This is a genomic window from Amycolatopsis sp., from assembly GCF_035546795.1.
Taxonomy (GTDB): Bacteria; Actinomycetota; Actinomycetes; order Mycobacteriales; family Pseudonocardiaceae; genus Amycolatopsis_E.
This window is the reverse complement of the sequence record NZ_DASZWC010000022.1, coordinates 111,354-157,861: the sequence shown is the minus strand read 5'-3', so window position 1 is coordinate 157,861 and position 46,508 is coordinate 111,354. Positions and strand designations below refer to the sequence as shown.

The 46,508-nt window shown below is 70.5% G+C and carries 46 protein-coding genes and 1 pseudogene (1 of these 47 only partly in view); 14 read left to right on the top strand and 33 right to left on the bottom strand.

Features of this window, described 5'->3' with window-relative positions; genetic code table 11:
- From VHD82_RS15650 to dop, 6 genes and pseudogenes are all read right to left on the bottom strand, one after another.
- Positions 1–198: pseudogene (locus tag VHD82_RS15650) on the bottom strand (WYL domain-containing protein); the annotation flags it as partial.
- A gap of 94 nt (positions 199–292) precedes the next feature.
- Entirely contained in the window at positions 293–1,651 is a 1,359-nt protein-coding gene (gene pafA / locus VHD82_RS15645) for a Pup--protein ligase (RefSeq protein WP_325703321.1), read from the bottom strand.
- Between the two features lie 207 nt (positions 1,652–1,858).
- The gene (gene prcA, locus VHD82_RS15640; RefSeq protein ID WP_325703318.1) at positions 1,859–2,611 is read right to left on the bottom strand and encodes a proteasome subunit alpha; all 753 of its coding nucleotides are present in this window, start codon (positions 2,609–2,611) and stop codon (positions 1,859–1,861) included.
- A 37-nt stretch (positions 2,612–2,648) separates the two neighbouring features.
- Positions 2,649–3,500: a proteasome subunit beta gene (gene prcB / locus VHD82_RS15635; protein WP_325703315.1), complete on the bottom strand. Its 852-nt coding sequence runs from the start codon at positions 3,498–3,500 to the stop codon at positions 2,649–2,651.
- A 98-nt stretch (positions 3,501–3,598) separates the two neighbouring features.
- Positions 3,599–3,790 (bottom strand): ubiquitin-like protein Pup, encoded by a 192-nt coding sequence (locus VHD82_RS15630; RefSeq protein WP_325703312.1) that lies wholly within the window; start codon positions 3,788–3,790, stop codon positions 3,599–3,601.
- 73 nt (positions 3,791–3,863) lie between these two features.
- Positions 3,864–5,366, bottom strand: coding sequence for a depupylase/deamidase Dop (gene dop / locus VHD82_RS15625; protein ID WP_325703309.1), 1,503 nt, complete (start codon positions 5,364–5,366; stop codon positions 3,864–3,866).
- A 102-nt stretch (positions 5,367–5,468) separates the two neighbouring features.
- On the opposite strand from dop, the gene VHD82_RS15620 reads away from it, so the two are divergent.
- On the top strand, positions 5,469–5,975 hold the full coding sequence (locus tag VHD82_RS15620; protein WP_325703306.1) for an NUDIX hydrolase: 507 nt from the start codon (positions 5,469–5,471) through the stop codon (positions 5,973–5,975).
- Here the strand turns inward: VHD82_RS15620 and VHD82_RS15615 are convergent.
- From VHD82_RS15615 to arc, 4 genes are all read right to left on the bottom strand, one after another.
- The gene (locus VHD82_RS15615; RefSeq protein ID WP_325703303.1) at positions 5,966–6,583 is read right to left on the bottom strand and encodes a hypothetical protein; all 618 of its coding nucleotides are present in this window, start codon (positions 6,581–6,583) and stop codon (positions 5,966–5,968) included. The two genes, VHD82_RS15620 and VHD82_RS15615, sit on opposite strands and share 10 nt — an antisense overlap.
- Before the next feature lie 53 nt (positions 6,584–6,636).
- Positions 6,637–7,467, bottom strand: coding sequence for an aldo/keto reductase (locus VHD82_RS15610; protein WP_325703364.1), 831 nt, complete (start codon positions 7,465–7,467; stop codon positions 6,637–6,639).
- Positions 7,468–7,622: 155 nt separating this feature from the next.
- Positions 7,623–7,967, bottom strand: coding sequence for a hypothetical protein (locus VHD82_RS15605; protein ID WP_325703300.1), 345 nt, complete (start codon positions 7,965–7,967; stop codon positions 7,623–7,625).
- 92 nt (positions 7,968–8,059) lie between these two features.
- Complete coding sequence (gene arc, locus VHD82_RS15600; protein ID WP_325703297.1) at positions 8,060–9,868, bottom strand: proteasome ATPase; 1,809 nt, start codon at positions 9,866–9,868, stop codon at positions 8,060–8,062.
- Between the two features lie 531 nt (positions 9,869–10,399).
- Here arc and VHD82_RS15595 point away from each other — a divergent pair.
- Entirely contained in the window at positions 10,400–11,035 is a 636-nt protein-coding gene (locus VHD82_RS15595) for a hypothetical protein (protein ID WP_325703294.1), read from the top strand.
- Positions 11,036–11,074: 39 nt separating this feature from the next.
- Entirely contained in the window at positions 11,075–11,839 is a 765-nt protein-coding gene (locus VHD82_RS15590; protein ID WP_325703291.1) for a hypothetical protein, read from the top strand.
- Positions 11,840–11,903: 64 nt separating this feature from the next.
- Here the strand turns inward: VHD82_RS15590 and VHD82_RS15585 are convergent, their stop codons facing one another.
- Positions 11,904–12,728 carry a tRNA (adenine-N1)-methyltransferase gene (locus VHD82_RS15585; protein WP_325703288.1) on the bottom strand — a complete coding sequence of 275 codons (825 nt, stop codon included), beginning with the start codon at positions 12,726–12,728 and terminating at the stop codon, positions 11,904–11,906.
- Positions 12,729–12,789: 61 nt separating this feature from the next.
- Entirely contained in the window at positions 12,790–13,935 is a 1,146-nt protein-coding gene (locus VHD82_RS15580; protein ID WP_325703285.1) for a site-2 protease family protein, read from the bottom strand.
- Between the two features lie 196 nt (positions 13,936–14,131).
- Between VHD82_RS15580 and VHD82_RS15575 the strand changes: the two genes are divergently transcribed.
- From VHD82_RS15575 to VHD82_RS15565, 3 genes are all read left to right on the top strand, one after another.
- The gene (locus VHD82_RS15575; protein ID WP_325703282.1) at positions 14,132–15,037 is read left to right on the top strand and encodes a RecB family exonuclease; all 906 of its coding nucleotides are present in this window, start codon (positions 14,132–14,134) and stop codon (positions 15,035–15,037) included.
- A gap of 1 nt (position 15,038) precedes the next feature.
- Positions 15,039–15,821 carry a thioesterase family protein gene (locus VHD82_RS15570; RefSeq protein WP_325703280.1) on the top strand — a complete coding sequence of 261 codons (783 nt, stop codon included), beginning with the start codon at positions 15,039–15,041 and terminating at the stop codon, positions 15,819–15,821.
- Between the two features lie 76 nt (positions 15,822–15,897).
- On the top strand, positions 15,898–16,827 hold the full coding sequence (locus tag VHD82_RS15565; protein WP_325703278.1) for a ParA family protein: 930 nt from the start codon (positions 15,898–15,900) through the stop codon (positions 16,825–16,827).
- A 101-nt stretch (positions 16,828–16,928) separates the two neighbouring features.
- On the opposite strand, the gene hisG is transcribed toward VHD82_RS15565, so the two are convergent.
- Together hisG and VHD82_RS15555 are read right to left on the bottom strand one after the other, a co-directional pair.
- A complete protein-coding gene (hisG, locus tag VHD82_RS15560) occupies positions 16,929–17,771 on the bottom strand; it encodes an ATP phosphoribosyltransferase (protein ID WP_325703275.1) in 843 nt (280 codons plus the stop codon).
- 13 nt (positions 17,772–17,784) lie between these two features.
- Positions 17,785–18,048 (bottom strand): phosphoribosyl-ATP diphosphatase, encoded by a 264-nt coding sequence (locus VHD82_RS15555; RefSeq protein ID WP_325703272.1) that lies wholly within the window; start codon positions 18,046–18,048, stop codon positions 17,785–17,787.
- 91 nt (positions 18,049–18,139) lie between these two features.
- On the opposite strand from VHD82_RS15555, the gene VHD82_RS15550 reads away from it, so the two are divergent.
- Entirely contained in the window at positions 18,140–18,946 is an 807-nt protein-coding gene (locus VHD82_RS15550; protein WP_414637519.1) for a class I SAM-dependent DNA methyltransferase, read from the top strand.
- Positions 18,947–18,975: 29 nt separating this feature from the next.
- Here the strand turns inward: VHD82_RS15550 and VHD82_RS15545 are convergent, their stop codons facing one another.
- Positions 18,976–19,665, bottom strand: coding sequence for an HAD family phosphatase (locus VHD82_RS15545; protein WP_325703269.1), 690 nt, complete (start codon positions 19,663–19,665; stop codon positions 18,976–18,978).
- A 90-nt stretch (positions 19,666–19,755) separates the two neighbouring features.
- Complete coding sequence (metH, locus tag VHD82_RS15540; protein WP_325703265.1) at positions 19,756–23,283, bottom strand: methionine synthase; 3,528 nt, start codon at positions 23,281–23,283, stop codon at positions 19,756–19,758.
- A gap of 51 nt (positions 23,284–23,334) precedes the next feature.
- Between metH and VHD82_RS15535 the strand changes: the two genes are divergently transcribed.
- Entirely contained in the window at positions 23,335–24,249 is a 915-nt protein-coding gene (locus VHD82_RS15535) for a PAC2 family protein (RefSeq protein WP_414637518.1), read from the top strand.
- Entirely contained in the window at positions 24,246–25,346 is a 1,101-nt protein-coding gene (locus VHD82_RS15530) for an MFS transporter (RefSeq protein ID WP_325703262.1), read from the top strand. The genes VHD82_RS15535 and VHD82_RS15530 overlap by 4 nt, the downstream gene beginning before the upstream one ends.
- On the opposite strand, the gene VHD82_RS15525 is transcribed toward VHD82_RS15530, so the two are convergent.
- The 8 genes from VHD82_RS15525 to VHD82_RS15490 form a co-directional block, all read right to left on the bottom strand.
- Complete coding sequence (locus VHD82_RS15525) at positions 25,329–26,153, bottom strand: metallophosphoesterase (RefSeq protein WP_325703259.1); 825 nt, start codon at positions 26,151–26,153, stop codon at positions 25,329–25,331. The genes VHD82_RS15530 and VHD82_RS15525 overlap by 18 nt on opposite strands.
- On the bottom strand, positions 26,117–27,325 hold the full coding sequence (locus tag VHD82_RS15520) for an MFS transporter (protein ID WP_325703256.1): 1,209 nt from the start codon (positions 27,323–27,325) through the stop codon (positions 26,117–26,119). The genes VHD82_RS15525 and VHD82_RS15520 overlap by 37 nt, the downstream gene beginning before the upstream one ends.
- Positions 27,322–27,897 carry an ArsR/SmtB family transcription factor gene (locus tag VHD82_RS15515; protein WP_325703253.1) on the bottom strand — a complete coding sequence of 192 codons (576 nt, stop codon included), beginning with the start codon at positions 27,895–27,897 and terminating at the stop codon, positions 27,322–27,324. The genes VHD82_RS15520 and VHD82_RS15515 overlap by 4 nt, the downstream gene beginning before the upstream one ends.
- 267 nt (positions 27,898–28,164) lie before the next feature.
- On the bottom strand, positions 28,165–29,085 hold the full coding sequence (locus VHD82_RS15510) for an FUSC family protein (RefSeq protein ID WP_325703250.1): 921 nt from the start codon (positions 29,083–29,085) through the stop codon (positions 28,165–28,167).
- 75 nt (positions 29,086–29,160) lie between these two features.
- Positions 29,161–29,907, bottom strand: a complete 747-nt coding sequence (locus VHD82_RS15505; RefSeq protein WP_325703355.1) for a DUF899 family protein — start codon at positions 29,905–29,907, stop codon at positions 29,161–29,163.
- 77 nt (positions 29,908–29,984) lie between these two features.
- Positions 29,985–31,223, bottom strand: a complete 1,239-nt coding sequence (gene mshC, locus VHD82_RS15500; protein ID WP_325703247.1) for a cysteine--1-D-myo-inosityl 2-amino-2-deoxy-alpha-D-glucopyranoside ligase — start codon at positions 31,221–31,223, stop codon at positions 29,985–29,987.
- Between the two features lie 56 nt (positions 31,224–31,279).
- Positions 31,280–31,939: a GH25 family lysozyme gene (locus VHD82_RS15495; RefSeq protein WP_325703244.1), complete on the bottom strand. Its 660-nt coding sequence runs from the start codon at positions 31,937–31,939 to the stop codon at positions 31,280–31,282.
- 122 nt (positions 31,940–32,061) lie between these two features.
- Positions 32,062–32,646: a TetR/AcrR family transcriptional regulator gene (locus VHD82_RS15490; protein ID WP_325703241.1), complete on the bottom strand. Its 585-nt coding sequence runs from the start codon at positions 32,644–32,646 to the stop codon at positions 32,062–32,064.
- A 182-nt stretch (positions 32,647–32,828) separates the two neighbouring features.
- Between VHD82_RS15490 and VHD82_RS15485 the strand changes: the two genes are divergently transcribed.
- Positions 32,829–34,157, top strand: coding sequence for a cytochrome P450 (locus VHD82_RS15485; RefSeq protein ID WP_325703238.1), 1,329 nt, complete (start codon positions 32,829–32,831; stop codon positions 34,155–34,157).
- Between the two features lie 90 nt (positions 34,158–34,247).
- On the opposite strand, the gene VHD82_RS15480 is transcribed toward VHD82_RS15485, so the two are convergent.
- Together VHD82_RS15480 and VHD82_RS15475 are read right to left on the bottom strand one after the other, a co-directional pair.
- Complete coding sequence (locus VHD82_RS15480) at positions 34,248–36,206, bottom strand: VWA domain-containing protein (RefSeq protein WP_325703235.1); 1,959 nt, start codon at positions 36,204–36,206, stop codon at positions 34,248–34,250.
- Positions 36,203–37,600 carry a sigma 54-interacting transcriptional regulator gene (locus VHD82_RS15475; protein ID WP_325703232.1) on the bottom strand — a complete coding sequence of 466 codons (1,398 nt, stop codon included), beginning with the start codon at positions 37,598–37,600 and terminating at the stop codon, positions 36,203–36,205. Before VHD82_RS15475 ends, VHD82_RS15480 begins: the two co-directional genes overlap by 4 nt.
- Positions 37,601–37,704: 104 nt before the next feature.
- On the opposite strand from VHD82_RS15475, the gene VHD82_RS15470 reads away from it, so the two are divergent.
- Positions 37,705–38,502, top strand: coding sequence for a hypothetical protein (locus VHD82_RS15470; RefSeq protein WP_325703229.1), 798 nt, complete (start codon positions 37,705–37,707; stop codon positions 38,500–38,502).
- A gap of 18 nt (positions 38,503–38,520) precedes the next feature.
- Here the strand turns inward: VHD82_RS15470 and VHD82_RS15465 are convergent, their stop codons facing one another.
- The 3 genes from VHD82_RS15465 to fabG all read right to left on the bottom strand — a co-directional run bounded on the left by VHD82_RS15465 (position 38,521) and on the right by fabG (position 41,284).
- The gene (locus VHD82_RS15465) at positions 38,521–39,555 is read right to left on the bottom strand and encodes a ferrochelatase (protein ID WP_325703352.1); all 1,035 of its coding nucleotides are present in this window, start codon (positions 39,553–39,555) and stop codon (positions 38,521–38,523) included.
- 73 nt (positions 39,556–39,628) lie between these two features.
- A complete protein-coding gene (gene fabI, locus VHD82_RS15460; protein ID WP_325703226.1) occupies positions 39,629–40,396 on the bottom strand; it encodes an enoyl-ACP reductase FabI in 768 nt (255 codons plus the stop codon).
- A gap of 183 nt (positions 40,397–40,579) precedes the next feature.
- Entirely contained in the window at positions 40,580–41,284 is a 705-nt protein-coding gene (gene fabG / locus VHD82_RS15455; protein ID WP_325703223.1) for a 3-oxoacyl-ACP reductase FabG, read from the bottom strand.
- 112 nt (positions 41,285–41,396) lie between these two features.
- Here fabG and VHD82_RS15450 point away from each other — a divergent pair, with 112 nt between their 5' ends.
- The 3 genes from VHD82_RS15450 to VHD82_RS15440 all read left to right on the top strand — a co-directional run bounded on the left by VHD82_RS15450 (position 41,397) and on the right by VHD82_RS15440 (position 43,004).
- On the top strand, positions 41,397–41,987 hold the full coding sequence (locus tag VHD82_RS15450) for an isochorismatase family cysteine hydrolase (protein ID WP_325703220.1): 591 nt from the start codon (positions 41,397–41,399) through the stop codon (positions 41,985–41,987).
- Between the two features lie 22 nt (positions 41,988–42,009).
- Entirely contained in the window at positions 42,010–42,417 is a 408-nt protein-coding gene (locus VHD82_RS15445) for a thioesterase family protein (protein ID WP_325703217.1), read from the top strand.
- A 122-nt stretch (positions 42,418–42,539) separates the two neighbouring features.
- A complete protein-coding gene (locus tag VHD82_RS15440; protein WP_325703214.1) occupies positions 42,540–43,004 on the top strand; it encodes a tRNA (cytidine(34)-2'-O)-methyltransferase in 465 nt (154 codons plus the stop codon).
- Here VHD82_RS15440 and VHD82_RS15435 read toward each other — a convergent pair.
- The 4 genes in view from VHD82_RS15435 to VHD82_RS15420 are tightly spaced (at most 20 nt apart) and all read right to left on the bottom strand, a layout consistent with a single transcriptional unit that may run on beyond the window.
- The gene (locus tag VHD82_RS15435; protein WP_325703212.1) at positions 42,994–43,566 is read right to left on the bottom strand and encodes a DUF5655 domain-containing protein; all 573 of its coding nucleotides are present in this window, start codon (positions 43,564–43,566) and stop codon (positions 42,994–42,996) included. The two genes, VHD82_RS15440 and VHD82_RS15435, sit on opposite strands and share 11 nt — an antisense overlap.
- 20 nt (positions 43,567–43,586) lie before the next feature.
- The gene (locus tag VHD82_RS15430; RefSeq protein WP_325703209.1) at positions 43,587–44,567 is read right to left on the bottom strand and encodes a VWA domain-containing protein; all 981 of its coding nucleotides are present in this window, start codon (positions 44,565–44,567) and stop codon (positions 43,587–43,589) included.
- Positions 44,564–45,505: a DUF58 domain-containing protein gene (locus VHD82_RS15425; RefSeq protein ID WP_325703207.1), complete on the bottom strand. Its 942-nt coding sequence runs from the start codon at positions 45,503–45,505 to the stop codon at positions 44,564–44,566. The genes VHD82_RS15430 and VHD82_RS15425 overlap by 4 nt, the downstream gene beginning before the upstream one ends.
- Positions 45,506–46,508, bottom strand: the 3' portion of a protein-coding gene (locus VHD82_RS15420; protein WP_325703349.1) for a MoxR family ATPase. The gene runs 68 nt beyond the window's last position; the window shows 1,003 of its 1,071 coding nt (coding positions 69–1,071); its start codon lies beyond the right edge, outside the window — the gene reads right to left on this strand; it ends in the stop codon at positions 45,506–45,508.

Here is a 46,508-nt window from a genome sequence, read left to right as displayed (position 1 = left end):
CAGCGGGATGCCGAGGTCGCGCAGCTCGGCCTTGTCCCGCTCGAACATCCGCTTGAACGCCTCGTCGGTGGCCTTGGACCCGTCCGCCGACTCGTAGCCCGGGACGGCGCTGCGGATGCGCTCGGCGGTGAGGAACTGGCGGGTGGACAGCAGGCAGATCACGAGGTTGACGAGTCGTTCCGCACGCCTGGCCGCCATGTCCTCGAAACTAATCCCTGACCGGCGGCGGCGGGCAGTGGCGCGCGCAGGGCTCGGGCTCGGCATACCGACAATCGTCCCAGACGTGACGTAGTCACATAGACGCGATGAGCTTCTCGACGCGCTCGTCGACACTGCGGAACGGGTCCTTGCACAGCACGGTGCGCTGCGCCTGGTCGTTCAGCTTCAGGTGCACCCAGTCGACCGTGAAGTCGCGCCCCGCGGCCTGCGCCGCCGCGATGAAGTCACCGCGCAGCTTCGCCCTGGTGGTCTGTGGCGGGGTGTCCTTCGCCAGCTCGATCTCGCCGTCGTCGGTGATGCGGCGGACGAGGCCCTTGCGCTGCAGCAGGTCGAAGATGCCGCGACCCCGCCGGATGTCGTGATAGGCGAGGTCGAGCTGGGCCACCCGGGGGCTGGACAGATCCAGCCCGTGCTTGGCCCGGTACCGCTCCACCAGCCGGTGCTTGATCGCCCAGTCGATCTCGGTGTCGATCTTGCTGAAGTCCTGCTCCTCGACCGCGTCCAGCGCGCGGCCCCACAGTTCGATCACGCGCTGCGCGGTGGGGCCCGAGTCGTTCGCCTTCACGTGCTGCACGGCGCGGCCGTAGTACTCACGCTGGATGTCCAGCGCCGAGGCCTCACGCCCGCCGGCCAGCCGCACGGGACGGCGGCCGGAGAGGTCGTGGCTGATCTCCCGGATCGCGCGGATCGGGTTGTCCAGGGTGAAGTCCCGGAACTGCACCCCCTGCTCGATCATCTCCAGCACCAGGTTCGCGGTGCCGACCTTCAGCAGCGTCGTGGGCTCGGCCATGTTCGAGTCGCCGACGATGACGTGCAGGCGCCGGTAGCGCTCGGCGTCGGCGTGCGGCTCGTCGCGGGTGTTGATGATCGGCCGCGACCGGGTTGTGGCGCTCGACACACCTTCCCAGATGTGTTCCGCCCGCTGGGAAAGGCAGTAGACCGCACCCCGCGGCGTCTGCAGGACCTTGCCCGCGCCACAGATCAGCTGGCGGGTGACGAGGAACGGCAGCAGCACGTCCGCGATCCGGGAGAACTCCCCCGCACGGGTGACGAGATAGTTCTCGTGGCAGCCGTAGGAGTTACCCGCGGAGTCGGTGTTGTTCTTGAACAGGAAGATGTCCCCGCCGATGCCCTCGTCGGCGAGCCGCCGCTCGGCGTCCACCAGCAGGTCTTCGAGGATCCGCTCCCCCGCCTTGTCGTGCGTGACCAGCTGCACCAGGTCGTCGCACTCGGCCGTCGCGTACTCCGGGTGCGAGCCCACGTCGAGGTAGAGCCGGGAACCGTTGGACAGGAACACGTTCGACGAGCGTCCCCAGGACACGACCCGCCGGAACAGGTACCGGGCCACCTCGTCCGGCGAAAGCCGGCGCTGCCCGTGGAAGGTGCACGTGACCCCGAACTCGGTCTCGATGCCAAAAATCCGCCGCTGCATCTCTCAATGCTAGGCGCTTTCGGCCCGCCAGAGGTGGGCCGTTCGGGCGTCGACACGCCGCGAACTTGATCGCCGGGCGTTTCCGGGCCGGTTCACCTGCGCGTTCGGCCGCCGGCGGCGCCTGTCGCGGGCCGGGCGTTTCCGGTCACCACGAACGAAACCGCCGCCCACACGCGGTGGACGGCGGCCCCTGTGACGAGCTCCGGCTCAACTGCCGTCGGAGTCGCCCTCGCCCTCGGCGGGCTTCTCGTCTTCGGGTGCCGGTTCGGGCTCGGCGGGCAGCAAAGCCTCCAGCGCCGCGCCGTTGATACGGCGGAACGTGCGGCGCGGGCGCTCCCGGTCGAGCACCGCGACCTCGAGCTTCGCCGGCCCGCTGTCGCCATTGCCCGTCGTTGCCGGGCGCAGCGCCTCGACAGCCAGGCGCAACGCCTGCTCCAGGCCCGCGCCCTCTTCGTAACTCTCCTTGAGCTTGTTGACCACCGGCTCGGTCTGCCCGCCCATGACCACGAACTGCGGCTCGTCGAAGATCGAACCGTCGTAGGTGAGCCGGAACAGCTGGTCCTCGGCCGGGGTGGCGCCCACCTCGGCCACGCAGATCTCCACCTCGTACGGCTTGAGCTGCTCGGTGAAGATGCTGCCCAGGGTGGCCGCGTAGGCGTTGGCCAGCGCACGCGCGGCCACGTCGCGGCGGTCGTACTGGTAGCCCTTGAGGTCGGCGTGCCGGATCCCGGCCACCCGCAGGTTCTCGTACTCGCTGTACCGGCCGACACCGGCGAAGCCGATCCGGTCGTAGATCTCGGAGAACTTGCGCAGCGTGGTGGACGGGTTCTCGGCGACGAACAGGATGCCGTTCGCGTACTTCAGGCCGACCACGCTGCGCCCGCGCGCGATGCCCTTGCGAGCGAGCTCCGAACGCTCGCGCATCAACTGCTCGGGAGAGGCGTACAGCGGCATCGTCACGGCGTGTGCTCCAAAGTGCTCGGGGGACGGTGGGGGTTCAGCTGCGGCCCTGTGCGGCCCGCTCGGCGCGGCCGTTGACCACGGCCTCGGCCACCGCAGCGGTCTGCTCGGTGGTCAGCTCGCGGGCGCCGTGCTCGGCGGTGATGGTGATCGCGGTGGGGAAGATCCGGCGGACCAGGTCCGGGCCACCGGTGGCGCTGTCGTCGTCGGCCGCGTCGTAGAGCGCTTCCACGGCCGTGCGGACGGCGGCCTCCTCGTCGGCGTCCGGGTCGTAGAGCTTCTTCAGCGCGCCCTTGGCGAACACCGAGCCGGAACCGATGGAGTGGAAGCCGGACCGCTCCTCGTACCGCCCGCCCGCGACGTCGTAGGAGACGATCCGGCCCGCGCGCTTGGGATCCTCGGCCTCGGGGTCGTAGCCGACGAAGAGCGGGAGCGCCGCCAGCCCCGCCATCGCCATCTCGAGGTTGCCCTTGACCATCGTGGCCAGCTTGTTCGTCTTGCCGTCCAACGACAGCGGGACGCCCTCGATCTTCTCGTAGTGGGCCAGTTCGACCGCGTAGAGCCGGACCAGTTCCACGCCGATCCCCGCGGCCCCGGCGATGCCGACCGCCGAGTACTCGTCGGCGACCAGGAGCTTTTCCATGTCCCGCGAGGCGATCAGGTTGCCTGAGGTGGCCCGCCGGTCGGCCGCGATGAGCACGCCGCCGGCGAAGGTGATCGCCACGATCGTCGTGCCGTGCGGCGTGTCCAGCTCCCGCGCGGCCGCGGTCGACGCCTGCCGGTTGCCCGGAAGCAGGTCAGGCGCCTGCATCCGGAGGAACTCGGCGAACGACGACGTCGTGGTCGAGAAGAACGCGGCGGGCAGCGAAGAACCCGAGGTCTGTTCCATACGTGCTCTTGATTCCCATCAACTCGAGTCAGTGGGCTTGCGAACCGGAGATGCGGACTACTGTGCCAATCCGACTTGGTGACGCCGGCGCCGGGCCGTCACTCGCCGCCCTTTTGGACGTAGGCACGCACGAAGTCCTCGGCGTTCTCCTCCAGGACGTCGTCGATCTCGTCGAGGATCGTGTCGACGTCCTCGCCGAGCTTCTCCCGGCGTTCCTGGCCGGCCGGGGCGGCATCGACTTCCGCGTCCGAGTCGCCGCCACCGTGCTTTTCGATCTTTTCCTGAGCCATCTCGCCTCCCGGTGAGCTGTTGGTTCCAGCCTACCCAGTGCCACCGACAATCGGGGTAACCCGACGGCCACGGCTAGTCGGACGCGGTCAGCGCCTCGACCAGCTCCACGGCCGTCGCCGATTCGTCCAGCAGCTTTCCCACGTGGGCTTTCGTGCCCCGCAGGGGTTCGAGGGTGGGAATGCGCACCAGCGATTCCCGGCCGACGTCGAAGATCACCGAATCCCACGAAGCGGCCGCGATCGACGTCGCGTACTTCTCCAGCGTGCGGCCACGGAAGTAGGCGCGGGTGTCCAGCGGCGGGTTGGTGATCGCCGCCTGCACCTCCTCCTCGGTGACCAGCCGCTTCATCGAGCCACGGGTGACCAGGCGGTTGTAGAGCCCCTTGCCCAGCCGCACGTCCGAGTACTGCAGGTCGACCAGGTGCAGCCGGGGCGCGCCCCAGTTGAGCTGGTCACGCTGGCGGTAGCCCTCCAGCAACCGCAGCTTGGCGGGCCAGTCCAGCCGGTCGGCGCACTCCTGCGGGTCCCGCGCCAGCGCGTCGAGGATCTCGCCCCAGACCCGCAGGACCTCCTTGGACTGCTCGTCGGCACCCTCACGCTCCAGGTGCGCGGCGGCCAGCTCGTGATAGGCGAACTGCAGGTCCAGCCCGGTGTACTTCTTGCCGCCCGCGACCGCGACCTTCGTCTTGAGCGTCGGGTCGTGGCTGATCTGGTGCACGGCGCGCACCGGCTCGTCCAGTTTGAGGTCGTCGAAGCGCTGGCCTGCCTCGATCATGTCGAGCACCAGCGCGGTGGTGCCGAGCTTGAGGTACGTGGAGTACTCGGCGAGGTTCGCGTCGCCGATGATCACGTGCAGCCTGCGGTACTTGTCCGCGTCGGCGTGCGGCTCGTCCCTGGTGTTGATGATGCCGCGCTTGAGGGTGGTCTCCAGGCCGACCTCGACCTCGATGTAGTCCGAGCGCTGGGACAGCTGGAAGCCGGCCTCCTCGCCCTGCGGGCCGACGCCGACCCGGCCGGAGCCGGTGATCACCTGGCGGGACGCGAAGAACGGGGTGAGCCCACCGATGACCGAGGTGAACGGCGTGGACCTGGACATCAGGTAGTTCTCGTGGGTGCCGTAGCTGGCGCCCTTGCCGTCCACGTTGTTCTTGTACAGCTGCAGGGGCGGCTGCCCGGGCACGGTGGCCGCCTTGATCGCGGCCTCCTCCATCACCCGCTCCCCCGCCTTGTCCCAGATCACCGCGTCCCGCGCGTTGGTGACCTCCGGCGCGGAGTACTCGGGGTGCGCGTGGTCGACGTAGAGCCGGGCCCCGTTGGTGAGGATGACGTTGGCCGCGCCGAGGTCCTCGACGTCGGGGTCGTGGCCTGGGCCGCCCGGCCCGGCCAGGTCGAAGCCCCGCGCGTCGCGCAGCGGGGACTCCACCTCGTAGTCCCAGCGTGCCCGGCGCGCCCGGGGGATATCGGCCGCGGCCGCGTAGGCCAGCACTACCTGTGTCGAGGTCAGCACCGGGTTCGCGGTCGCGTCTCCCGGCACCGCGATGCCGTACTCGACCTCGGTTCCCATGATCCGCCGCATGTACCAAGCCTACGGGTACCGGCTCGCCGGGGTGAGTGGCCCGCCGGTTGCGAGCGGGTAAACCACCCGGCCGCCCTAGTCTGCTCCGGGGAGGGAGGCCCGATGGGCGACGAGCTGGTGGCCGTCTACGACGAGGCCGGTGCGGTCGTCGGCAGCGCGACCAGGCAGGACATGCGGGCCCGCGGGCTGTGGCACGCGGCCGGCCAGGTGCTGGTGCTCTCCAGGGACGGTGAAAGCGCTTACGTGCACCGCCGTTCACCGGACAAGGACGTGTTCCCCGGGCTGTACGACTGCTGGGCCGGCGGGGTGGTCTCGGCCGGGGAAACCCCGCGGGAATGCGCTTACCGCGAACTGGCCGAAGAACTCGGGATTTCCGGCGTGCCACTGGAATCGCTGTTCACGCACGTGTTCGTGCAGCCGCCGCACCGCTGCCACACCTTCACGTTCTCGGTGCACTGGGACGGTCCGGTGGTGCTCCAGCCGGAGGAAATCACCTCGGGCGGCTGGATGTCGTTGGCGGAACTGGAAACCTGGGCGAAGGACCCGGCCAGCCCGTTCATCCCGGACGGCCGCGCGGGCGTCCTGGAGTGGTTCCGCCGCTACCGCTGAGCCGACGGGAGCTTGCCCGCGGCCAGCGGCGCGAGGCTTTTCACCGCGTCCGCGGCCCGGGTGCTCGTGCTGGCCGTGACCTGCAGGCCCGACAACACATGCCCGGAGGCGAGCAGCACCGTGCACGTCGTGCCCTCGCACCAGCCGCGGACGTCTTCCGCGCCCGCGGGCAGCGGCACGGTCAGCTTCTGCCCCGCGCACTGCACCTGCCCGAGCACGTCGGTGGCCGACTGCTCCAGGTATCCGGTGACCTGTTGCTTGAGCGAGGATCCGCTGCTGTAGAGCCAACTCGCGCCGCGCGGGTCGCCCGAAGGCACCGCCGCGAAGCAGGCCCCGTTCTCCGCTTCGGTCGTCGCGGCGTGCACGCCTTCGCCCGCCAGATCCTGCTTCGTCAGCACCGCCGCGACGACGTCGTCGACGACCACGCTGCGCGCGCTGCTGGCGGCCGCCTGTCCCGCCGGCGACGGCTGCGCGGCGGAAGCGGGTGGCGTGGTCGTGGTGGCCGGCGTCTTCTCGTAGTACGTCTCGAGGTCGTTCGGCCGGTCGGCGCAGCCGGTGACCCCGGTCAGCACAACGGCGGCCAGGATCGCCATCCGCTTGTGACGCACCGTGGCGACCCCCTTCTTGTCCGGTGGCTGGGCGCCGAGAGTATCCGAAGCCTTCAGCGCCAATGCAAAGAGGACCGGCGGCCCCAGTATTCGCCGGGCGGTTCGGCCATCGTGGCCAGCGAACGCAGCTCGGCTTCGGTCAGCTGCACCTTGGTGGCGGCCAGGTTCGCGGCCAGCTGGTCCGGGCTGGCCGGGCCCACGAGCACCGTGTCCGCCCACGGGCGCGCGAGTACCGCGGCGATGGCGATCGCGTCCGGCCCCGTCCCGTGCCGCGCGGCGATCCGCGCCAGCACCGGCGGCGGCTTCACCACCAGCCGTCCGTTGGCCAGGGTTTCCTTCACCAGCACCAGATTCCCGGCCGCGTGCGCCTCGGCCAGCGCCCGGCCCGCGGAGGGTTCGAGCAGATTCCAGGTGGACTGCACGGCCGTGAAGATCGGCCGCCCGGCGATCCGGAGGTCGAACGCCCGCCGGATCACCTCGCCCTGGCGCGGCCCGGACGTGGAGAACCCGACGCGGACCCCGTCGTCGGTCAGCGCGGAGAGCGCTCTCAGCAAGGGGTCGTCGGTGAACAGCGGGCTGTCCAGGGTCAGCGAGTGCACCTGGTAGAGGTTGATCGACTGGCCCAGCAGTGCGCGGCTTTCCGACCACTGCCGGGAAAAGCTGCTCGCCGAATGCTCCTTGACCTCGTGCATGGCCGCGTCCAGCCGCCAGGCGCCGACGTAGGTGTAGCCCCATTTGCTGGAGACGGTCAGGTCGCCGTGGCCTCGTTTTTCCAGCCAGTCCGCCAGGAACTCCTCGGCGCGCCCGTACGAGCGCGCCACGTCGATCCAGCGGATCCCGGCCCGGTAGGCCGCGTCCAGTACCGCGTAGGTGGTGCGCCGCATGGCGTCGACGGTGCGTTCCGGCGGCAGTTCCGACACCCTGCCCAGGTTGATGTAGGCGGGCCGGCCCACCGCGGCCAGGCCGAGTCCGATTCGCAGGACCTTGTCCCTTCTCTGCGCGAGGCATACACGGCGTTTATGCCACCCTTTGCAAGGTGTTATACCCCGTCGGCCCGTTGTCGGAGAATCTCCAGCCACTGCTGGGAGTTGAGCGCCTGGCGATGCAGCTTCTCCAGCCGGGCCGCGGGCGCGCGGACGTAGCCCTTGCCGAACACCGGAGCGATCTGCCGCAGGCTGGCGCCCTGCTCCCTGGCCGCGAGCAGCGCCCAGTCGGAAGCGTCGGCACAGGCCGCGGAGGCACGCCGCAACTCGCCGAGCACCGTGATCAGGTCGTCCGCGCTCAGCTGTCCGTAGCGGACGGCCTCGGCCGTATCTTCCAGCCAGGACAACACATCCGCCGCGGTGACCGGGGCACGCGGGTGGGCAGGCTCGGGTTCGCTCACGCGGCCAAGTATAGGCCGTTATACACCCGGCGGGCGATCACGACACGACGGCGGGGCCGCCCCGAAGGGACGGCCCCGCCGCGCATCGGTCGTTACAGGTACTGGCCGGTGTTGGTGGCCGTGTCGATCACCCGGCCGGAGTCCTGGTTCTTGCCGGTGACGAGCGTGCGGATATAGACGATCCGCTCGCCCTTCTTGCCGGAGATCCGGGCCCAGTCGTCCGGGTTGGTGGTGTTGGGCAGGTCCTCGTTCTCCGCGAACTCGTCGACGATCGCGTCCAGCAGGTGCTGCACGCGCAGGCCGGGCTGCTTGGTCTCCAGCACCGACTTGATCGCCGACTTCTTCGCCCGGTCCACGATGTTCTGGATCATCGCGCCCGAGTTGAAGTCACGGAAGTAGAGGATCTCCTTGTCCCCGTTGGCGTAGGTGACCTCGAGGAACCGGTTCTCGTCGGTCTCCTCGTACATCCGCTCGACGGTGTGCTGGATCATCGCGTCGATCGTGGCCTTGGTGTCCCCGCCGAACTCGGCGAGGTCGTCGGCGTGGATCGGCAGCCCGTCGGTGAGGTACTTGGAGAAGATGTCCTTCGCACCCTCGGCGTCCGGCCGCTCGATCTTGATCTTGACGTCCAGCCGGCCCGGCCGCAGGATCGCCGGGTCGATCATGTCCTCACGGTTGGAGGCGCCGATGACGATGACGTTCTCCAGCCCCTCCACACCGTCGATCTCCGCCAGCAGCTGCGGCACGATCGTGGTCTCCACGTCGGAGGACACCCCGCTGCCGCGGGTGCGGAAGATCGACTCCATCTCGTCGAAGAAGACGATCACCGGGGTGCCGCCGGAGGCCTTTTCCCGCGCCCGCTGGAAGATCAGGCGGATGCTGCGCTCGGTCTCGCCGACGAACTTGTTCAGCAGCTCCGGGCCCTTGATGTTGAGGAAGTACGACTTCGCCTCGGCGGCGCCGCCGTCACCCCTGGCCTCGGCGACCTTCTTGGCCAGCGAGTTGGCCACCGCCTTGGCGATCAGGGTCTTACCGCAACCGGGAGGACCGTAGAGCAGCACACCCTTGGGCGGGCGCAGCTCGTACTCGCGGTAGAGGTCGGCATGCAGGAAGGGCAGCTCCACCGCGTCGCGGATCTGCTCGATCTGCCGGAACAGGCCACCGATGTCCTCGTAGCGCACATCCGGGACCTCTTCCAGCACGAGGTCCTCGACCTCGGCCTTGGGGACCCGTTCGTAGGCGTAGCCCGCCTTCGAGTCGACCAGCAGTGAGTCGCCCGGCTTGAGCGGCTCGGCCGCCAGCGGGTCGGACAGCCACACCACTCGTTCCTCGTCGGCGTGCCCGACGACCAGCGCCCGGGAGCTGCCGCTCTCGGTCTCGGGGGCGAGCACCTCGCGGAGCGCGCACACCTCGCCGGTGCGCTCGAAGTCGCCACCCTCCACGACGGTCAGCGCTTCGTTCAGCCGCAGCGCCTGTCCGCGCTGCAGCCCTTCGATCTCCACCGCCGGCGACACGGAAACCCGCATCTTGCGCCCGGCCGTGAACACGTCGACGGTGTTGTCCTCATACGCCGCGACGAACACGCCGTACCCGCTCGGCGGCTGGGCGAGCCGGTCGACCTCTTCGCGAAGGGCGAGCAGCTGCCCGCGGGCCTCGCGCAGGGTTTCGACCAGCTTGCTGTTGCGCTCGGTGAGCTGGGCGACTCGTTCCGATGCTTCGGCGAGCCGTTGTTCCAGCACGCGGTTCTGGCGTGGCGAATCTGTCAGCTTCCTCCGCAGCAGCGCTACTTCCTCCTCGAGGAAACGCAGCTGCCGCGCCTGTTCGTCCGGCGTCGTTCCAGCTCCAGTCGTCTCTGAAGGGTCGGCTTCTTCATGCCGACCTCCGGGAAGGTCGTGTTGCATGTCGGCACCTCCTCGGAGTGCTTTTCATCCACGGTACCGGCGATCACCGACATGAAAAGCCCTATCCGCATCACAGGATCGGCGCGTCGCACGAAATGCACGAACGATCCGGAAGCACAAGAGCCCGTCAAGGTGCCCGGTCGGGGGGCGGGGAAACTACTCTGCGTAGAGCCTGGGCGACCCTCTGCGGCCGACGGGGTTGTGATCGATTCACGCATGTCACGGCCACCCAATCAAGGCTTTACAGGACCTTCATATATGAATTCCCTGGCCCAAAGCCGTTCAAACCAAAGGGATCCCGGGTCCGGAGCCGGATCGGGGGAGCGCTTCCCGCCGCCCGGCGCGAGGCGGACGCGGGCATCCCGCTACTCCACCCGGTGTACCGCTGATCACCTCGGTAACGGCGACGCTACGATCCTGGCGTAACGAGAACTTGGCCGGGTTTGAATTCAGCCTCACAGTGAACCGGATGGCCGTCCGGCGCGTCGAAGGCTCCGCGTTCACTCCGACACGACGAAGGGGCACCCGCTCATGACTCAGCCGCCGGCCGGTCAGTTCCCACAGCCGGGGCCGTACGGCCAGCCCGCGCAACCCGGCCCCTACGGCCCGCAGGCAGGCGGTTTCCCGCCGAGCGGCCCGCAGCCGCAGCCCGGCCACCCCGGCGCGCCCCAGCAGCCGTTCAACGCGTTCGCCGAGCCGCACCAGCAGGTTCGGCAGGATCCGTGGGGCCAGCCCCCCGGCGCGTTCCAGTCCTTCCCCGGCGGCGCCCCGGCGGGCCCGCCGCGCAAGAAGACCGGGCTGATCATCGGGATCGTGGTCGCCGTGGTGGTGATCGTCGCCGGTGGCGTCACGGCGTTGCTGGTGCTGACCGGAGGCGACGACACGAGCTCGCCCAAGGGCACCGCGCAGGCGGCCGTGGACGCGCTGAACAAGCGGGACGCGAAGGCGTACGCGGCACTGGTGTGCACCGCGCCGAAGCAGTCCGACGTGGACCAGCTGGCCCAGGAATGGCAGAAGGCAACGGATCTGCACGCCACGGTCTCCGGCGACGCGACGGTGACCGGCAGCACGGCGAAGGTCCCGGTGACCGTGACGCAGAGCGGTGAGACCAAGACCAGCGACATCCCGCTGAAACAGCAAGACTCGAAGTGGTGCATCGATGACTGACGAGCACGGCAAGCAGCAGGCACGAGGGGGTACCGACCGATGACTTATCCGCCGCAGCAGCCGGGGCAGCCCGGCCAGTGGGGGCCGGGCGGCCAGGGCGGTTCCGGACAGCCGGGGCCGTACGGTCCCGGTGGCCAGGGCGGCCAGCCGGGCCAGCCGGGTCCGTACGGCCAGCAGCCCGGCGGCCCGTACCCGCCGAGCGGCCCGCAGCCGCAGCCGGGCTACCCCGGTGGCCCGACGCAGCAGTTCGGCCAGCCCGGCGGCGGGTATCCCGGCTTCCCCGGCGGCCCCGGCGGTGAGCCGCCGAAGAAGCGCACCGGGCTGATCATCGGCATCATCGTGGCCGTGGTCATCCTGGTCGGCGGCGGCGTGACCGCGCTGATCCTGCTCACCGGCAAGGACGACAACAACAACGCCGCCCCGCCGCCGGCCAGCAGCAGCAAGCCGGCGCCCAGCAGCAGCAAGAAGTCGAGCAGCCCGTCGAGCACGAAGAGCTCCAGCTCCGGCACTCCCGCGGCGGGCGGCAAGGACACCCCGGAGGCGACCGCGCAGGCGGTGGCCGACGCGTATGTCGCGGCGGACCAGCAGGCGCTGCAGGACACCGTGTGCCTGAGCACGGGCCAGACCGCGCCGAACATCCCCTCGGGCATCACGGTGACGATCACCGGTTCGGCGGAGAAGGTCGACGACGAGACCGCGCTGGTTCCGGCGACGGCGAAGGGTCCCGGTGGCACGAAGGACTTCGAGATCGGCCTCAAGTACGAGGGCGGCGTCTGGTGCTACGCGGGCGACAAGACGAGCTGACCCACAGCGCACGAACGGCCCCGGCCCCGCCACGGCGGTGCCGGGGCCGTGTGCCGTGAAAGCGCTATCCGCGGGTGGGGCGGCGCTGGGGCCGGGGCGGGGTGACGCCGTCGGCGAGGCGACGGGTGGTGAGCAGGAACGCGGTGTGCGCGATCATCCGGTGCTCGGGGCGCACGGCCAGGCCCACTACGTGCCAGGGCCGCACCAGGCTTTCCCATGCCTCGGGCTCGGTCCAGCATTTCTGTTCCCGCAACGCCTCCGTCACCTTCGACAGCTGCGTCACGGTGGCCACGTAGATCACCAGCACCCCGCCGGGCACCAGGTTCTCGTAGACCGTGTCCAGCACGTCCCACGGCGCCAGCATGTCCAGCACCACCCGGTCCACCTCGCCGGTGTGCGTGGCGAGGTCGGCCACCTTCAGCTCCCAGTTCCCCGGGCGCTCGCCGAAGAACTTCTCCACGTTCTTCACCGCGTGCACGGCGTGGTCGTCGCGCACCTCGTAGGAGGTCACGCTGCCCCCGGGGCCGACAGCCCGCAGCAGCGAACAGGTCAGCGCGCCGGATCCGGCGCCGGCCTCCAGCACCCGCGCGCCGGGGAAGATGTCGCCCCACATCACGATCTGCGCCGCGTCCTTGGGGTAGATCACCTGCGCGCCGCGCGGCATGGACAGCACGTAGTCCGCCAGCAGCGGCCGCAGGGCCAGGTACGAGGTGCCACCGCCGGAGGTGATCACCGAGCCTTCCGGCTTCCCGATCAGCTCGTCGTGCCGCAGCGCGCCGCGATGGGTGTGGTACTCCTCCCCCTCCGCGAGCACAAGCGTGTAGTGCCGCCCCTTGGGGTCGGTCAACTGCACCCTGTCGCCGGGACTGAACGGCCCGCTAGCCGACACTGAACCTCCATCGTCGTGACGAACGCAGCGTCCGATCCTGTCAGATCGTGCCTGGAGGGGTTCAGTGGGGACGGCGGGCGAGCGCGGCGCGCAGATCCTCGCGGCGCAGCACGCCGGCGGGCCTGCCTTCCTCGTCCACCACGAGGAACTGCCAGGCAGCGGTCTCCCGGACCCGTTCGGCGACGTCCTCGCCGGACTCCGAAGACAACAGGACCGTCTCTGCGCGGATCGGCTCGGCCGCGAGTTCGGCCGGGGCTTGCGGCGATGTTCCCGCCAGCCGCTGCGCCTCGGTCTCATCGAGCAGCCCGGCCGCCACGCCGTCGGCGCGCACCAGCACGACACCCCGGCCCGCGGACGCGGCCAGCGCGTCCGACACCGGGCTCTCCGCGGGCAGCTGCAACACCGGGCGCACGATGTCCGCGATCTCCAGGCCTTCGGGCCAGCTGCGGTTGGTCTCCGCTGCCAGCTCACCGCCCGCGCCCATCGCGACGAACCACGCCGTGACCACGCAGACACCCAGCCGCAGCCACCGGTCCTCGCTGCCGGCGACCATCCCGAAGATCGCCCACAGCAGCAGCCCGGCGGCGACGATGCCACCGCCGAACACCGCGGCCCTGGTGCCCTTGGCCCTGGTCCCGGTCAGCGCCCACACACCGGCGCGCAGCATCCGGCCGCCGTCCAGCGGGAGCCCGGGCAGCAGGTTGAACACGCCGACCGCGAGATTGGCCACGGCGCATTCGGCGACCAGCAGCCACACCGCGCCACCGCCCGGCACGGCGAGCATCAGCAGCGCGCAGAACGCGGCCAGCAGCACGGACACGATCGGCCCCGCGGCCGCGACCAGGCCCTCCTGCCGGGGTTCGCGCGGGGTTCTGGCCACTTCGGACAGTCCACCGAGCAGGAACAGGCGCAGCCTGCGCACCGGGATGCCGAGCCGGAGCGCGACGACGCAGTGGCCGAGCTCGTGCGCGAGCACCGACATGCCGAGCAGGATCGCGAACGCCGCCGACAGCGTCCACGACGTGGCGGCCCCCGCGTCCGGCAGCAGCCTGCCGACCAGTGGTTCGTACAGCACGATGACCACCAGCGAGCCGATCCACCACGAGGGTGCGAGCAGCACCGGCACGTCCTGGAGCCGGAACAGCAGCAGGCCGCCGTCGGCGGCGGTGAAAAACCGCCTTGGCTGGTGCTGACTGGTCGCGGACATCCTCAAAGGGTAGAACGCGGGGTGTGGGGGCTCCGTGACGGACGCGCTCACGCGGCGGACGCGGCAAGCCGCGGCCGCGTCATGACGTCGGTCGGCGCGGCGTTGAATGGTTCACTCGCAAGCTCGCTCACGCGTGGTGGTCGTCTCCCGCGTGCCTGGCCCGGAACTGTCGGTGCGCTGCCCTAGGGTGGCTGCCATGGCACAGACCGCCACCGAAGCGCCCGCCGCCGGCTCCCCCGTCGAGCCGGCCGGTGAGCGTCCCGTGCGCCGGCCGGCGCTGTCCCCGTCCCGGGCGAGCGATTTCAAGCAGTGCCCGCTGCTCTACCGCTTCCGCGCGGTGGACAGGCTCCCCGAAGCCCCGACCAAGGCCCAGCTGCGCGGCACCCTCGTGCATTCGGTGCTGGAGCGGTTGTTCGCGCTCCCCCAGCGCGACCGGCTCCCTGCCCGGGCCAAGGAGCTGCTCGAACCGGCATGGTCTCAGCTGTCGGGGGACCGTCCGGAATGGACGGAGCTGTTCGACGGCGAGGACCCGGCCCAGGTCACCGATTGGCTTGGCAGCGCCGAAAAACTGCTCGACAGCTACTTCGCGCTGGAAGACCCGACGCGCCTGCAGCCCGAGGCCTGTGAGCTGCACGTGGAGATAGAGCTGGACTCCGGGGTCCGGCTGCGCGGTTACGTCGACCGGCTGGATGTGGCGCCGACCGGCGAGATCCGGGTGGTCGACTACAAGACGGGTGCCGCGCCGCGCGAGATCGGCGAGGCCAAGGCGATGTTCCAGATGAAGTTCTACGCGGTGGTGCTGTGGCGGCTGCGCGGGGTCGTGCCGCGGCAGCTGAAGCTGATGTACCTGACCGACGGGCAGTCGCTGGCCTACACCCCGGACGAGCCGGAGCTGCGCCGGTTCGAGCGCACGCTGGAGGCGATCTGGCAGGCGATCCTCAAGGCGGGCAAGACCGGTGACTTCCGGCCGAGCCCGAGCCGGCTGTGCGACTGGTGCGCGCATCAGGCGCTGTGCCCGTCGTTCGGCGGCACGCCACCGGAGTATCCCGGCTGGCCCGAACCCGACCCCGGGGAGGAGAGCCCGCTGGACCGGGCGGACTGACATGGCTGAGAACGCTTTCTACCTGCCCCGTGGCGAGGGCCGGTTCCTGCCGACCGCGCACACCGCGGGCCCGTGGACGCCCGACGCCCAGCATTTCGGGCCGCCGTCTTCGCTGCTCGTGCGTGCGCTGGAGGAATTGCCACGCGCTTGGGAGGGCGAGCTGGCGCGGGTCACCGTGGAGATCCTCGGCCCGGCCCCGCTGACAGAGCTGTCCGTGCGCGCGCGGGTCGAGCGTCCCGGCCGGTCGCTGGAACTGCTCAGCGCCGAGCTGGCCTCGGGCGAGCGCACCGTGGCACGCGCGTCCGCCTGGCGGGTCGTCGGCAGTGACACCAGTGAGGCGGCCACCACCATCGAACCGGACAACTGGCCGCCGCCGGAGCACTGCCCGCTCGCGGACTGGCCGGCGGACTGGCACGGCGGCTACCTCGACGCGATGGAATGGCGCACGGTGGCGGGCAGCGTCGTCGAACCGGGCCCGGCCGCGGTCTGGGCACGGCAGCGGGTCCCGCTGGTCGAGGGCGAGGAGCCGACTCCGCTGCAGCGGCTGTTCGCGGTGGCCGATTCGGGCAACGGCGTGTCGAACGTGCTGGACGCCGCCGGCTGGTGGTTCATCAACAGCGAGCTGACCGTGCACCTGCACCGCGCCCCGGCAGGCGAGTGGATCGGGCTCGACGCCGTCACCACGATCGGCCCGCGAGGCGTGGGCGCGGCGGAGTCCACGCTGCGCGACCTCGGCGGGCCGGTCGCGTCCGGAGCACAGGCGCTGATGGTCCGGACCCGCTGACACGCGGCCCGCATCCCCCGCCTGGGGCCCGAGATCGATTAACGTGGCCGGCAACGACGAACCTGGGAGCTCTCGCGTGCAGATCACCTCGGTGGTCAACCAGAAAGGCGGCGTCGGCAAGACGGCGCTGACCGTGGGCGCCGCTGCGGCGCTCGCCGAACGCGGGCGCCGGGTGCTGCTCATCGACCTGGACCCGCAGGGCCACGCCACGACGGAGATGCTGGGCCTGCCCGAGGCGGCGCCACAGGCGCCGAGCCTCGCCAAGGCCCTCACCAAGGTGTGGAAGGGCCCGATCGAGGACCTGATCGTCCCGCATCCGCGCAGCAACATCGGGCCGGGCGGGGCGTTCGACGTCATTCCCACCTCGCCGGGGATGTTCGACCTCATCCGCAGGCTGGACGCGTTCCGGGTGCCGGGCTGGCAACTGGCCAGGGTCATCCAGTTCGCCAACTACGACCATGTGCTGATCGACTGCCCGCCGGCGCTGGACGTGCTGACCAACAACGCGCTGGCCGCCACGCACGGGATCCTGGTGCCGGTGCAGCCCGATCGCACGAGCATCCGCGCGCTGCGCCTGCTCAACGACCAGATCGTCTACGTGCAGCAGGCGGTGAACCGGGAACCGATCCCGTACTTCGGCGTGGTGCCCGGCCTCTACCGGCGGCCGATGTCCACTTACGCGGCCGCGGCGCTGAACGAGCTGGCAGGGTTCGGATACCCGCTGCTCTCGCACGTACCCCTGGGCGTGGTGATGAACGAGGCGGCCGCGCACGGTATGCCGGTGACGACGTTCGCCCCGGAGACCACGCAGGCGGTGGCGTTCCGGCAGATCGCGGAAGTGCTCGACGACCACTTCGTCCGCAGCCCGAACCCCTCCCCGGTGCCGATCGCGGACGAGTTCGTGTTCGAGGACTTCATCAAGGAAGTCTCGAAAACCCGCAGCACCAACGACAACGGCGCCCGCAAGAAGCTCTACGACCTCCTGCCGAAGAAGCCGCAGAGCTAGTTCGGCCACCCAAGGCCCTGCCCGACCACCCAGCGCCTCTGCCCGATCACCCAAGGCTCTGCCCGTGCGTTTGCACCCCGCACGGGCAGAGCCCGGGCCCCTCAGAGCCGGCAGGACCTGATGTCGGAGGCCAGGATCGCCTTGGTGCCGGCGTCGGCCAGCTCGTCCATGATCCGGTTGACCTCCTTGCGCGGCACCATCGCGCGCACGGCGACCCAGTCCGGGTCGGCCAGCGGAGCCACCGTCGGCGACTCCAGCCCAGGGGTGATCGCCATCGCGCGGTCGAGCAGTTCGCGCGGGCAGTCGTAGTCGAGCATCATGTACTGCTGCGCGAACACCACCCCCTGCAACCGCGCGGTGAGCTGGGACTTCCGCTTCCCCGCCGGGGCGCCGCTGCGCTGCACGAGCACCGCCTCCGACACGCAGATCGGGTCCCCGAACGCGACCAGGTTGTGCTGGCGCAGGGATCGCCCGGTCTCCACCACGTCGGCCACCGCGTCGGCGACGCCGAGCTGCACCGAAATCTCCACCGCGCCGTCGAGCCGGATGACCTGCGCCTCCACCCCGTGCTTGCGCAGATCCTCGCGCACCAGGTTGGGGAACGACGTGGCCACGCGCCTGCCCGCGAGATCGGCCGGCTTCCAGTCCTGGCCGGCGGGCCCGGCGTAGCGGAAGGTGGACGCGCCGAAACCGAGCGCCAGCGTCTCCTCCACCTCGGCCCCGGAGTCGATCGCCAGGTCCCGGCCGGTGATGCCGAGGTCGAGCTCGCCGTTGCCGACGTAGATCGGGATGTCCTTGGGGCGCAGGAAGAAGAACTCGACCTCGTTGGCCTGGTCGAGCACGGTCAGGTCGCGGTCATGTCGGCGGCGGTAGCCCGCCTCGCCGAGCATCTCCGACGCCGGCTCCGCCAGCGCGCCCTTGTTCGGCACCGCAACCCGCAGCATGCCCTTCAACTCCCTAGAGATAACGGTAGACGTCCTCGGTGCTGAGCCCGCGACCGAGCATCAGCACCTGGACCCGGTACAACAGCTGTGAGATCTCCTCGGCCAGCCGGTCGTCCGATTCGTGCTCGGCGGCGATCCACACCTCGCCGGCCTCCTCGAGCACCTTCTTGCCCTGCGCGTGCACCCCGCCGTCCAATGCGGTCACGGTGCCCGACCCGGCGGGGCGGGTCCGCGCGCGCTCGGTCAGCTCGGCGAACAGCTCATCGAAGGTCTTCACGGTCTGTAGATCCTTCCATCCACCCGGTCAAAGGTTGACACCGGGGCCGAACTCCACTTGCCTGGAATTGCCACGCACGAAACCGACGAGAATGGAAAGAAGTGAGATGGCCAGCCACGATTTTCCCGCCGGAAAACTCCCCGAAACCTCGCTGGAGATCAGGCTTCCCCAGCGTTCCGACCGGCTCGACCAGGACGCCGAACATTGCTCCGTTCTGGTGAACGGATCGTGGCAGGACATCCGTTTTCACGACTACGCGCGCATTTACCGCATTCCCGGGCTCTACGAGCAACTGTTCCACGACATTCTCGACTGCCAGTCACCGGACGTGATCGGCAAGGTGCTCAAGGAGGAACTGCAGCGGGGCGGTTACGAGCCGGACAGCCTGCGGGTACTGGATCTGGGCGCGGGCAACGGGCTGGTCGGAGAGCAGCTGCGCCGGCTCGGCCCAGCGCATCTCGTCGCCGTGGACATCATCCCGGAGGCGCGTGAGGCCGCGCTGCGTGACCGGCCCGACGTCTACGACGCCTACCACGTGGCCGACATGACGGCGCTGCCACCGGAACTGGACGCGGACCTGCGCGCCGCGCGGTTCAACACGCTGTGCTGCGTGGCGGCGCTCGGTTTCGCCGACATCCCGCCGGCCGCGTTCAGCGCCGCCTTCAACCTGATCTCCGACCGCGGCTGGATCGCGTTCAACATCCGGGACCGTTTTCTTTCCGATGACGACACCTCCGGCTTCGCGACGTTCATCCGGCGGCTGCGCGACGAGGGCGTGCTGGAATTGCTGAGCTCGATCCGATATCAGCATCGCCGGAATGTCAACGGCGAACCGCTTTACTACGTGGCACTGGTCGGCCGGAAACACGCCGACATCCCGGCGGAATTCCTCGATTAATCCCGCAATTGTGTCCGGGCGCGCGATTTTCAGCGCCCCGTCACGAACAGGGCATGCAACGCGGGCGCGTCGAGGCCGACCAGTGAACCGCGGAACACCCGCCGCGCACCGGCCTCGACGGGCACGTCGTTGGGCACCACCAGCACCAGGCAGCCGGCCGCGACAGCGGACTCGGTGCCCGGTTTCGAGTCCTCCACCGCCAGGCAGCGGGCCGGGTCGGCGCCGAGCAGCCGGGCCGCGCGCAGGTACGGCTCGGGGTCCGGCTTGTTGCGTCCGTCCACCTCGTCCCCGCACACGGTCACGTCGAAGAACTCCCGGCCGATCGTGTTCAGCGCGAGCTCGGTCAGCGACCGTTCGGTGGACGTGACGAGCGCGGACGCCAGCCCGCCGGCCCGGACGGCGGCCAGCGCTTCGCGGGCACCGGGCCGCCACGGCAGCGCGTCGCCGAACAGATCGGCCGTGCGGTCCCGGATCCACGAGCCGGTGTCCGCGACCCGCTCCGGTGTCGTGTCGTGCCCGGTGACTTCGAGCAGGTAGCGGGCGGTGGCGTCCATGTTGGAACCAACGAGGGTGAGGCGCTGCTCCTCGCTGAGCGTGCCGCCGAGCCAGTCCGCCGCCTCGTACAGCGCGACGTCCCAGAGCTTCTCCGAGTCGACCAGCGTGCCGTCCATGTCCCACAGCACAGCGGCCGGGCCGTCCTCAGTGGACGGTCGAGTCAAGTGATCCTCCTGAAGATCGTCGTGAAATGGCTTGCCCGGCGGTGCCAGCTGACGGCCCACGGCAAGCGGCTCCGCCACGTCGAAAACCTCCTAGGTGTTGAAGTATTTCGCCTCGGGGTGGTGGCAGACGATGGCGTCGGTGGACTGCTCCGGGTGCAGCTGGAACTCCTCCGAGAGCTTGACGCCGATGCGCTCCGGTTCGAGCAGTTCGATGATCTTGGCGCGGTCCTCCAGGTTCGGGCAGGCGCCGTAGCCGAGGGAAAACCGCGCGCCGCGGTAGCCGAGCTTGAAGTACTCCTCGATGGCGGCCGGGTCCTCGTCGGCGACGGCCGCGCCGGAGCTGAAGTGCAGTTCCTGCCGGATGCGCCGGTGCCAGTACTCCGCCAGCGCCTCGGTGAGCTGCACGCCGAGCCCGTGCACCTCCAGGTAGTCGCGGTAGGCGTTGGCGGTGAACAGCTCGTTGGCGTACTCGGCGATGGGCTGGCCCATGGTGACCAGGGTCAGCGGCAGCACGTCGACCTCACCGGATTCGCGTGGCCGGTAGAAGTCGGCGAGGCACAGGTGCCGGTCGCGTTTCTGCCGGGGGAAGGTGAACCGGCAGCGCTCGGGCGCGTCCGGCCTCGGCTCGGTCAGCACCACCAGGTCGTCGCCTTCGGCGACCGCCGGGAAGTAGCCGTAGACGAGCGCGGCGTGGGCCAGGATTCCGTCCGTGGCGAGCTTTTCCAGCCAGTAGCGCAGCCGGGGCCTGCCTTCGGTTTCCACCAGTTCCTCATACGACGGGCCCTGCCCGCCCTTCGCGCCGCGCAGCCCCCACTGGCCGAGGAACGTGGCCCGCTCGTCGAGGTAACCGGAGTAGTCCGCCACCGCGACGCCCTTGACCACACGGCTGCCCCAGAACGGTGGCGTCGGCAGCGGCACGTCGGTCGCCACGTCCGAGCGGGCGGGGATCACTTCCGGCTCCTGCTTGGCTTTCCGGGCCTCGGCGATCCGCAGGGAGCGTTCGCGGCGGGCCTTGCGTTCGGCACGCTTCGCTTCGGCTTCCGGGTCCACGGCCGGGGCTTCCCCGCGCCGCACGGCCATGATCGTGTCCATCAGCCGCAGCCCTTCGAAGGCGTCGCGGGCGTAGTGCACGTCACCGTGGTAGATCCCGGTCAGGTCGTTCTCGACATACGAGCGGGTCAGCGCCGCGCCGCCGAGTAGCACCGGCCAGCGCTCCGCGACACCGCGGGAGTTCATCTCCTCCAGGTTGTCCTTCATGATCACCGTGGACTTGACCAGCAGCCCCGACATGCCGATCGCGTCGGCCCGCTGCTCGTCGGCGGCCTCCAGGATCGTGGTGATCGGCTGCTTGATGCCGAGGTTGACCACCTCGTAGCCGTTGTTGGACAGGATGATGTCCACCAGGTTCTTGCCGATGTCGTGCACGTCGCCCTTGACGGTCGCGAGCACGATCCGGCCCTTGCCCCCGGAGTCATCCTTTTCCATATGCGGTTCGAGATAGGCCACCGCCGTCTTCATCACCTCGGCCGACTGCAGCACGAACGGCAGCTGCATCTGCCCGGAGCCGAACAGCTCGCCGACCGTTTTCATCCCGGACAGCAGCGTCTCGTTGATGATCGCCAGCGGCGGCTTCTCCCCCATCGCTTCGTCGAGGTCGGCCTCCAGCCCGGCTCGCTCGCCGTCCACGATCCGCCGCTCGAGCCGGTCGAACAGCGGCAGCGCGGCCAGCTCCTGGGCGCGCGACTCCCGTGACGACGCCGCCGAGACGCCTTCGAACAGCTCCATCAGCTTCTGCAGCGGGTCGTAGCCCTCGCGGCGACGGTCGTACACCAGGTCCAGCGCCACCTCGCGCTGTTCCTCCGGGATGCGCGCCATCGGCAGGATCTTCGAGGCGTGCACGATCGCCGTGGACAGGCCGGCCTGCACGCATTCGTGCAGGAACACGGAGTTGAGCACCTGGCGGGCGGCGGCGTTGAGCCCGAAGGACACGTTCGACACGCCCAGCGTCGTCTGCACCTCGGGGTAGCGGCGCTTCAGCTCGCGGATCGCCTCGATCGTCTCCAGTGCGTCGCGGCGGACCTCTTCCTGACCGGTGGAGACCGGGAAGGTCAGGCAGTCCACGATGATGTCGGAGACCCGCATGCCCCAGTTCGTGGTCAGATCCTCGATCAGCCGGGTGGCGACGCGGACCTTCCACTCGGCGGTACGTGCCTGGCCCTCCTCGTCGATGCACAGCGCGACGACCGCGGCGCCGTGCTCACGCGCCAGGCGCATCACCTTCTGGAACCGCGAATCGGGGCCTGCGCCGTCCTCGTAGTTGACCGAGTTGATGGTGCAGCGACCGCCGAGCCGTTCCAGCCCCGCCTGGATCACCGCGGGTTCGGTGGAGTCCAGCATGATCGGCAGGGTCGAGGCGGTGGCCAGCCTGCCGGCCAGCTCGCCCATGTCGGCCGCGCCGTCGCGGCCCACGTAGTCCACGCACAGGTCGAGCAGGTGCGCACCGTCCCGGGTCTGCTCGCGGGCGATCTCCACGCAGTCCTCGTAGCGGCCTGCCAGCATCGCGTCACGGAACTTCTTGGACCCGTTGGCGTTGGTCCGCTCGCCGATCATCAGCACCGACGCGTCCTGCTCGAACGGAACTGCTTGGTACAGCGAGGAAATCCCGGGTTCCGGGCGCGGCCTGCGTTCCGCGCGCTCGAGTTCGCGCACCGCGTCGGCCAGCCGGCGGATGTGTTCGCCGGTCGTGCCGCAGCAGCCGCCGACGAGCCCGACACCGAACTCGCGCACGAATCCCGACAGCGCTTCGGCCAGCGCCTCCGGGCCCAGCGGGTACACCGCGCCGTCGGGGCCCAGTTCCGGCAGGCCCGCGTTGGGCATGACCGACAGCGGTATCCGGGCCGATTTCGACAGCGTCCGCAGGTGCTCGCTCATCTCGGCGGGCCCGGTCGCGCAGTTCAGCCCGATGAGGTCGATGCCCAGCGGCTCCAGCGCGGCCAGCGCCGCCGCCACCTCGGTTCCCAGCAGCATGGTGCCGGTGGTCTCGACGGTGATCGACGCGATGACCGGGACCCGCCGGCCTTCGGCCGCCATCGCCCGGTGCGCGGCGACGATCGACGCCTTGGTCTGCAGGATGTCCTGCGTGGTCTCGACGATCACGGCGTCCACGCCGCCGGCGAGCAGCCCGCGCACCTCTTCGAAGTAGGCGTCGCGCAGCTGCGCGTACGGCGCGTGGCCCAGCGTCGGCAGCTTCGTGCCGGGGCCGACCGAGCCGAGCACGAACCGCTCGCCGAACTCGTCGGCGGTCTCACGCGCCAGCCGGGCGCCGGCCTCGGCGAGTTCGAAGATCCGGTCCGCGATGTCGTATTCGGCCAGGTTCGCGAAGTTCGCCCCGAAGGTGTTGGTCTCGACCGCGTCGGCCCCGGCCTCCAGGTAGCCCCGGTGGATCCCGCGTACGACGTCCGGACGGGTGACGTTGAGGATCTCGTTGCAGCCCTCGAGCCCGGCGAAATCGTCCAGGCTCAGGTCGTGGGCCTGCAAGGCCGTGCCCATGGCCCCGTCGGCGACGACGACTCGGGTGGCCAGGGCGTCCAGCAGTGGCGACGAGAGGCGTTCCGGCATGTCGTCCAGGCTACGGTCTCGGGGCGGGCCGGTGGGTCGTAGGCTGGTGCGGTGAGTGACCCAGCCGACGCGATCCAGCAGCCCCAGCACGCGAGCGAAGACGCGGACGAGCCGACGCGCCCAGTGCTGGTCTGTGCCTTCGAAGGGTGGAACGACGCTGGTGACGCGGCCAGCACCGCCCTGGAACACCTCGAACTCAGCTGGGATGCCAAGCCACTGGCGGAACTGAGCCCCGACGACTACTACGACTTCCAGGTCAGCCGCCCCACCGTGCGGATGGTGGACGGCGTGACGCGGCGGGTCGAGTGGCCGACGACGAGGCTGTCCATCTGCCGCCCGCCCGGCTACGACCGGGACGTGGTGCTGGTCCAGGGCCCCGAGCCGAACATGCGCTGGCGCGCGTTCTGCCAGGAGCTGCTGGAGCACATCGAGCAGTTCGACGTGGCCACCGTGGTCACCCTCGGCGCGCTCCTGGCCGACACCGCGCACACCCGCCCGGTGCCGGTCACCGGCACGGCGTACGACGCGGAGGCGGCGGAGCAGTTCGGCCTGGAGCGCAGCCGCTACCAGGGGCCGACCGGCATCGTCGGCATCTTCCAGGACTTCTGCGTGCAGGCCGGGATCCCGGCGATCTCCATCTGGGCGGCGGTGCCGCACTACGTGTCGCACCCGCCGTCGCCGAAGGCCACCCTCGCGCTGCTGCACAAGCTGGAGGACGTGCTCGACGTCGAGGTGCCGCTCGGCGCGTTGCCGGAGCAGGCCGAGGAGTGGCAGCGCACGGTCAGCGAGATGGCCGAGGAGGACGAGGAGATCAGCGACTACGTGCGCACCCTGGAAGAGCGGGGTGACGCGGAGGTCGAGATGTCGGTGGACGAGTCCAGCGGGGACAAGATCGCCGCCGAGTTCGAGCGCTACCTGCGCCGCCGCCGGCCCGGACAGGAAGGTCCCGGGCCCGCTGCCCGATGATCTCGCGGGCCGCTCTGTACGTGGGCGGTCTGCTCGGTCCCTTCGGCGCCGGCGTGGTGTCGTCGATGCTGCCCGAGCTCAGCGAGACCTTCGGGGTCTCGCAGTCGGCGGCGGCGTCCTCGCTCACGGCATACCTGCTGCCGTTCGCACTGGTCATGCTGGTGTCCGGGACGCTGGGCGAACGGTGGGGACTGGCGCGCACCATCCGGTTCGCGTACGCGGGATACGTGGTGGTCGCGCTGCTGGCCGTGGTGGCGCCGTGGTTCTGGCTGTTCCAGGCGAGCCGTGGCCTGCAGGGTGTCTGCAACGCGTTCACCACGCCGCTGCTGATGACCAAGCTCGCGGCGATCACGCCGAAGGAGCGCTTGGGCCGCGCGCTGGGCACCTATGGCGCGATGCAGGCGATCGGCCAGACTTCGGCGCCGCTGGTCGGTGGGCTGGCGGCCGAAGGTTCGTGGCGCTGGGCCTTCGCCGGTATCGCCGCGGTGGCGGCGGTGCTGACGGCGAGCCCGCTGCCGGCCGACGAGCCGCTCGAGGCCCGGCCGCGGTTGCGCGACGCGTGGCGGCCGACGGTGCTGTGGTCCGGTGCGATGGTCTTCCTGGCGTGGGCTGCGCTGGCCGGGCTGCCGTTCCTGGTGGCCTTCCGGCTGGACGACCTGTTCGGGCTCAGCCCCGGTATGCGGGGCCTGGCGCTGACGGCCTACGGCGCGGCGGGCTTCGCGACGGCGCGGCTGTCCGGCGGGGTGGCCGACCGCTTCGGGCCGCGGATCGCGATCGGCGCCGGCCTGGCCGCCGGTGCGGTCGCGATCGCGGCGATCGGGGTGTTCGGTTCGCTGCCGGTGGTCGTCGCCGCGTGGGCGGTGGCCGGGATCTGTGGTCAGCTGATCCTGGTCGGGGTCAACGCGCTGGCGCTGGCCGACGGTAGCGGCGGGGCGATCTCGGTGGTCACGTCGTTGCGGTTCCTCGGGATGTCGCTCTCGCCCGCGGTGTTTACCGGGCTGTACCGGCACGACGCGATGCTCGGGTTCGTCGTCCCGGCGATGGTGCTGGTACTGGCCGCGCCGCTCGCGGCGGTGCGGTCAAAGAATCTTCCGTAGCGGCACCGGCCCGCGGGCCCGCTTGCGCCATTCGCGCGGGTAGCCCAGCGAGACCTCCTCGAAGCGCACCCCGTCGGCGTGCGTGGTGCGCGGGATGTGCAGGTGCCCGAACACCGCGACCTCCGCGCGGTAACGCACATGCCAGTCCGCCGTTCGCGTTGTGCCACACCACATCGCGAACTCCGGCCAGTACAGCGGCGCGGTCGGATGGCGGTGCAGTGGCCAGTGCGACATCAGGATCGTGCCGTGGTCTTGGGGGATCGCGGCGAGCCGCTGCTCGGTATACGCGACGCGCTGCGCGCACCAGTCCTGACGGCTGGGGTGCGGGTCGGGGTGGAGGAAGTACTCGTCCGTGCACACGACCCCGGCCTCGCGCGCCTGGTCGAGCGCTTCCGCCAACGTGGCACCGTCGGCCCGCGGGGTACGCCAGCTGTAGTCGTAGAGCAGGAACATCGGCGCGATCGTGAGCGGGCGGGCGGCGTGCTCCCAGACCGGATACTCGTCCTCCGGGGTCAGCACGTCGAGCTCCCGGCATCGCTCGACGAGGTGCCGGTAGCGCGCTTCGCCGCGCAGCTCGGTCTCGTCCCGGCCGGTGGTCCACAGTTCGTGATTGCCGGGCACCCACACCACGCGGGCGAAGCGTTCCCGCAGCGTGGCGAGTGTTTCGACGATCGCGCCGACCTTCTCGGCGACGTCGCCCGCGACGAGCAGCCAGTCGTCCGGCGAGGCGGGGCGGACCTGGTCGAGAATCGGGCCGTTGCCCTGGTGGGTCACGTGGAGGTCACTGGTGGCGTAGAGACTGGGCACGCCTCAACCGTAACCATCCGTCGCCGCAGCCCGAGCAGCGCGACCGTCCCGGCGAGCACGTGCACGGCGGCTTGCACGTCGAGCAACGCGGAAATTCCGTGCACCGCCAGCGCTCCGGCGGCCAGCATCCCGGCGGCCTGGAAGGCGGCCATCCCGGCGAAGAACGCCGCCGACACTCCCCCGACGCGCGCGGACTCCTGCTGGATCACCGAGAACAGCCCGGAGGCCAGCACGACCGCCGGCGCGCCCACGACCACGAACAGTCCAATGTAGACACCGGAGGCCGTGGTGACGTACGGGGTGTTCCAGATCAGCGCCGAAACCAGCCCCAGCGCCACGGTGCCCCAGCCGAGCAGCCGCCCCGGCGCCACCCGCCGCGCGACCGTGGCCACCGCGACGCCGGCCGCGAACCCGCCGATGGCCTGAACTCCGCGCAGCACACCGACTTCCGCCTCACCACCGCCGAGTGGACCGGTCACGAAGACGACGAACAGCACCAGGAACATCCCCTGCGAGACCGACGTCAGCGCCGCGACCGCCGCCGTCCTGCGCAACCGCGGGCTGCGGGCGATTTCGGTGAGCCCGTCGAGCCAGCGCACCGGCCCGGTGGGCGGCGTCGTGACGGTGAAGCGCGGCAGCAGCAACAGCGCGGCCACCACCAGCAACGACAGGTAGACCCCGATCACCCAGCCCAGCCCGGCGAACCCGAGCACCACTCCGCCCAGCGAACTACCCGCCAGCCGCGCGACACTGCTGTTCATCCCCATCAGCCCGTTCGCCGCGGTCACCTGCTCCGGGCCGACAAGCGCGGGCACGAGCGCATTGCGCGCGGGTTCGAACAGCGACGCCAACGCCGACTGCGCGGCCATCACGAAGTAGATCCACGCCCCACCTGTCCACAACAGCGGCACCGACACGAGGGCTTGGACGAAGCAGACCGCGCAGAGCACGACGCGGCGGTCGTAACGGTCGGCGATCATCCCGGCGAGCGGGCTGGCCAGCACGACCGGCAGCACGCCGGCGACCATGGTCAACGCGGTCGAGGTGACCGAGCCGGTCGCCTGGTAGATGAACACCGGCAAAGCCACCTGCAGCATCCACTCGGCGCTCTCGGCGAACAAGCCGGCCGCCCACAGCCGGGCGAAGGCACGTTGTCTCAGCAGCGAGTTCATGAGCTGGGCCGCCCGTCGGCGTCGATGCGCAGGAAGGACCGCCAGTCCGCGTGCACCACCTTGGCTTCGGGTGGGGCGTCCTTGCGGATGGTTCCGGTGTACGGGCGTACGAGCGCGTCGACCGCGGCGTTGAGTTCTTCCAGCTCAGCCGTGGTCACGCGGAGCGCGTAGGTGTTCATCGCGGCGCTGGTGCGCCACTCGGGCTCGATGACGTCGGAGCTGTCGATGAACCGCTGGGCGAGAGTTTCGGCTTCACGGAGCCAAGTCCCGGCCAATGCCAGCCGCTCGGCCCCTTCGTCGAGATCCCCGAAGTCCAGCCCGACGTCGTTCGCACGCCAGGGCCGCTCGCGCCCGTCAGTCCCCTCGACGCGCTCCACGAGGCCCCACTGCGCGAGCTGGCGCAGATGCCAGCTGCAGTTCGACGCGGACGAGTCCACGGCCGTCGCACAGTCACTGGCGGTGCGCGGTCCGACGGACAGCAGGTAGCCCAGCAGGGCTGAGCGCAGCGGATGCGCCAGCGCCTTCATCAACTCCGCGTCCCGGACCCGGCGACGGGGTGGCAGTTCGGCCACGGCTCCCCCAAACTCTGAAAGGATCCTTTCGAAAGATTTCTTTCAGAGTTACGTGTCACCGGCCCGCTGTCAAGGGCGCGCCCAGCCGCCGCCCGGCGATGCGAACGCGAGCACCCCACGTCCACACCCCTCCCTCAAAGATCAAAGGATTACCCTCGCCGGGCGGGCTGGCTCCAGGATGAACGGGGACCCGTAGCTCGGCTCACCTCAAGTGGGTGGCTGGGAAGAGACTCCGGGGGCCCGCCCGCCGACGCGCACGGCCCCCGTTCACCCCCGCCCAACCCCACACCACGGCAGATACCCCGCAACCAGCGCGATCGCGCACCCGGCCACCGTGTCGGCGAGCCGGTACCCGATCGTCGACCACGTCGTGACGTGGCCGAAGTCCATCAGCAGCACGACCAGCGGCGTCATGGTCATCGCATACAACGCGTACCACCGGTCCCGCAGGAACGGCCGCAACCCGGCGAGCACGCCCACCGTCAGCACCAGCCACCACGACGAAGGCACCCACAGCAGGGTCACCGAACCGACGAGCACCCCGGCGGCCGTGCCCAGCGCACGTTCCGAAGCCCGGCGTAGCGCCCCATCGAGCCGGGGGCGCACCACGATCGCCACGGTGACGGCGATCCAGTAGCCCTTCGGCTGCTGCCACAGCTGACCGAGTACCTCGGCGAGAGCGATACAGCCGGTGAGGCGGATCGGGTATTGCCAGCTTTTCCACCGCCGCAAGGATTTCCACCACAACCGGATCCTCGGCTTCGGCAACGGCGCGTCGGCCGCCACGAGCACGAGTGTCACGATCACGGCCCATCCGGCGCCCGGCGCGAACCGTTCGACCACCTCGACGCTGTCGAACGACAGCCCGGTGGTGATGACGAGAAAGGTGAGGGCCCGGGTCGCGATCTCGATCGACGCGCGGCTGAAACCCGTCAGGCTCGACACGACGGCCACCACCACGACCACGCCCGCCACCATCACCCAGCCGCGCCCCGCCAGATAGCTGCCGACATACGCCGCGGCGGTGGCGGTCACCGCGGTCAGCCCGAGCATCCTCGGCTGCGAAACCCCGCTGACGGCGAGCGCCCCGAGCGCGCCGAGCGTCCCGGACACGAGATCGCCGGTCAGCACCCCGTAGGCGGCCGGCCCCGCCATACCCAGCGCCGCAGCCAGGATTTTAGTACGCATTGCTTAGTAATATCAGAGCGATCGCCCCGGCTGAACGAACACAAAGCCGTCAGGTGCTAAACGCAGGCGAACTACTTAGTGATGGTCGTGCCGCCCCAGAGTCTCCACGGGAACCGCGCCGGGACGGGTCCACTGCGGCACGGGCCGGCTGGTCGGGCCCCAGGTCGCATTCCCCTCCGCGTCCGAGCGCCAGGACCAGCACGCCGCGCCGCCCTCTGGCCAGCCCTCGGGCTTGTCTTCCCAAGCCTCGCCACGTCCGTAGGGCGTCATGTCGAGCAGGCCCGACGACGCGTTGACGCGCTCGTTGCCGCGACCCGTCGTGGAATACGTAAGGAACACACGGTCGCCGTCGCGCAGGTAGCTGGTGAGGTAACCCATGGGGCCGCCGGCCGGCCCGTCCACCCCGCGCACCGAGTACCAGGGCACGGTGTAGCCCATGAACTCGACGTAGCGGGCCACCTCGTCCCACGGGCCCGTGGTCAGGATGGCGAGCGAGACGCCGCGGGCGTTGAGGTAGACGGCGTCCTTCAGGTGCCAGGCCGTGGTGGTGCAGCCCTCGCACTGCCCCTGGTGCGGCGCGCCGTCGTACCACATGTGCTTGTAGACCACGAGTTCGCCGCGGCCCTGGAACAGGTCCAGGAACGGGACCGGGCCGCCCGCGCCGACGACTTCGACCTTCCCGTCGAACTCCACCATCGGCAGCCGGCGGCGGGCCGCGGCGATAGCGTCGCCCTCGCGGGTGTGCGCCTTCTCGCGGACCAGAAGCTCGTCGCGAGCGGCCTGCCAGGTGGCCAGATCGACGATGGGCGGGCGATCCGTCATGGTGTCCTCCAGGTTTCCGGGAACGGTCACCGGAACAGACTCGCGGACCGGCCGGAACTCATCGCCCGCCCGCGCGCTTACAGTTCGATGCCCAGCAGCGCATCGACAGCAGTGCGCACCAATCCGGGGGCCTCGGCGTCGGTTCCGTTGCCACGCAAGGCTTCCTCGACCCAGCCGTCGATCGCGGCCAGCGCCCTCGGGGTGTCCAGGTCGTCGGCGAGGTGATCCCGCAGCCGCGCCACCACATCCTCGGCAGCCGGAGCGGCGGCCAGCGAGACGGCCTCGCGCCAGCGGGCAAGCTGCGCCTCGGCCGCGGTCAGCAGATCCCGGGTCCACACCCTGTCTTCTCGGTAGTGCCCGGCGAACAACGCCAGCCGGATCGCGCCGGCGTCCACCCCGTCTGCCCGCAGCCGCGAGACGAACACCAGGTTTCCGCGCGATTTCGACATCTTCTCGCCGTCGAGGCCGATCATCCCGGCGTGCACGTAATGCCGCGCGAACGGATACGAGTCCGCGAGTGCCTCGGCGTGCGCGGCGCTGTACTCGTGATGCGGGAAGATCAGGTCCGAACCGCCGCCCTGCACGTCGAAGGACATGCCGAGCCGGTTCACCGCGATCGCGCTGCACTCGATGTGCCAGCCGGGACGGCCGGCGCCCAGTTCCGACTCCCACGACGGCTCACCGGGACGCGCCATCCGCCACAGCAGCGCGTCCAGCGGGTCGCGTTTGCCCGCGCGGTCCGGGTCGCCGCCGCGCTCGGCGAAGAACTTCGCCATCGTCTCGTGGTCGTAGTTCGACTCGTAGCCGAACCGGCCGGTGGCCGAGCGGTCGAAGTAGATGTCCGGGTACTCCGGGTCTTCGGCGCGGTAGGCGGCACCGGAGGCCAGCAGCTTCGCGATCACTTCGACGATCTCGGGAACGCTCTCCACCGCGCCGACGAACTGCCGCGGCGGGATCACCCGCAGCGCCTCCATGTCCTCGCGGAACAGCGCCGTCTCGCGCAGCCCCAGCACGATCCAGTCGTCCTGGTCGCGCTGCGCGCGCTCCAGCAGCGGCTCGTCGATGTCGGTGACGTTCTGCACGTAATGCACGTCGTGCCCGTTGTCGCGCCACAGCCGGTTCACGAGATCGAACGCGAGATAGGTGGCAGCGTGCCCGAGATGCGTGGCGTCGTACGGGGTGATGCCACAGACGTACATCCGCGCGGTGTGCCCCGGAGCCGTGGGCCGCACCTGCCCCGCCGAGGTGTCGAACAACCGCAGCGGACGCGGGGTTCCCGGTACTCGGGGCAGGGTGACCGATGACCAAGTCTGCATGCCCCAACCCTATGTCCCGCACGGGACGGCGGTCCCGGCCGGTGGGAATCCGCTGCTCAGCCTGTGGTCAGACCTTTGAGCTGGGCGAGGGTGCCGAAGTAGGAGTCCTGGTTGCCCGGCAGCGGTCCGGTCACCCCGGACTGCCAGAACGCCGCGCTCCAGCCACCGGGCACTTCGCCCATGGCGGCGTTGTAGCGGGCCAGCCAGAGCACGTGGTCACGGGAGAACGCGGTGCTGTTCGCGGTGCACGTCTTCCACCACAGCGCGGTGGTGTAGATGATCGGGTTGTGCCCGGTGCGCGCCTTCAGCGTGGTACTGAAATCGCGGATCCAGTTGACCATGTCCTGCGGCGAAAGCGCGTAGCACGGCGCGGCGCCCGGGGTGTTCTCCAAGTCGAGCGCCGGGGGCAGGCTCATCCCGTCGGAGAACCATTTCCCGTCGTGGTCGTGCAGGTACGCGGCCTGCGCGGCGCCGCTGGACTTGTCCGGGCGGGCGTAGTGGTACGAGCCGCGGATCAGCCCGGCGGCCTTGACCGCGCGGAACTGCGCGAGGTAGTTCGGATTGACGTAGCCGACGCCCGCGGTGTCCTTGACGAACGCGAACGACGCGCCGGCGGCCTTGGCGGCGGCGAAGTCCGGCATTCCCTGCGACTCGCTGATGTCGAAACCGGCCAGCGTCGCCGGCTGCGTGGCCTCCGCGACCGCGGGCACAGCCACAGCTCCGAGCGCCAGGACGGCCAAGACCGTTACGCGCTGCATAATCCGAATCACGCTCGGAACGCTAAGTCACCATCGCCGGGACAGCCCTTCGACAACGGGACTACCGACCGATCGGGTGATCATCGGGCGAAGGACGCCGACCACATCGCCTCGAGCCCGGAGGTCAGCTCCTCCGAGGTCGGCGCGCCCGCGGGGTCGAGCAGCCACTGCACCGAAAGCCCGTCGCAGATCGCGATGACGAAGCTGGCCACGGCCAGGCAGCGCGGGTCGTCGGCCGGGATGTCACCGTCGATGGTCTCGGCGACGAGCGTCGCCACCTTCTGGCGGCACCGCCGGTACTGCTCGGCGAACTGCTCGCGCAGTGAGACCGTCCGCTCGGCCTGCGCGAGAGCCTCCACATAGGACAGCAGCAGGTTCCGCGTCGCCGGCAGGTTGTCGAGCATCGCGGCCCACGCGCGGCGGCCGCGTTCGACCGGGGTGGCGCGAGGATCGGCCATCGCGATCGAGGCCAGGGTGTCGGTCCACTCCTCGAAAACCTGCCCGATCGCCGCGTTGAGCAGCCCGGCCTTGGAGCCGAAGTGGTAGCCGATGGAGTGCAGGTTCGTCCCGGAGGCCGCGACCAGGTCGCGCGCCGTGATGTGCGCGTAGCCCTTGTCCTCCAGCAGGCGGCGCGCGGCGGCGAGCAGCTCTTCCCGATGACCCACCCGATGAGGCTAGCAACTGGACACCGCTCTTACACGCGCGTATACATTATCTTCGGTTGCCGATCCGGCCACAGCCACGGCGGAACCGGCGCGCAAAGTGGTTACCGCACGCTTGTGCCCGCCTGCTTTTGGCCGGATCGGCAACAGGACCCATCCAGCTCACCGGCCGAGGAGGCTCCGGGATGACGACCGCCGATGCGCTGCCCCGCACGAGCACGACCGCTCCGCTGCCACCGGGCCCGCGCCTGCCGCCCGGGCTGCAGACCCTGCTGTTCGGCAACTTCCGCCACGTGCTGATGCCCGTGCTGCGGCGGCGCTACGGCGACGTGATCAAGCTGTACCTCTACCCCGAACGGCACGTGGTGCAGCTGGCGAACCTCGATCACATCAAGACCGTGTTCAACGGTCCCGTCACCACCTTCCATGCCGGCGAGGGCAACATCGTGCTCAAACCGATCATGGGTGAGCATTCCGTGCTGCTCACCGACGAGGACGTGCACCTGCGCGCCCGCAAGCTGCTGATGCCCGCTTTCCACGGCTCGGCGCTGCGCGGCTACCGCGGCATGATCACCGAATTGGCCGAGCAGGAAGTGAGCCGCTGGCCCACCGGGCGGGTGTTCAGCTCGCACGCGCGGATGCAGGCGCTGACCCTGGAGATCATCCTGCGGGTGGTGTTCGGCGTCGCCGAAGGCCCGCGGCTGGACGAGCTGCGCCGCCTGCTGACCAGGGCGGTCGACATCGGCGTGCTCGACATTCTGGGCTGGCACAACGAAAAGCTGCGCAAGTACGGGCTGTGGAAGCGTTCGGCGCAGACGCAGGAGCGGATCGACGAGCTGATCTACGCCGAGATCGCCGAGCGGCGCACCGCGCCCGACCTCGCCGAGCGCAGCGACGTGCTTTCGCGCCTGCTGACCGTGCCGGCCGAGGACGATCACCTCACCGACGCCGAGCTGCGCGATCAGCTGGTCACCCTGCTGCTCGCCGGGCACGAGACCACCGCGACCACGCTCGCCTGGTCCTTCCACGAACTCGCCCGCGACCCGGTGCGCCACGGCGCCGCGCTGGAAGCCGCCGACAACGAGGACGAGAAGTACCTGGAGGCCGTGGCGAAGGAGGCCATGCGGCTGCACCCGGTGATCTCGGAGGTGGCGCGGCGGCTGACCGAGGACATCGAGCTGGGCGGCTACCGCATCCCCGCCGGCTACACCGTGATGCCCTCGATCGCCATGGTGCATGGGGACGCGGAGAACCACCCCTCGCCGAAGCTGTTCCGGCCCGAACGGTTCCTGGAGAACGGCGGGCCGGGCACCGGCACGTGGTTCCCCTTCGGCGGCGGCGTGCGCCGCTGCCTCGGCGCGGGATTCTCCTTGCTGGAGGCCACGATCGTGCTGCAGGCCGTGCTCTCGCGCTTCCACCTCTCGCCCGACCGGTCGCGGCCGGAGGGCCCGCGGCCCCGGCACATCACCATGGTGCCCGGCCGGGGCGCGCGGATCTCCGTGCGGCCGCGCTAACGGCGCCTTGTCCGCCGGAACACAGTGCCCACCACGAACCGCCCTAACGGCGCCTTGTCCGCCGAAACACAGTGCCCACCACGAACCGCGCTAGCGGCGCCTTGTCCGGAGGTAGTCGCCCACCACGGCGGCGCCGAGCCCGTCGATGTCCGGCGCCACCACCCGGCCGCCGGAACGACGCGCGATGAGGTCCACAAAGGACTCCAGGCGCGGGTCGTCGCCGAGCCGGAACACGCTGACCGAAGCGCCCAGCTTCGCCAGACGGTCCACTTCGGACACTGTCTTGTACAGCGTCTGCGGCTGTGGCGGGTAGTCGAAGACAGCCTCCCCGTCCGGCTCCAGGTGCGCCGTCGGCTCGCCGTCGGTCACCATCAGCACCACCGGCTGCGCGTCCGGATGCCGCCGCAGATGCCGTCCCGCGAGCAGCAGCGCGTGGTGGGCGTTCGTGCCCTGCTCCCACACGCCTTCCAGGCCGATCAGCTCCTCCAGTTCGACGGATTGCGCGTAGCGGCCGAAGGTGATCAGCTGCAGCGCGTCGTTGCGGAACCGGGTGGTGATCAGCTGGTGCAGCGCCAGCGCGGTGCGCTTCATCGGCAGCCAGCGGTCCTCCTGGACCATCGACCACGACGTGTCCACCAGCAGCGCCACCGCGGCCCGCGACCGGTGCTCGGTCTCCACGACCTCCACATCGGACACGTCCAGGCGCACCCGGCCGCCGCCCGCGGAAGCCGTCCGCAGGACTGCGTTGCGCACCGTGCGCGACACCTCCCACGGCTGCGTGTCGCCGAACTGCCACGGCCTGCTCGACCCGGTCGGCTCTCCGGCCGCCCCTGCCGACTCCTGTTCCCGCTCGCCCGTCTTGCCGCGCAGCGAGTTCACCACGTCCGCCAGCACCGTCTCGCCGAGGCGCCGCAACGCCTTGGGAGACAACCGAAGCGATCCGTCCGGCGCCCGTTCGAACAGGCCCTGCCTGCGCAGTTCCCGTTCCAGCTCGGTCAGCCGGCGCGCGTCCACCCCGGCGTCCGGCCCGAGCTGGCGTTCGAGCGCGTCCATGTCGATGTCCTCCAGGCGGGCGCCCGGATAGGACTGCGCGAGCTCCTCGGCCAGCGCGTCGAGTTCGGCCAGGTCCTGCATCGCCTGCGCGCCTTCGCCGAGCCCCAGCGGGTTCTTCCCGCGGAACCGGCCCGAGGACGTCCAGTCCTCCCCCGGCCTCAGCGCGCGCAGCTGAGAGTCCAAATCGGACAGTTGCTGCGCTATCCGGGGATCGCCGAAGGCCTGCTGCGCGAGCCCGGCCAGCTCGGCCCGCTGCTCCTCGCTCATCGAGTTCATCATGCGTTGCGCGGCGGCGGCGCGGGCCGCCAGCGCGTCGATGAGTTCCTCGACGTTCTGCGGGTTCTCCGGGAAGAACTCGCCGTGGCGCCGCATGAACTCGGCGAACCGCTCGTCGATGTCGTCGAAGTCCCGCGCGTGGGCGTCCAGCAGCGCGTTGAGGTCCGAGAGCATCTGGTTGACGCGCTCGACGTCCTCCGGGCTGGTGTTCTGCAGGGCCTCCTTCATGCCCTCGAACCGGGATTCCAGCATCTCCCGGCCGAGCAGGTCCTGGATCTTCTCGTAGTTCTCGCGGCCCTGTTCGGACCGCCACTGGTACTCGGCCAGCTCCTGCACCGCCGCGGCCGTACCCGGCGGCAGCGCGTCGAGCTCGGCCTCCTGCAGGCGCGCGTCGTCCGACGGGTCCGGGAACAGCGCCCGGCGCTCGGCGTCCAGCGCCTCGCTCAGCAGCCGCTGCACTTCCCGCAGCGTGCCGTCGAGGTTGTTGCGGCGCTGGATTTCCGAACGCCGCTGCCACACGCGGCGGGTCAGCTCGTCGAGCCCGGACGTCTCGCGGGTGCCCCGGCGCAGCAGCTCCTCCAGCGCCGAGCGCGGCGACGAACCGCCCATGACGTCCTGGCCGATCTCGTCGAGCGCGTCACGCAGGTCGATCGGCGGCGCGAGCGGGTCCGGCCCGTCGTGCCACGGACCGTACGAATAGCCCTCGGGGACGGCAGTCACGGCCCGTACACCGTCGTCGCGTCGTCGGTGTCCTTGGCCAGCTGCCGCGCCAGGTACAGCGACTCCAGCGCCAGCTCGACCGCCGCGGCTATCCGGCCCGGCGGGTCTTCCGCCGACACCCCGGCGCGGACGGCGACCTCGTGCAGCACCGGCAGCTCCGGCAGAGCCGAGAGCACGTCGGCACCCGGCACCTTCTCGCCGGTGGCCACGAGGTGCCCGTCCGCGACGGCCTCGACCAGCGGGCGCAGGTTCAGCCCGCCGAAGCGGGCCCGTGCCGTCTCGGCCACCGCGCGGCGCAGCAGGTGCACGAGGTGCTCCTGCTCGCGGCCCTCCTCGCCGGGCTCGAACTCGATCTTGCCGCGCAGCACGGCCGGCACCGCGTCGAGATCGACCGGGCGCGCGACCGCGGGCTCCTCGCCGGTCAGCGCCGAGCGGCGCAACGCGGCCGCCGCGACGGTCTCCGCCGCCGCCACCGCGAACCGGGCGGACACGCCGGAACGCTGGTCGATCACCGTGGACTCGCGCAGGTTCCGGACGAACCGGGCCAGCACCTCCAGCAGCGGCTCGCCGACCTCGGCGACCAGCTGCGCCTCCTGGCGCACCACGTCCACCTCGGCGGCGACGTCGAGCGGGTAGTGCGTGCGGATCTCCGCGCCGAAGCGGTCCTTGAGCGGGGTGATGATCCGGCCGCGGTTGGTGTAGTCCTCGGGGTTGGCGGTGGCCACCATGAGCACGTCCAGCGGCAGCCGCAGCGTGTAGCCGCGGACCTGGATGTCGCGCTCCTCCATCACGTTGAGCAGCGCCACCTGGATGCGCTCGGCGAGGTCGGGCAGCTCGTTGATCGCGACGATGCCGCGGTGCGCCCTCGGCACGAGTCCGAAGTGGATGGTCTCCGGGTCGCCGAGGCTGCGGCCCTCGGCCACCTTCACCGGGTCGACGTCACCGATCAGGTCACCCACGCTGGTGTCGGGGGTGGCGAGCTTCTCGGTGTAGCGCTCGCTGCGGTGCAGCCACGTGACGGGCAGGTCGTCGCCCAGTTCGGCCGCGCGCCGGATGGACGCCGGGGTGATCGGCTCCAGCGGGTGCTCGGCCAGCTCGCTGTCCTCGATCACCGGGGTCCACTCGTCGAGCAGGCCGGCCAGCGTGCGCAGCAGGCGGGTCTTGCCCTGGCCGCGCTCGCCGAGCAGCACGACGTCGTGCCCGGCCAGCAGGGCACGCTCGAACTGCGGCAGCACCGTGCGCGAGAACCCGACGATGCCCGGCCACGGGTCCCGGCCGGACCGCAGCGCGGCGAGCAGGTTGTCGTGGATTTCGGTTTTGATCCCGCGCGGCTTGTACCCTGCCGCGCGCAGCTCCCCCGCCGTGCGGGGCAGGTGTTCGGGTACGGGGTTCACCCTTACGACGCTACTGATCGCGGAGCGGCTCGTCGATGTGGAGCAGCTCCAGGTCGGGGCCGGGCCGGTACGCCGTCCGGCGGACTGCCGTACGCTGGATCGCCGTGTGCTGTCCCAGTGCGACTTTGACGGTGTGGACTTCGGCGTGGCTCTCCGGTGCCGCGGCGCCGGACGATGTCCTCGACGCCCTGCTGGCCTGGGGTGACGCCCATGAGGTCGTCGCCGCCGACGCGGAATCCGCGGTCGGGCTGGACCTGCCGCTGGAGGGCGACTTTCCCGGCACGCCGGTGCAACTGCTCGCTTCGCTACGGGCGAACGGCGCCGGTCCGGCCCAGCTCGTGCTGCCGGTGCCCGGCGACGTGCGCGGGCTCGGTGGTGGCGGGCCGTTCACCGAGGCGGCGCTGCGCGCGGGCGAGGCGATGCTGCTCCCGGAGGCGGGTTTCGGCCTTGTGCCGCAACCGATCGCGGAAGGGCTCGTCCGCTGGCAGGTGTACAAAGTGGACAGTTCGGCGACCCCGGAGTACGTCGGCATCGCGGATGCGGAACACGGCCTGACCGACGCGATCCGTGATTCCGCCGGCGCGTTGCAGGCGCTCGATGTGGCGAAGGACCGGCCCGGCGTGCGGGCGGAGCTTTCGGCGTTCCTGCGGGCGCGGCCCCGGCCGGAGTGGCCCGCCGGGATGCCCGGCCGCGCCCTGCGCGTGCTGCAGCGCGCGGAGGAGATCGGCGCGATCCTGGCCGTGGCCGAAACCGACGAACCGGGCGGCGCGGTGTCCGCCTCCGCGGCCCTGCTCCGCGCGGATGCCCTGCGCCCGCTGGGCAACGCCGTCCGCATCGCCCGTTACGCGGCCGTGAACGAGGCCGTGCGACTGTTCAGTGACCAGGCCGAGCGGCCCCAGTAAGCGCTTCCCGCCGGGGCGCTAGCGGCCAGGACGGGCCGGGGTGGCGCAGCAGCCCACGGCGCAGGGCGCGCCGTTGACGGTGCAGCCAGCGGCGGGGAACCCGGAGAGTTTCCGGGCCGGGGCGCCGGTCACGTGCTCGCGCACCAGTTCCACGACCAGCTCCGCGAAGCGCGGGTCGCTGTTCGGGGTCGCGGCGCGGGCGAAGCCCATGCCCAGCTCCCCGCAGCGTTCGGCCGCCTCGTTGTCCAGGTCCCAGACCACCTCCAGGTGATCCGACACGAAACCCACCGGGCACACGACCACCGAGCCGACACCGTCCGCGTGCAGGGCGTCGATGTGGTCCACGATGTCCGGCTCCAGCCAAGGGATCCGCGGCGGGCCGGAGCGGGACTGCCATACCACGTCGTACTCCGCCACGCCCGCTTCGAGCGCGACGAGCCGGGCGGCTTCGGCGATCTGGCGCGAGTACCGGTGGCCCCCCTCTTCGGGCGGCCCGGCGGCGGCGTCCGCGCTCACCGGAACCGAATGCGCCGTGAACACCGTCCGCGCTTCGGGCAGCTCCCTGTGCGCCGCGCGGACCGCGTCGGCGAAGGCGGACACGAACAGCGGGTGGTCGAAGAACTGCCGCAGCTTCACCAGTTCCGGCGCGTTCTGCCCCACCGCCGCGCGGGCGCGCTCGACGTCCTCGTCGTACTGCCGGCACGCCGAGTACCCACCGTAGGCGCTCGTCGGGAAGACCAGCGCGCGCCGCACGCCGTCGGCGGCCATGCGCGCCACGGTGTCCTCGACCATCGGCCGCCAGTTGCGGTTGCCGAAATACACCGGCAGGTCCAGGCCCTGTGCCGCGAGTTCCTTCTCCACCGCGGTGATCGCCTCGCGGTTGAGCCGGTTGATCGGCGACACGCCACCGAAATGCCGGTAATGCCCGGCGACCTCGGCCAGCCGTTCCGGCGGCACCCCGCGCCCGCGGGTCACGTTCTCGAGGAACGGTATGACCTCGTCGGGGCCTTCGGGCCCGCCGAAGGACAACCACAGCAGCGCGTCGTAACTCACGGTTTCCATCTTGCCGCTGTGGCCGCCGCCACGCCGTCCCGGGGCCGCACCCCGGCAACGGCGAGGCTAGGGCTCACAGGCCCAGCGCGTGCACCCCGCCGTCGACCCAGATCATCGAGCCCGTGGTCGCGGGCAGCCAGTCCGACAGCACCGCGCAGATGGATTTCGCCACCGCGGTGGGGTCCTCGGCGGCCCAGCCGAGCGGAGCGCGGTCGCCCCACCCGCCTTCCAGCTCCCCGAAACCGGGGATGGACTTGGCGGCCATCGTCTTCACCGGCCCCGCGGAAACCAGGTTGACCCGGATGCCTTCGGGACCGAGCTCACGCGCCAGGTAGCGGTTGACCGACTCCAGCGCCGCCTTCGCCACGCCCATCCAGTTGTAGGCCGGCCACGCGACCCGCGCGTCGAAGTCCAGCCCCACGATCGACGACCCGCGCGACAGCAGCGGCAGGCACGCCACCGCGAGCGACTTGAACGAGTACGCCGACACCTGCACCGCCACCGAGACGTCCTCCTTCGGGGCGTCCAGGAACGGCGCGCCGAGGCAGGTCTGCGGGGCGAACGCGATCGCGTGCAGCACCCCGTCGAGCCCGTCCACGTGCTCGCGGACCCGGTCGGCGAGGGTGTCCAGGTGCTCCTGGTTCTGCACGTCCAGTTCGATCACCGGGGCGGGCTCAGGCAGCCGCTTGGCGATCCGCTCCACCAGCGAAAGCCTGCCGAAACCGGTGAGCACCACCTTGGCGCCCTGCTCCTGGGCGGCCTTGGCCGCGTGGAACGCGATCGAGGCGTCGGTGATGACACCCGTGATCAGCAGCCGCTTACCTTCGAGCAGTCCGGGCAAAACGAGTCCTTTCGCAAAGGGATCAACAGGAAATTCGAGTTGTATTTCCGAAGCGGCGGAGCCGCTTGCCGTGGGCCGTCAGCTCGCGCCGCCGCGGGTTCATGATGAGGCGATCCCGGGGCCAGGGGCCAGCTCGGGTTCCGCTACCCGCACCGCCACGCAAATCATTTTCAGTCCGATCTTCTAGTGGCCCATGCCGAGGCCGCCGTCGACGGGCAGCACCGCGCCGTTGACGTAGCCTGCGGCGTCGGAGGCGAGGAAGCCGACCGCGGCGGCGATGTCGGCCGGGTCGCCGTAGCGGCCGGCCGGGATCTGGGCGAGGGTGGCGCTGCGCTGGCCCTCGGTGAGCGCGTCGGTCATGTCGGTCACGACGAATCCAGGGGACACCACGTTCGCGGTGATGTTGCGCGAGCCCAGTTCCCGCGCCAGCGAACGGGCGAAGCCGACGAGGCCGGCCTTGCTCGCGGCGTAGTTCGTCTGGCCCGCGCTGCCGGACAGCCCGACCACCGACGAGATGAAAACGAACCGGCCCCACTTGGCGCGCAGCATCCCGCGCGAAGCCCGCTTCGCGACCCGGTAGGCGCCGGTCAGGTTCGCGTCCACGACCTTGGTGAACTGTTCCTCGCTCATCCGCATCAGCAGCGTGTCGTCGTTCGTCCCGGCGTTGGACACCAGCACCTCGACCGGGCCCTGATGCTCCTCGACCAGCTTGAACGCGGCGTCGATCTGCTCGGAGTCGGTGACGTCGGCCTGCACGCCGAACAGTCCTTCGGGCGCCCCGGAGCCCCGGTGCGTGACGGCCACGCTGTGCCCCTGCTCGGCCAGGCCCCGCGCGATCGCCAGCCCGATGCCGCGATTGCCTCCGGTGACCAGTACGGACCGTCCCACGTGCCTGCTCCTCCTGCTCGTCCAGCATGGCTTTCGCGCTGAGGTTAACCGCTGGCCGGCGGCCTGCGCGCACCCGCATACCGCTACCCGGCGGTAGCGGTACAACTGGCGGATGAGCCCGTGGGAGCTGGACCGGCGGCGCAGCGCGCTGCTGGTGATCGACATGCAGAACGACTTCGTGCGCAGGGGTTTCCCGATGGAGGTGCCCATGGCGCGGGCGCGGATCGGCGCCATGCGGGAGGTGGCGGCGCGGTGCCGGGCCGTGGGAGTTCCGGTGCTCTGCACCCGGCATGTGTTGTTCGACTCTTTTGACGTCTCGCCGCTGGAAACCGCCCGCAACCCGGCGCTGCGCACGGCCGGGCTGCGGGCGGGCAGCCACGGCGCGGAGATCGTCGAGGAGCTGGCGCCGGAGCCGGGTGAGGTGGTCATCGACAAGCACCGCTACGACGCCTTCCACAACACGCCACTGCACAGTGTGCTGACCACGATCCGTGGCCCGCACGTCGTGGACACCGTGATCATCACCGGCACACTCACCGACGTGTGCTGCGAATCGACCGCGCGCAGCGCCTTCATGCGTGACTACAAGGTCGCCTTCGCCGCCGACGCGACCGGAGCGCTGTCCGAGGCCGCGCAGGAGGCGACGCGACGCTGCGCAGCATCGAAGCGTTCTTCGGCCGCGTTCCCGGCAACGCCGAGCTGATCTCCGCGCTATCGTCGCCGTGATGGCCAAGACGATCGCGCGGGCGCCCATCCGGGTTCGCTACCACGAATGCGACCAGCAGGGCATCGTGTTCAACGCGCACTACCTCGCGTACTTCGACATGGGTTCGCTGGAGTTCTTCCGCGAGGTCTTCGGTTCCTACGAGAACCTGCGGGCCCGCGGCGTGGACACAGTGGTGGCCGCGTCGGAGCTGACCTACCGCGCGCCCAGCCGCTACGACGACGAACTGGTCGTGGAGGTCGGTATCGAGCACCTCGGCCGGACTTCGCTGATCCTCGCGTTCACGATCGTGCGCGGCGACGAGCTCGTCACTACGGGCACGAACCGCTACGTCTTCGTGGACACCGGGAACCTGGCCAAGACCGCGCCCCCGGACGATGTCCGCGAGAAGCTGGCCGCGTTGCTCTAGTTGTCTTGCCTGGTATCCCGTTCCGGGGGCGCGACCAGACGAGATCCGCCTGTGGTGGGATGGTGTCGTCGGCTACTTTGCCGTCGAAGTGTCCGTTCCGCGAAGGGAAAACGAGCAGAAGGATGTTCCGGGTCCTCTTTTACCGGCCGGAGATCCCGCCCAACACGGGAAACGCGATCCGGTTGTCGGCCAACACCGGGGTGGAACTGCACCTCGTCGAACCGCTCGGCTTCGCCTTCGAGGACAAGCACCTGCGCCGCGCGGGCCTGGACTACCACGACCTCGCGCACGTCCGGGTGCACAAGGACCTGGACGCGGCCTGGGCGGCGCTGTTGCCGGCGAACGTGTACGCGTTCACGGCGCGCGCGAAGCGGTGGTACACCGACGTGGCCTACCAGCCGGGCGACGTGCTGATGTTCGGGCCGGAGTCGGTGGGCCTGCCGGCCGAGGTACAGGACGCGCCCGAAGTGACCGACCGGGTCAAGCTGCCGATGCGGCCGGGCTCGCGGTCACTGAATCTGGCCAACACCGCGTCCATCGCGATCTACGAGGCCTGGCGCCAGCACGGGTTCGACTTCAGCGGTTGAGCCCGGCGGCGCGGGCGAGCCAGCCTGCCACCTCTTCATCGACGTCTTCGGGAAACCGCAAGGGAATCCGGACCGTCAGCGCGTCGTCCCGGAGCACCTTCGCCGACTCCAGCCGGCCCGCCGGTTCGACGCCGTCGAGGCGCAGGCCGAGATCCACGCGGGTTTTCGTGGTCGCCTTCAGCACCGCGAACTTGCGCCGTGGCGTGGACAGCGTGACGTAGGTCTTACGGGCAGCCACCTCGACCCCGTCGAGCGCTGCGGCGAGCGTGACCACCTTGTCGTAGACCGGGCGCAGCGCCGGGCGATCGGCGTACTGGCGCTCCACGAGCGCGCTCGCGTCCGCGGTCAGGAAATCCGGGTAGCCGAAGCGTTCCATCACCAGCAGCATCTGCGCATATCCGGTGACGCCCCGGCCCGCCAGCCATGCACGCAGCTCGTCCTCGGTGGCGATCCCGGTGCCGGCAATGCGGCGGTTCCACTCCTCGACGCCCTCGCCGGTCCGCCGGCGCAGCAGGTCCGCCGACCAGCCGCGCATCCGTTCCCACGCCGTGACCTCGACCATGCGCCCAGGCTAAGGCGCGCTCAGGGCAGCCGCTGGCCGATGAACAGCGAACTGCCGGCGGCGACGATCAGGCACAGCGTGCCGAGCACCACCCACGGCCTGCTCGCGTCCGCCTCCTTGAGCTCGTAGCCGATCTGCTCGCCGAGGTCTTCGTAGACCTGCTTGAGCTGCTCGGCCGAACCCGCCTGGTAGAAGTCGCCGCCGGAGAGCCGGGCGACCTCCTGCAGCGAACCGTCGTCGACGTCCACCGGGACCTCGCGGCCGTCGATGGTGACCGTGCCGTGGTTGGTGCCGAAGGAGATCGTGGAGACCGGGACCTGCTGCTTCTTCGCCTCCTGCGCCGCGGTGAACGCGCCGCGCGGAGCGTAGAGATCCTCGGGCACGGTCTGCTTGCCGTCGCTCATCAGCACGATCCGCGCCGGCGGTGGCCCGTCGGCGCCGCCGACGACCGAGGAGAACCCCTCGATCGACTGCAGCGCCGCGTAGATCCCCTCGCCGGTGGCGGTGGACTGGGCGAGCTTGAGCCCGTCGATCGCGGTGACCACGCTCTGGCGTTCTGTGGTAGGCGCGACCAGCACGGTCGCGGTGCCGGCGAAGGACACCAGGCCCAGGTTGATGCCCGGGGTGAGCGCCTGCGCGAACGAAGTGGCCGCGTCCTGCGCCGCCTTGATCCGGGTGGGCTGGACGTCGGTGGCCTCCATCGACAGCGAAACGTCGATCACCAGCATCACGGTGGCCCGGTTGCGCGGCACCTTCTGCTCGGCCGTCGGCCCGGCGAGGCCGACCGTGAGCAGGATGAGCGACACGATCAGCAGCACCGGCGGCACGTGCCGCGGCCAGCCCTGCGCCCGCGGCGCGACCTTGTCCAGCAAGGCCAGGTTGGCGAACCGCAGCGTGCGCCGGCGCCGGGCCCGCTGCACCAGCAGGTAGCCGACCACCACGGCGGCGACCACGATCAGCAGCAGGAACCACCACGGGGCGCTGAACCCGCTCAGACTCACGCGGCTCCCCCAGACCAGCGGCGCTTACGGGCCACCACGAAACGAACGGTGTCGGCGATCCAGTCCGAATCCGTGCGCAGCACCAGATGCGCGGCTCCGGCCTGGCGCAGCGCGCGGGCCACCTCGTCACGATGCGCCTGCGCGGCCGCGGCGAATTCGCGGCGCAGCAACGCCGAGGCATGCACCTCGCGCTGTTTACCGGTTTCCGGGTCGGCGAGCACCACGGTCCCGACCTCGGGCAGGTCGATGTCGCGCGGGTCGAGCACCTCGACCGCCATCAGCTCGTGCCGGGCCGACAGCGCGCGCAGCGGCCGCTGCCATTCGGTGCCACCGAGGAAATCCGAGACCACCACGACGAGCCCGCGCCGGCGCGGCGGGCGGCGCAACTGCTCGATGATCGCGGCGAGGTCGCCACGGGTGCCCTCGGCCGCGCGGGGCAGCTGCGCGAACCTGCGCAGCAGCCCGCGGGCGTGTGCCCGGCCGCCGCGCGCGGGCACCCGGACCGTCTCGGCGCCGTTGGACAGCACCGCGCCCAGCCTGTTGCCGCCGCCTCCGGTGAGGTACGCGATGGCGGCGACCGCGCACAGCGCCAGATCCCGTTTCTCGCACAGCGCGGTGCCGAAGTCGAGGCTCGCGGACAGGTCCGCGGCCACCCACGTCTCCAGCTCGCGGTCGGCCACCGTCTCCCGGATGTGCGGAACCGTCGTGCGCGCGGTGACCGCCCAGTCCATCCGGCGGACGTCGTCGCCCGGCTGGTAGGGCCGGGCCTCCCCCGGCTCGGAGCCGGGCCCCGGCACCAGGCCGAGGTGATTGCCCTGCAGCAGCCCGTCCAGCCGGCGCCGCACGTCCAGCTCCAGCGTGCGCAGGCCCGCCTCCAGCCGGTCGCCCCGCAGGATCGGCGGGGCCCACGACGGCCGGGTCTCGTCCTTGTCAGTCACTTACCGCCCCGGTGCCCCCATCGAAACCGGCTGGCCCGGGCCGCCCTGCGGGCGGGCGGAGACCTGCGGCAGCGGCACCGTCTGCAGGACCCGGTTGATGATGTGGTCCAGCGGGACGGCGTCCGCCAGCGCGTCGTAGGACAGCACCAGCCGGTGCCGCAGCACGTCCGGCACCACGTCCACCACGTCCTGCGGGAGCACGTAGTCACGGCCGCGGACGAGCGCGAGCGCCCGCGACGCGGCGATGATGCCGAGGCTCGCGCGGGGCGAGGCCCCGTAGGAGACCCAGCCCGCGACGTCGGTCAGGCCGTGCTCGGTGGGCGTGCGGGTGGTCAGCACGAGCCGGACCACGTAGTCGACCAGCGCGTGGTGCACGAAGACGTTGGACGCGACCTGCTGCAGCCGGACCAGCTCGGCCGGGCTGAGCACCTCGTGCGGCTCCGGCGGGGTGACCCCCATCCGGTAGACGATCTCCCGCTCCTCCTCGGCCGTCGGGTAGTCCACGACGATCTTGAACAGGAACCGGTCGCGCTGGGCCTCCGGCAGCGGGTACACGCCCTCGTTCTCGATCGGGTTCTGGGTGGCCAGCACCAGGAACGGATCGGGCATCGGGAACGTCCTGCCGCCGATGGAGACGTGCCGCTCGGCCATCACCTCGAGCATCGCCGACTGCACCTTGGCCGGGGCGCGGTTGATCTCGTCCGCCAGCACGAAGTTGGCCACCACGGGGCCGAGCTCGACGTCGAACTTCTCGCTGCCCTGGCGGTAGATCCGGGTGCCGAGGATGTCCGCGGGGACGAGGTCGGGGGTGAACTGCACGCGCGAGAACGAACCGCCCACCACGCGCGCGATGGTCTCCACCGCCAGCGTCTTCGCGACGCCGGGCACGCCTTCCAGCAGCAGGTGCCCCTTGGCCAGCAGGCCCACCAGCAGCCGCTCGACCAGCCTGTCCTGCCCGACGATCACGCGCTTGACCTCGAACACGGTGCGTTCCAGCAGCTGG

Coding starts and splice junctions, on each gene's coding strand:
- pafA (WP_325703321.1), bottom strand. CDS start 1,651: ATGCAGCGGCGGATTTTTGGCATCGAGACCGAGTTCGGGGTCACGTGC.
- prcB (WP_325703315.1), bottom strand. CDS start 3,500: ATGGAACAGACCTCGGGTTCTTCGCTGCCCGCCGCGTTCTTCTCGACC.
- VHD82_RS15630 (WP_325703312.1), bottom strand. CDS start 3,790: ATGGCTCAGGAAAAGATCGAAAAGCACGGTGGCGGCGACTCGGACGCG.
- dop (WP_325703309.1), bottom strand. CDS start 5,366: ATGCGGCGGATCATGGGAACCGAGGTCGAGTACGGCATCGCGGTGCCG.
- VHD82_RS15620 (WP_325703306.1), top strand. CDS start 5,469: ATGGGCGACGAGCTGGTGGCCGTCTACGACGAGGCCGGTGCGGTCGTC.
- VHD82_RS15610 (WP_325703364.1), bottom strand. CDS start 7,467: ATGCGGCGCACCACCTACGCGGTACTGGACGCGGCCTACCGGGCCGGG.
- arc (WP_325703297.1), bottom strand. CDS start 9,868: ATGCAACACGACCTTCCCGGAGGTCGGCATGAAGAAGCCGACCCTTCA.
- VHD82_RS15595 (WP_325703294.1), top strand. CDS start 10,400: ATGACTCAGCCGCCGGCCGGTCAGTTCCCACAGCCGGGGCCGTACGGC.
- VHD82_RS15590 (WP_325703291.1), top strand. CDS start 11,075: ATGACTTATCCGCCGCAGCAGCCGGGGCAGCCCGGCCAGTGGGGGCCG.
- VHD82_RS15580 (WP_325703285.1), bottom strand. CDS start 13,935: ATGTCCGCGACCAGTCAGCACCAGCCAAGGCGGTTTTTCACCGCCGCC.
- VHD82_RS15575 (WP_325703282.1), top strand. CDS start 14,132: ATGGCACAGACCGCCACCGAAGCGCCCGCCGCCGGCTCCCCCGTCGAG.
- VHD82_RS15570 (WP_325703280.1), top strand. CDS start 15,039: ATGGCTGAGAACGCTTTCTACCTGCCCCGTGGCGAGGGCCGGTTCCTG.
- hisG (WP_325703275.1), bottom strand. CDS start 17,771: ATGCTGCGGGTTGCGGTGCCGAACAAGGGCGCGCTGGCGGAGCCGGCG.
- VHD82_RS15550 (WP_414637519.1), top strand. CDS start 18,140: ATGGAAAGAAGTGAGATGGCCAGCCACGATTTTCCCGCCGGAAAACTC.
- metH (WP_325703265.1), bottom strand. CDS start 23,283: ATGCCGGAACGCCTCTCGTCGCCACTGCTGGACGCCCTGGCCACCCGA.
- VHD82_RS15530 (WP_325703262.1), top strand. CDS start 24,246: ATGATCTCGCGGGCCGCTCTGTACGTGGGCGGTCTGCTCGGTCCCTTC.
- VHD82_RS15520 (WP_325703256.1), bottom strand. CDS start 27,325: ATGAACTCGCTGCTGAGACAACGTGCCTTCGCCCGGCTGTGGGCGGCC.
- VHD82_RS15510 (WP_325703250.1), bottom strand. CDS start 29,085: ATGCGTACTAAAATCCTGGCTGCGGCGCTGGGTATGGCGGGGCCGGCC.
- VHD82_RS15505 (WP_325703355.1), bottom strand. CDS start 29,907: ATGACGGATCGCCCGCCCATCGTCGATCTGGCCACCTGGCAGGCCGCT.
- mshC (WP_325703247.1), bottom strand. CDS start 31,223: ATGCAGACTTGGTCATCGGTCACCCTGCCCCGAGTACCGGGAACCCCG.
- VHD82_RS15485 (WP_325703238.1), top strand. CDS start 32,829: ATGACGACCGCCGATGCGCTGCCCCGCACGAGCACGACCGCTCCGCTG.
- VHD82_RS15450 (WP_325703220.1), top strand. CDS start 41,397: ATGAGCCCGTGGGAGCTGGACCGGCGGCGCAGCGCGCTGCTGGTGATC.
- VHD82_RS15445 (WP_325703217.1), top strand. CDS start 42,010: ATGGCCAAGACGATCGCGCGGGCGCCCATCCGGGTTCGCTACCACGAA.
- VHD82_RS15440 (WP_325703214.1), top strand. CDS start 42,540: ATGTTCCGGGTCCTCTTTTACCGGCCGGAGATCCCGCCCAACACGGGA.
- VHD82_RS15435 (WP_325703212.1), bottom strand. CDS start 43,566: ATGGTCGAGGTCACGGCGTGGGAACGGATGCGCGGCTGGTCGGCGGAC.